The 57,671-nt window shown below is 45.4% G+C and carries 54 protein-coding genes and 1 pseudogene (1 of these 55 running past the window's edge); 25 read left to right on the forward strand and 30 right to left on the reverse strand.

Annotated elements, in window-relative coordinates; translation table 11 throughout:
* On the forward strand, positions 1-477 hold a 477-nt coding region (locus QUA54_RS16835; protein WP_333415523.1), incomplete at its 5' end, for a hypothetical protein.
* Positions 478-631: 154 nt separating this feature from the next.
* Here the strand turns inward: QUA54_RS16835 and QUA54_RS16840 are convergent.
* From QUA54_RS16840 to polA, 7 genes are all read right to left on the reverse strand, one after another.
* On the reverse strand, positions 632-1,015 hold the full coding sequence (locus QUA54_RS16840) for a hypothetical protein (RefSeq protein WP_333415524.1): 384 nt from the start codon (positions 1,013-1,015) through the stop codon (positions 632-634).
* Between the two features lie 3 nt (positions 1,016-1,018).
* Positions 1,019-1,225 (reverse strand): hypothetical protein, encoded by a 207-nt coding sequence (locus QUA54_RS16845; protein WP_333261877.1) that lies wholly within the window; start codon positions 1,223-1,225, stop codon positions 1,019-1,021.
* 82 nt (positions 1,226-1,307) lie between these two features.
* A complete protein-coding gene (locus QUA54_RS16850) occupies positions 1,308-3,023 on the reverse strand; it encodes an ATP-binding protein (protein WP_333415525.1) in 1,716 nt (571 codons plus the stop codon).
* 344 nt (positions 3,024-3,367) lie between these two features.
* The gene (locus QUA54_RS16855; protein WP_172187752.1) at positions 3,368-3,889 is read right to left on the reverse strand and encodes a hypothetical protein; all 522 of its coding nucleotides are present in this window, start codon (positions 3,887-3,889) and stop codon (positions 3,368-3,370) included.
* Positions 3,890-4,413: 524 nt separating this feature from the next.
* Complete coding sequence (locus QUA54_RS16860) at positions 4,414-4,986, reverse strand: thermonuclease family protein (protein ID WP_333415526.1); 573 nt, start codon at positions 4,984-4,986, stop codon at positions 4,414-4,416.
* Positions 4,987-5,056: 70 nt separating this feature from the next.
* Positions 5,057-5,977, reverse strand: a complete 921-nt coding sequence (locus QUA54_RS16865) for a DUF1698 domain-containing protein (RefSeq protein WP_333415527.1) — start codon at positions 5,975-5,977, stop codon at positions 5,057-5,059.
* A gap of 35 nt (positions 5,978-6,012) precedes the next feature.
* Entirely contained in the window at positions 6,013-9,129 is a 3,117-nt protein-coding gene (gene polA / locus QUA54_RS16870; protein WP_333415528.1) for a DNA polymerase I, read from the reverse strand.
* 393 nt (positions 9,130-9,522) lie between these two features.
* On the opposite strand from polA, the gene QUA54_RS16875 reads away from it, so the two are divergent.
* The 3 genes from QUA54_RS16875 to QUA54_RS16885 all read left to right on the forward strand — a co-directional run bounded on the left by QUA54_RS16875 (position 9,523) and on the right by QUA54_RS16885 (position 11,063).
* Complete coding sequence (locus tag QUA54_RS16875) at positions 9,523-9,789, forward strand: hypothetical protein (RefSeq protein ID WP_333415529.1); 267 nt, start codon at positions 9,523-9,525, stop codon at positions 9,787-9,789.
* A gap of 186 nt (positions 9,790-9,975) precedes the next feature.
* On the forward strand, positions 9,976-10,242 hold the full coding sequence (locus QUA54_RS16880; protein ID WP_333415530.1) for an SPOR domain-containing protein: 267 nt from the start codon (positions 9,976-9,978) through the stop codon (positions 10,240-10,242).
* 161 nt (positions 10,243-10,403) lie between these two features.
* Positions 10,404-11,063, forward strand: a complete 660-nt coding sequence (locus tag QUA54_RS16885; protein ID WP_015177453.1) for a response regulator transcription factor — start codon at positions 10,404-10,406, stop codon at positions 11,061-11,063.
* A 23-nt stretch (positions 11,064-11,086) separates the two neighbouring features.
* On the opposite strand, the gene QUA54_RS16890 is transcribed toward QUA54_RS16885, so the two are convergent.
* Positions 11,087-13,066 carry an ATP-binding protein gene (locus QUA54_RS16890; RefSeq protein WP_333415531.1) on the reverse strand — a complete coding sequence of 660 codons (1,980 nt, stop codon included), beginning with the start codon at positions 13,064-13,066 and terminating at the stop codon, positions 11,087-11,089.
* Between the two features lie 900 nt (positions 13,067-13,966).
* Between QUA54_RS16890 and QUA54_RS16895 the strand changes: the two genes are divergently transcribed.
* Positions 13,967-15,271, forward strand: a complete 1,305-nt coding sequence (locus tag QUA54_RS16895; protein ID WP_333415532.1) for a DnaJ domain-containing protein — start codon at positions 13,967-13,969, stop codon at positions 15,269-15,271.
* 152 nt (positions 15,272-15,423) lie between these two features.
* Here the strand turns inward: QUA54_RS16895 and QUA54_RS16900 are convergent, their stop codons facing one another.
* From QUA54_RS16900 to QUA54_RS16915, 4 genes are all read right to left on the reverse strand, one after another.
* Positions 15,424-16,212: an amino acid ABC transporter ATP-binding protein gene (locus QUA54_RS16900; RefSeq protein WP_333415533.1), complete on the reverse strand. Its 789-nt coding sequence runs from the start codon at positions 16,210-16,212 to the stop codon at positions 15,424-15,426.
* 74 nt (positions 16,213-16,286) lie between these two features.
* Positions 16,287-17,288: a transporter substrate-binding domain-containing protein gene (locus QUA54_RS16905; RefSeq protein ID WP_246276762.1), complete on the reverse strand. Its 1,002-nt coding sequence runs from the start codon at positions 17,286-17,288 to the stop codon at positions 16,287-16,289.
* On the reverse strand, positions 17,228-17,881 hold the full coding sequence (locus QUA54_RS16910; RefSeq protein WP_333415534.1) for an amino acid ABC transporter permease: 654 nt from the start codon (positions 17,879-17,881) through the stop codon (positions 17,228-17,230). The genes QUA54_RS16905 and QUA54_RS16910 overlap by 61 nt, the downstream gene beginning before the upstream one ends.
* Positions 17,882-17,898: 17 nt before the next feature.
* Entirely contained in the window at positions 17,899-18,573 is a 675-nt protein-coding gene (locus tag QUA54_RS16915) for an amino acid ABC transporter permease (RefSeq protein WP_333201064.1), read from the reverse strand.
* A 418-nt stretch (positions 18,574-18,991) separates the two neighbouring features.
* Between QUA54_RS16915 and QUA54_RS34485 the strand changes: the two genes are divergently transcribed.
* The gene (locus QUA54_RS34485) at positions 18,992-19,255 is read left to right on the forward strand and encodes a hypothetical protein (RefSeq protein WP_445301562.1); all 264 of its coding nucleotides are present in this window, start codon (positions 18,992-18,994) and stop codon (positions 19,253-19,255) included.
* Between the two features lie 110 nt (positions 19,256-19,365).
* Here the strand turns inward: QUA54_RS34485 and QUA54_RS16925 are convergent, their stop codons facing one another.
* From QUA54_RS16925 to QUA54_RS16935, 3 genes are all read right to left on the reverse strand, one after another.
* Positions 19,366-21,027 carry an EAL domain-containing protein gene (locus tag QUA54_RS16925; RefSeq protein WP_333415535.1) on the reverse strand — a complete coding sequence of 554 codons (1,662 nt, stop codon included), beginning with the start codon at positions 21,025-21,027 and terminating at the stop codon, positions 19,366-19,368.
* An 11-nt stretch (positions 21,028-21,038) separates the two neighbouring features.
* Entirely contained in the window at positions 21,039-23,399 is a 2,361-nt protein-coding gene (locus tag QUA54_RS16930) for a PAS domain S-box protein (RefSeq protein WP_333415537.1), read from the reverse strand.
* Positions 23,400-23,860: 461 nt separating this feature from the next.
* Positions 23,861-25,051: a WD40 repeat domain-containing protein gene (locus tag QUA54_RS16935; protein WP_333415539.1), complete on the reverse strand. Its 1,191-nt coding sequence runs from the start codon at positions 25,049-25,051 to the stop codon at positions 23,861-23,863.
* Between the two features lie 276 nt (positions 25,052-25,327).
* On the opposite strand from QUA54_RS16935, the gene QUA54_RS16940 reads away from it, so the two are divergent.
* Entirely contained in the window at positions 25,328-25,702 is a 375-nt protein-coding gene (locus QUA54_RS16940; protein WP_333189013.1) for a DUF1257 domain-containing protein, read from the forward strand.
* A 200-nt stretch (positions 25,703-25,902) separates the two neighbouring features.
* Positions 25,903-26,589: a class I SAM-dependent methyltransferase gene (locus tag QUA54_RS16945; RefSeq protein ID WP_333415540.1), complete on the forward strand. Its 687-nt coding sequence runs from the start codon at positions 25,903-25,905 to the stop codon at positions 26,587-26,589.
* A 175-nt stretch (positions 26,590-26,764) separates the two neighbouring features.
* Here the strand turns inward: QUA54_RS16945 and QUA54_RS16950 are convergent, their stop codons facing one another.
* From QUA54_RS16950 to QUA54_RS16965, 4 genes are read right to left on the reverse strand one after another with little or no spacing between them, the layout of a single operon-like run.
* Positions 26,765-27,046: a hypothetical protein gene (locus tag QUA54_RS16950; protein WP_333415541.1), complete on the reverse strand. Its 282-nt coding sequence runs from the start codon at positions 27,044-27,046 to the stop codon at positions 26,765-26,767.
* A complete protein-coding gene (locus QUA54_RS16955; protein ID WP_333415542.1) occupies positions 27,043-27,330 on the reverse strand; it encodes a type II toxin-antitoxin system HicA family toxin in 288 nt (95 codons plus the stop codon). Before QUA54_RS16955 ends, QUA54_RS16950 begins: the two co-directional genes overlap by 4 nt.
* Positions 27,327-27,530 (reverse strand): type II toxin-antitoxin system HicB family antitoxin, encoded by a 204-nt coding sequence (locus QUA54_RS16960; RefSeq protein WP_332960085.1) that lies wholly within the window; start codon positions 27,528-27,530, stop codon positions 27,327-27,329. The genes QUA54_RS16955 and QUA54_RS16960 overlap by 4 nt, the downstream gene beginning before the upstream one ends.
* A 53-nt stretch (positions 27,531-27,583) precedes the next feature.
* Positions 27,584-28,081, reverse strand: a complete 498-nt coding sequence (locus QUA54_RS16965) for a hypothetical protein (protein WP_333415543.1) — start codon at positions 28,079-28,081, stop codon at positions 27,584-27,586.
* A gap of 265 nt (positions 28,082-28,346) precedes the next feature.
* Here QUA54_RS16965 and QUA54_RS16970 point away from each other — a divergent pair, with 265 nt between their 5' ends.
* On the forward strand, positions 28,347-29,426 hold the full coding sequence (locus QUA54_RS16970; protein ID WP_333415544.1) for a 2-oxoglutarate and iron-dependent oxygenase domain-containing protein: 1,080 nt from the start codon (positions 28,347-28,349) through the stop codon (positions 29,424-29,426).
* A gap of 256 nt (positions 29,427-29,682) precedes the next feature.
* Here the strand turns inward: QUA54_RS16970 and QUA54_RS16975 are convergent, their stop codons facing one another.
* Positions 29,683-29,859 carry a hypothetical protein gene (locus QUA54_RS16975; RefSeq protein ID WP_333415545.1) on the reverse strand — a complete coding sequence of 59 codons (177 nt, stop codon included), beginning with the start codon at positions 29,857-29,859 and terminating at the stop codon, positions 29,683-29,685.
* 186 nt (positions 29,860-30,045) lie between these two features.
* Between QUA54_RS16975 and QUA54_RS16980 the strand changes: the two genes are divergently transcribed.
* Positions 30,046-30,192, forward strand: a complete 147-nt coding sequence (locus QUA54_RS16980; protein ID WP_333415546.1) for a hypothetical protein — start codon at positions 30,046-30,048, stop codon at positions 30,190-30,192.
* A gap of 84 nt (positions 30,193-30,276) precedes the next feature.
* Here the strand turns inward: QUA54_RS16980 and QUA54_RS16985 are convergent, their stop codons facing one another.
* Both QUA54_RS16985 and ilvA read right to left on the reverse strand, forming a co-directional pair.
* Positions 30,277-31,485 carry a hypothetical protein gene (locus QUA54_RS16985; protein ID WP_333415547.1) on the reverse strand — a complete coding sequence of 403 codons (1,209 nt, stop codon included), beginning with the start codon at positions 31,483-31,485 and terminating at the stop codon, positions 30,277-30,279.
* A gap of 33 nt (positions 31,486-31,518) precedes the next feature.
* Entirely contained in the window at positions 31,519-33,051 is a 1,533-nt protein-coding gene (gene ilvA / locus QUA54_RS16990) for a threonine ammonia-lyase, biosynthetic (protein WP_333415584.1), read from the reverse strand.
* 352 nt (positions 33,052-33,403) lie between these two features.
* Here ilvA and QUA54_RS16995 point away from each other — a divergent pair, with 352 nt between their 5' ends.
* Positions 33,404-33,958, forward strand: a complete 555-nt coding sequence (locus QUA54_RS16995) for a GNAT family N-acetyltransferase (protein ID WP_333415548.1) — start codon at positions 33,404-33,406, stop codon at positions 33,956-33,958.
* 91 nt (positions 33,959-34,049) lie between these two features.
* Here QUA54_RS16995 and QUA54_RS17000 read toward each other — a convergent pair whose 3' ends face one another.
* The 5 genes from QUA54_RS17000 to QUA54_RS17020 all read right to left on the reverse strand — a co-directional run bounded on the left by QUA54_RS17000 (position 34,050) and on the right by QUA54_RS17020 (position 38,532).
* Positions 34,050-34,619 carry a hypothetical protein gene (locus tag QUA54_RS17000; protein WP_333045531.1) on the reverse strand — a complete coding sequence of 190 codons (570 nt, stop codon included), beginning with the start codon at positions 34,617-34,619 and terminating at the stop codon, positions 34,050-34,052.
* Between the two features lie 179 nt (positions 34,620-34,798).
* Complete coding sequence (locus QUA54_RS17005; RefSeq protein WP_333415549.1) at positions 34,799-35,656, reverse strand: bifunctional class I SAM-dependent methyltransferase/HIT family protein; 858 nt, start codon at positions 35,654-35,656, stop codon at positions 34,799-34,801.
* A 109-nt stretch (positions 35,657-35,765) separates the two neighbouring features.
* A complete protein-coding gene (locus tag QUA54_RS17010) occupies positions 35,766-37,397 on the reverse strand; it encodes an Hsp70 family protein (protein ID WP_333415550.1) in 1,632 nt (543 codons plus the stop codon).
* A 128-nt stretch (positions 37,398-37,525) separates the two neighbouring features.
* Entirely contained in the window at positions 37,526-38,308 is a 783-nt protein-coding gene (locus QUA54_RS17015) for a helix-turn-helix transcriptional regulator (RefSeq protein WP_333415551.1), read from the reverse strand.
* Between the two features lie 11 nt (positions 38,309-38,319).
* A complete protein-coding gene (locus QUA54_RS17020; protein ID WP_172187871.1) occupies positions 38,320-38,532 on the reverse strand; it encodes a DUF2997 domain-containing protein in 213 nt (70 codons plus the stop codon).
* Positions 38,533-38,614: 82 nt separating this feature from the next.
* Here QUA54_RS17020 and QUA54_RS17025 point away from each other — a divergent pair, with 82 nt between their 5' ends.
* Positions 38,615-39,637: a low specificity L-threonine aldolase gene (locus QUA54_RS17025; RefSeq protein WP_333415552.1), complete on the forward strand. Its 1,023-nt coding sequence runs from the start codon at positions 38,615-38,617 to the stop codon at positions 39,635-39,637.
* Positions 39,638-39,938: 301 nt separating this feature from the next.
* On the opposite strand, the gene QUA54_RS17030 is transcribed toward QUA54_RS17025, so the two are convergent.
* Positions 39,939-40,337: a DUF4112 domain-containing protein gene (locus QUA54_RS17030; protein WP_333106950.1), complete on the reverse strand. Its 399-nt coding sequence runs from the start codon at positions 40,335-40,337 to the stop codon at positions 39,939-39,941.
* A 71-nt stretch (positions 40,338-40,408) separates the two neighbouring features.
* On the reverse strand, positions 40,409-40,747 hold the full coding sequence (locus tag QUA54_RS17035; protein WP_333415553.1) for a helix-turn-helix domain-containing protein: 339 nt from the start codon (positions 40,745-40,747) through the stop codon (positions 40,409-40,411).
* A gap of 116 nt (positions 40,748-40,863) precedes the next feature.
* Between QUA54_RS17035 and QUA54_RS17040 the strand changes: the two genes are divergently transcribed.
* The 13 genes and pseudogenes from QUA54_RS17040 (at position 40,864) to QUA54_RS17100 (ending at position 56,986) form a co-directional block, all read left to right on the forward strand.
* Positions 40,864-41,562 carry a pirin family protein gene (locus QUA54_RS17040; protein ID WP_333415554.1) on the forward strand — a complete coding sequence of 233 codons (699 nt, stop codon included), beginning with the start codon at positions 40,864-40,866 and terminating at the stop codon, positions 41,560-41,562.
* A gap of 225 nt (positions 41,563-41,787) precedes the next feature.
* Positions 41,788-41,994: a hypothetical protein gene (locus QUA54_RS17045; protein ID WP_172187881.1), complete on the forward strand. Its 207-nt coding sequence runs from the start codon at positions 41,788-41,790 to the stop codon at positions 41,992-41,994.
* A gap of 439 nt (positions 41,995-42,433) precedes the next feature.
* Entirely contained in the window at positions 42,434-44,077 is a 1,644-nt protein-coding gene (locus tag QUA54_RS17050; protein WP_333415555.1) for a WD40 domain-containing protein, read from the forward strand.
* A gap of 392 nt (positions 44,078-44,469) precedes the next feature.
* Positions 44,470-45,546 (forward strand): annotated as a pseudogene (locus QUA54_RS17055) (ABC transporter ATP-binding protein); the annotation flags it as partial.
* 1,819 nt (positions 45,547-47,365) lie between these two features.
* Positions 47,366-48,157, forward strand: a complete 792-nt coding sequence (locus QUA54_RS17060) for an ABC transporter permease (RefSeq protein ID WP_333415556.1) — start codon at positions 47,366-47,368, stop codon at positions 48,155-48,157.
* Between the two features lie 165 nt (positions 48,158-48,322).
* Entirely contained in the window at positions 48,323-49,225 is a 903-nt protein-coding gene (locus tag QUA54_RS17065; protein WP_333415557.1) for an Rpn family recombination-promoting nuclease/putative transposase, read from the forward strand.
* A gap of 44 nt (positions 49,226-49,269) precedes the next feature.
* Positions 49,270-51,408: a Gldg family protein gene (locus QUA54_RS17070; RefSeq protein WP_333415558.1), complete on the forward strand. Its 2,139-nt coding sequence runs from the start codon at positions 49,270-49,272 to the stop codon at positions 51,406-51,408.
* 133 nt (positions 51,409-51,541) lie between these two features.
* Entirely contained in the window at positions 51,542-52,180 is a 639-nt protein-coding gene (locus QUA54_RS17075; RefSeq protein ID WP_333188968.1) for a DUF4340 domain-containing protein, read from the forward strand.
* A 255-nt stretch (positions 52,181-52,435) separates the two neighbouring features.
* A complete protein-coding gene (locus QUA54_RS17080) occupies positions 52,436-53,566 on the forward strand; it encodes an ABC transporter ATP-binding protein (protein ID WP_333415559.1) in 1,131 nt (376 codons plus the stop codon).
* Positions 53,539-53,718, forward strand: a complete 180-nt coding sequence (locus tag QUA54_RS17085) for a hypothetical protein (protein ID WP_333188965.1) — start codon at positions 53,539-53,541, stop codon at positions 53,716-53,718. The genes QUA54_RS17080 and QUA54_RS17085 overlap by 28 nt, the downstream gene beginning before the upstream one ends.
* A gap of 128 nt (positions 53,719-53,846) precedes the next feature.
* On the forward strand, positions 53,847-54,977 hold the full coding sequence (locus tag QUA54_RS17090; RefSeq protein ID WP_333188963.1) for a spermidine/putrescine ABC transporter substrate-binding protein: 1,131 nt from the start codon (positions 53,847-53,849) through the stop codon (positions 54,975-54,977).
* 154 nt (positions 54,978-55,131) lie between these two features.
* Positions 55,132-56,043 carry an ABC transporter permease gene (locus tag QUA54_RS17095; protein ID WP_333188961.1) on the forward strand — a complete coding sequence of 304 codons (912 nt, stop codon included), beginning with the start codon at positions 55,132-55,134 and terminating at the stop codon, positions 56,041-56,043.
* A gap of 97 nt (positions 56,044-56,140) precedes the next feature.
* Positions 56,141-56,986: an ABC transporter permease gene (locus QUA54_RS17100; protein WP_333415560.1), complete on the forward strand. Its 846-nt coding sequence runs from the start codon at positions 56,141-56,143 to the stop codon at positions 56,984-56,986.
* A gap of 121 nt (positions 56,987-57,107) precedes the next feature.
* On the opposite strand, the gene QUA54_RS17105 is transcribed toward QUA54_RS17100, so the two are convergent.
* On the reverse strand, positions 57,108-57,671 hold the 3' portion of the coding sequence (locus QUA54_RS17105) for an acyl-CoA desaturase (RefSeq protein ID WP_172187906.1). Its footprint extends 252 nt past the window's final position; 564 of the gene's 816 nt are visible here — the last part of the coding sequence; the start codon falls outside the window, past its right edge — the gene reads right to left on this strand; it ends in the stop codon at positions 57,108-57,110.

Here is a 57,671-nt window from a genome sequence, read left to right on the forward strand (position 1 = left end):
GGTGTGAATCCTCCAGGGAAGTCGGCTTCCCGTACTAAACGACCAGTTCAGGTCGCGCTGACCTATTTTACCTGTTTATCTTGCATTTTATTCCCGATCGCGCCTGTTCTTCGCCCACTGCGGTTCAAGTGCGATCAATTATTCAGCAAGCCCTACTTACGTCTTTGTGGTAATAATCCACCAAATGGATACATTGATTGTGTGAGAAAGCTTAGGAGTATTGTCCTTTCAAGAAAAGTAATTTGTTTTTCTAGGGACATCCTTGATTCGATATTTGATTATCTTGAAGACGGTTCTTTCTGGAAAAATACTTCGACCATTTCCGATTCAACATCTTCAATTAATCGCCACGGCGTTGTACATGGAGTTTTTACTGGTTTTGAAAACGAAGCGATATCTATGAAGTATTTGATGTTGTTAGATGCACTATCTTTTGTGATTCTACACGACAGAATGCTAACTGATGCTTCTTTGTAATAAGACGATGTTGACTACCAACTGTAAGGAACTGTAGCACAACTTTACAATACCAGGACTTACGCACGACTAGGCCAGAAACCGAGCTTCTTCGTGGATTGCCAAATCAACCACTACATAGAATTGTTGGCGATCGACCTTGACAAAATGCCTCTTAAACCTGTGTTTCCTGCAACATCGGGGCTACTTGAATCGGCGACATGGGTTCGAGGGGAGTATTTACAGGTGCGAACCTGCAATAACACACAACAATTGTCTCAAAATCACTGCTAGGTAAATCTTCCGAGTAAGTCTGAACTCTGACGACTTCCCAGTCTCCTACTCGGCTGTGCGTACTCGCAGCGGGAAATTTTGGATCGGCAAACTTTTCTATCCGGTGAAATTCGGGAAATCTATACCCCGGTTGAGGAATTGGTCGGTTAGAAGAGTCGAAGTGTTCGGCAAGAATGTCCGTGAGCATTCCCGTATGCGCTAGCAGTCTGTTTTCTGCACCTTCTTCTTCAGTCAAATCAGCTCTAAAAACGATGTACTTGCCCATTGCTTATTCCTCCTTGTCGTCCATATAGTCGGGAAACTGAGTTTCGCCTTCAAATACGCAATTGTACTTGAGGGTGTCGTCTCCGGTTCTTTCTATTCCTAGCAACTTCCAGCCGTACTTCTCCTGCATCTTCCTACACCGCCAGCGCTCAGTTACGGCGTGCCTAGAGGTGTTGTCTTCTGGATTGGGTTCGGAACGACCGTTAGTCATTTTCCATTTTCCACTTTCTATTTTACTGATTTATGATTGTACGATCGCCCGATATAATTTCACTCTGATTTCACTCATATCCTCATGCCTGCATCACCACCCGTTCCGGGAGACTGACAATAAAAGTTGAACCTTTGCCGTCCTGGCTTTCGACGCTAATTTCGCCGCCGAGAATTTGACACAAACGCTGGCTAATTGTCAGTCCCAAACCCGTCCCTCCGTATTTGCGGGTAGTCGAGGCATCAGCTTGGGTAAAAGGTTTGAATATCTGCTCCAATTGTTCGTCCGTCATGCCGATGCCGGTGTCGCTGACTCGAAACATTAAAACTTGAGAATTGTAGTTTGAACCTGAGTAAAAATCATTATTTTTATTTTGTTTCGCCGATCTTGATTTTTCAATTATAATTCTTTCGACGCCGATAGTAATGACCCCTTTCTCGGTAAATTTGGCAGCGTTGCTGAGCAAGTTGAGAAGAATTTGCCGCACTTTCGGTTGGTCGGCGTACATTGTGCCGAGTTCGCCTTTGGTTTTCAGTGCTAAAGCATTGCCTTTTTTCTCTACTAGCGGTTGAGCCGTAGTCATCACTTCTTCAATCATGGTCGCCACGTCGAAGTTTTCTAAATAAAGGGTGACGTGACCGGCTTCTATTTTGGAAATGTCGAGGATGTCGCTGATCATGTCGAGCAGGTGTTTGCCTGCTGTTTGAATTTTTTCTAAGTCGGGGAGAAAATCTTCGGAACCGGAATCTTGAGCATCTTCTTGCAGCATTTCGCTGTAGTTAATGATGGCATTGAGGGGTGTACGGAGTTCGTGGCTCATGTTGGCGAGAAATGCACTTTTGGAGCGGTTGGCAGCTTCGGCTGCTACTTTTGCTTCGTGCAAGTCTTCTGTATATTCTGCTACCCGCTGTATGAGTTCGTTGAGCGAAATTGCTAGCCTTCCCACTTCGTCGGAAGTAGTGACGGGTACTTGCAAATCAAAGTTTGATTCTTCGGTAACTCGCTGGGCGATGAGGGTGGTGGCTTCTAAGGGGCGGGCGATCGCCGCGCTGGTGTATCGTGCAAGTAAGGCTGCGATACCGGCGGATACTGCTAGAGAGCACACCAGAATCAGAGTTCCAAGTTGTTCTGCTTCCTCGTAGGTTCTAAATGCCTGATCTGCTTTCTCGCGAAAGTTGGTGGTCAGTAGGGCTGAATCCAGGGAAAACTGCTCGAGTTTCAAAGCGGTTTCGCTAGTGACAAAATTGTTTAAGTTCCGCTGAAAACCTAGTCGCTGTTTCGGGTTCAAACCAGATAATTTTGTACTCCCCAACAGATTCTGTACTTGTTGGAAGTAAGCTTCTACTGTTTTGCCGTTGACTTGACTGAATTCTTGAAGCAGTTGGTAATCTTGGGCAACTGCGGAATTTGAAGTCGGCGACTGGGTTTGAAGTTGTTCGAGCTGTCCGCTCATCTGGGCGACGCGGGTCAGGAATTCCGAGCGTTCGCGATCGAAAATTTGCGGTTTTGCCGTCAGACTCGCGAGCTCTTGCTGGTGAATTCTGACTTCCTGCACCGTGTTATTGAGGTTTGTCAGGATTTCCGCTTTATCTCGGTCGATCGCGAGTTTTTCTCTAACTTGCTGTTTGTGATAGGATTCTACTCCCCGTCCGGCCACAGCACCCAAAACGGCAATACCAATGACCAAGGCGTATCCGCAGCCGATTTTCTGCCTGATGCCCAAGCGGCCCAACAGACTTTTTAACCCTAATTGAGGAAGGTTCTGCAGTTGATTTTTCAAGGCTAAGGTTAAAGACATGGGCAATGTACTCGTCACCTTTGAGAGGCACCATCTATATTCTAATTGATGCCTGCGTGAGGGTAAATAAAGTTCTGGTTTCGGGCCCGATTTCGGCAGTTATGGGGTCTTTGCAGGGTTCCACGGCTCGATCGGCTTGACAGTTTGGAGGAGTTATGCCCAACAAATTATAGCCGAAGCAAGAAGGAAGAAACAGTCAAAGGCAAGGTTTCATTAATTAAGAACGTCCTCACCGTCGGGCGCGGTTGCGAGATAAGTGACGAGTTATAAGTTGCAAGTTATGAGTTAGATTTCTGATTCAAAACTCTACTCTACTCGCAACCCACAACTCTATCGCTGTTCCTCTACTGGCAAAGTCGAAATTGTGCTATATCAGCAGGAATTCTTGAAGCATTAGGTACGTTTGCAGAGGCAGGAACGAAGATTCCCAGGCCGTAACTGCAACCCTCTGCCTTCGTGCATTCGCCCGGTTTAGCACTGATTTGATATTCGCCTTGGGATGGGGGAGTAAAAGAGATTGACGCCAGTTCGCCTGTCTTTTGACTCGCAGCTATTTCCTGACCGCTGGCATCCTTGAGAGATAAGTTTAAATCCTGGCAATTTCCGTCGCAAGTGGCAACAAAAACATACTCCACATTAGGATGCAGCGTGGCTCTAAAAGGAGATGAAACTTGCTTGCGAACTTGACCCAGCAACGGCACAAATACTAATTTTTGACCGTTGCTTTTCCGCTGGTCAACTTCTGTTTTCAAGCGACAAACAACCGTTTTTTGGTCGTCGGTCAGTTCTTGAGCAATAGCATTTCCTACGATTGCAGTACCGAGGAGCAGGGCCATGCCGGAAATAACCAGATGTTTGATATTCATTGATGTCCGGTAAAGTTAATTTTTGGGTGATTGCAATAGACCGCTTTTGTCAGCAGTATATTGATTTATCTGGAGCCTATCACATTTGTTGACTTTTCAAAAAAAAAGCTCCGATCAAAGTGCGATCGAACTCATGTCTGGTTTTAGATGTATCTGGCGTCAGGTATCGCCGAAACTCCACAGATTGCGGGCGGTACGAGCAGAACCTCGTCCTTCTTCTATTGTACTAAATTAGGACGCTCCGCATCCGCTGAGCAACCAGTTTCTCAGCGGATGCGGAGCAGCTAAACCTAAGATTTATAGTATAGACCGGGTTTAACAAGACCTGAGTGAGCCCAAGACTGTAAATCTCTGATATAGGTTCGCAGGTTCCATGTCAATAACATAATCCTGTCCCTGTCCATATACAAATAGGTTGAAACTTGTGGCTGTACTAGACGAAAAAAACTCCGAAGGCAAGAGTTAGTTCGGACTTTTACCCTCCTGCTTCTTCCGGCTTGCATCGGGCTTCTTCCTTCTTTTCATCATGTATCACTGTTCCGAAATTTCCACGCGGGAACAAACTTAGAATCTCCCCAAACGCCACGGCGATTTTTCTTAGCTTCGGCTTCGGCTTGTTCCAGAAGACTTGCACTCGGACAGTTTTTCAAGTAAGGACGGTAAACCATTGCTAATCCTTCGCGGATCAAAACTTCTTGGGCAAAGGTGCCGTTTGGCAAGCGAACTTCGCTAACTTTGCGGCCGTAGCGGTCAGTATCGGTGACGGTCAAAACAATGCGACCGCCCCCTTGTTTGACAAGCTGCTGCATTCTTTGGTGCGCTAGGTTTCCCCACTTAAATTGATTTTTTTTTGCTGCTGCTTTGCTATTTTTCTCAGCATTGGTGTGCGCCACTTCCGGTGCATCTACACAGGCAAAACGCACTTTGATATCTTTCCCCGCGCTATCGCTGGCGACAAGGGTGTCGCCGTCGCTGACTCGCTTTACAGGATAGTTGTTGGGCGCTAACTTTGGTTGACACCCGAAGGTTAACAACAGCATAGCAACTGCGCTCAAGGTTTTTATTTGTGAGAAAATCGCGATTTTAGTTTGGCTCATAGTTCGGTGTGTCTCTTAGTTTACATTTATGTGGTGAGTTTAATTAACCGATCGCATTTTCAGTCTTTCCCTAACGCCAAGCGTGAAAAACCATCCGGGCGCAGGTACCGCTAGCTTGGGAAATATTAACAGCTTTGATGTCGCGGAATCCTGCACTTTCCAGCATCCCTTTCACCGCCAGAGCATTTGGCCCGAACCAATTCGTCGGGTCATTATTCAGTTCGCCGCCACAGTAAAACGCCGCTGCCGGTCTTTGACAATCAAGCATATCGACGTGAGTTTCTAATATTAACTGCTTGCCGGTGACGCTGAAAACTCGATCGAGAGCCAGCAGGGGATGCCTCATGTGGTAAAGCACTCCCAAGAACAAAACCAAATCAAAAACCCCTACTTTCTCGGGCGAAAGGTCGAGCACGTCTATCTCCATATCTTCAACTTGAGACTTGAGCACTGTGCGCGCCAACTCAAATCCTCCTTTGCCAACATCGGGGGATTGCCAAACAAAGGAATCTGTAGCCAAAACGCGCTTAGCCCCGCGCCTTTCTGCGGCAAAAGAGTAAAATCCATCCCAAGCACCGACATCTAAAACAGTCATTCCTGCTAAACTTTCGGGAAGTCCAATTTTTTCTTCGGTTTGGGGAGAAGAGGTTTTACCGCCACCGGGAGTGATGACTCCGCAACCGAGGTCAATGCAGTGATGCCAAGTGGGAATTTTTGCTACTTCTGCTTTTAGAAGCAATCTTTCGATATCTTGTAAAGAAACAATCTCCGCAGGTGCGGCTTGCGGGCTTGGCAATTGCTGAGTTTTGGCACATAGCTTGTCAAAATCTTGGCGGTAGACGGCTAATTCTTCAACCAAGCTTTCGGATAAAGGAGTGCCGCTGTGTTGCAGTTTTTGAGCTGCTTGAGAAAAGCGCAAGTTTAAATCGGTGGCGCGTTTTTTTAAATCGTTTAACTGCTGCCACAAAGTTTGTGTTTCGGCTGTCATCATCTTGTTTTTTATCCCAAAAGTGCGGTTGCTGCTGTCTATTTAGTTTCCATCCAATTTTGCCCGGCGTGGATGTCAACTATCAGCGGTACGCTAAGTGGCAGAGCATTTTCCATCGCAGTTCTAATTTTCGGCTGCAATTCTTCCCATTCATCGGGAGGGACTTCAAAGATTAATTCATCGTGAACTTGCAGCAGCAGCCGCGCCTGATAGTTTTGCAAAATTTTGTGTACCTCAATCATGGCAAGTTTAATGATATCAGCACTAGAGCCTTGAATGGGAGCGTTGGCTGCCGCCCGCAAAGATTGGGCATCATCTCTGCTGAGAGATTTAAGTCTATCGGAGTGAATGTCTTGGGGATTGCGGCCTTTTAAGTCGCGGATGCTTTCGCTCTCGAAGTTCAAGTAGCGGCGGCGGCCGAGTATTGTGGTAACGTATCCGAGGGCGATCGCCTCTTTTTTTACTTTCTCCAAATATTCAAATACTTTACTGTAACGCTGGTTAAATCGTTCAATAAATTTTTTACCGTCTGCTGAAGTTTTGCCCATCGAGCGCCCAAATTTAATCGCCCCCATACCGTAAATTACCCCAAAATTAATCGTCTTGCCAAACCGTCTTTCGTCCGGCGTTACTTCCTCCTTTTCAAACAGCAGTTGAGCCGTCACGGTATGCACATCTCGGTTATTTTGGTAAGCTTCAATTAACACAGGTTCTTGACTCAAGTGAGCCAAAATTCGCAGTTCAATTTGAGAATAGTCAGCCGACACCATCACCCAACCTGCTTCCGGCAAAAAAGCCTTGCGAATTTGCCGCGAAAACTCGGTGCGGATGGGAATATTTTGTAAATTTGGATTGGAAGAAGAAAGCCTTCCCGTACCCGTTGCAGTTTGGTTGAAATCTGTATGCACTCGCCCGGTATCCGCACGTACTAACTGCGGCAAAGCATCGACATAAGTTGATTTCAACTTGGATAATGTTCGGTGTTCTAATAAATCGTCTACAATCGGGTGGTCTCCTTGCAATTTATCTAAGACGGCGGCGTCTGTAGAGTATCCCGTCTTTGTTTTGCGAGACTTTTTCTGAAACTCATCCGGGATTTTTTCTAACAATATTTCGCTGAGTTGTTTTGGGGAACCTAAATTAAACTTTCTCCCCGCTGCTTGATAAGTCTTTTCTTCTATTTCTTTTAAGCTCTTTTCTAGCTGTTGTGACAGTTCTTGCAGGTAAGCTGAATCAATGCGAATTCCGCAGTATTCCATTTCTGCTAAAACTGGTTCTAGGGGCTGTTCTACTTCCAGCAGCAACTGGTGTAAAGACTTTCCCGGAAAGTTAGCTTCATCAGCTTTATCCAATTCTGCTCTAAGTTTATTTACTAACCCAAATGTGGTGTAAACATCCATGCCGCAGTAGTCGGCTACCGCCGGAATACTGATGTCAGCAATTGTTTTGTTTTTCGGCACTAATTCATTGTAACTTTTGGCGACAATGCCTAAGTATTTCCTTGACAATTCGCTGAGACTGTGGCTAGTTTCTGGGTTGAGTACGTAACTGGCTAGCATGGTGTCGAAGACGACTCCGGCTAGTTTGATTCCCTGACAGCGCAGGATCGATCGATCGAACTTAGCATTTTGCAGCGCCTTGGGATAATTCTCGCTTTCCAAAATCGGACGCAAAGCATTTAAAACTGTGGCTTTGTCCAAGTTTTTGCCCGTTTTGTGTCCCGTGGGAATGTAAGCGAGATCCTCTTTGCCGGTTCCCCAACAGCAGCCAATTCCGACTAATTCGGCGTCTCGCGGTTCGATCGCGGTGGTTTCGGTATCCCACGCCACGGGCGAGGCTTTGTCGGTGCAGGTTTGCAGCAGTTGGACTAATTCGTTTAACTGTTCGGTTGTTTGAATTATTCTGGGTTGAATTGGCAGTTTGTTTTCCTGCTGAGCCGCTTTAGTTTCTGCGGGACTAAAAAACCACAAGTCATCGTCTTCGTCTTCTGAACTTTCAGAAGTTGGAGGTGACTTATCTATTGTGGGGCGGGCATCTTCCCCGCCCAAAGCAACAGGCAAGATGCCTGTTCCACTCTCCATTGAATTGATTGTGGGGTGGGCATCTTCCCCGCCCAAAGCAACAGGCAAGATGCCTGTTCCACTCTCCATTGAATTGATTGTGGGGTGGGCATCTTCCCCGCCCTTTTCCAATGGTTGCTCTACACCGCCGAACCGTTTTTGAATTTGCTTTACTTTCCCTAAAAATGTTTTAAATTCTAATTTTTCCAGCATCGGAATCAAGGCGGATTCATCAAAACCTTTGAGCTGGCAATCTTCTAAGTTGATTTCTAAGGGAACGTCTTGGACAATGGTCGCCATGCGTTGAGAATGGTAAGCAGCTTCTTTGCCTTCTTCTAGCTTTTTCTTAGTTGCTCCTTTAATCTCGTCGATGGCTGCATAAATTCCGTCGAGGGAATTGTAAGCTTCCAGCAATTGCAGGGCGGTTTTGTCGCCGATGCCTTTGACTCCGGGGATGTTGTCAGATTTGTCGCCGCAGAGAGCTTTGTAATCTACTACTTGTTCTGGCACAATGCCGAGTTTGGCTTTGACTTCTTCCGGGCCGTATTCTTGGGATTTTCCTTTGCCCGATCGCCTGAGTTCATCCGTACTCAAATACAATACGCTAATTTGTTTTTCGGTTTCTACTAATTGAAACAAATCTCGATCGCCCGTGAGGATTTTGACCTGATAACCGGCCGCGCTGGCTTTGTTTGCCAAAGTTCCCAAAACATCGTCTGCCTCAAAGCCGGGAGCAGTAATGGCTGGTAAATTCAAATAGCTGAGGAGTTCTTGCAGGTTTTTGATATCTGGGATAAAATCTTCGGGAGTTTCCGCACGACCGGCTTTGTAAGTTTCGTCGGCTTCGTGGCGAAAAGTGGGCGTCGCGAGGTCAAAGGCGATCGCCATGTACTGGGGATCGTGGGCGGCCATAACTTCCAGCAGCGACTTGAGAAAGCCAAAGCAGACGCTGGTGGGAATGCCCGTCGTAGTTCGCAAGCCTCCGTCTCGACTTTTGGCGAAGGCGAAGTAGGAGCGAAAGGCCAGAGAGTGACCGTCAACTAGGATGAAGGTGGGTGCTTGATTTTCCGACACAGACACAGATCCCGATCGCACGAAAGTATTTTCTCATTGTAGCTATAGCAGAAGGATGTCTGATGTTTTGAAGTAGCTCATCTTTGCACCAACTCTTGTAATGCCAAAAAACAGTGGAGTATGGAGTAGATATCTGGGTTAGTCAGACCAATTGCAACGATTCTTGCTATTGTGCGTCGATTTTACTCGATCGCCTAAAATATCTCAAAAGGGTTCTCTACAAGGTCTTTGAGATGATTAATTTTTAAAACCCCTGATTGCCGCCCCTCTCCCCCGAAATAAATCGCTCTCCTTCTAAGTCGTTTTCTGAACGGACTTGCGTAAACACGCAATATTATTTGCGCTTACTCCCCTATCAACCGAAAGAATTGAATGACAGAATAAAACTATCAACTTTACAAACAGGTCTGAATCATGAACAAGTTAATGGTTACGCTCATCTCTCTAGCTACCCTTGGGCTAGGCATTGCTGTTCCCCTCCAAGCAAATGCTCAGCCTATGAAGCAAACAACAAAAGTTGCGCTTGAATCCCAACGTCACCATGAATACCGCGTCCAGTATCACCGCCCCAATCAAAAAAAATGGATAAATGCTGGAACTTTCCGAGCTCGTGTAGCTGCTAACAAAGAGGTTCAAAAACTAGAGCATAAAGGTTATAAAGCCAGAATTGTAACTCTGTAGGCTTACAGAATAGAGGGAGAAAATATTCCATTGAGAATTTGCCGCTTTGTCCAGAGTGGAGGTCGAGTTTTCTTCTTCTGAGACGGACTTGCGTAAACACGCAATATTATTTGCGCTTACTCCCCTATCAACCGAAAGAATTGAATGACAGAATAAAACTATCAACTTTATAAACAGGTCTGAATCATGAACAAGTTAATGGTTACGCTCATTTCTCTAGCTACCCTTGGGCTAGGCATTGCTGTTCCCCTCCAAGCAAATGCTCAGCCTGTGAAGCAAACAACAAAAGTTGCGCTTGAATCCAAACATCGCCCTGAATACCGCGTCCAGTATCACCACCCTAATCAAAAAAAATGGATAAATGCTGGAACTTTCCGAGATCGTGCATCTGCTGACAAAGAGGTTCAAAAACTAGAGCATAAAGGTTATACAGCCCAAATTGTAACTCTGTAGGCTTACACAATAGAGGAGGGAGAGAAAAGGCGAGTAGCACTCGCCTTTTCTCTCCCTCACGATTATCATTATCAGTAACAGCTCACGTTATATAGCCAGTCTAAATAGTCGTTAAAACGAGTGTGCTGAAGAAATGATAAAATAGTTATGGCGGTCAAACTATGAGTTCTCAAACACAACGCTTTCTGGTCATTGAGGATCACCCTGAAGTCGGTCAAAATAATTGTGAATTTTTGAGGATGATAGAGCCTCAGTGTTCCTGCATTATTCAGGAAACCCCTGAAGAGGGGATTGAGCAACTCAAGCAAGAGAACATAGATTTAGTAGTAGTTGACTTACAATTTGGGACTTTGACAGGCGAGGAGTCAGCCAAGCCAGGTTTAGCGCTACTAAACCACATTTTTGAGCATCACCCTCTGTTAAATGTTCTCGTCTATACCAGCGAACCAAGTTATTTAAGGCAAGTCCTGAAGCAAATATTTGAACATCAAGGGGGATTTGCTGTCGTTAATAAAATGGAAAGACGGAATGCTTTTCTCGAAGGAGGTCGTAGTGCTTTAGCTGGACAGTGTAAGATTCCTCGTAATTTAATGAACGAAATGCCATTGACTGATAAGGATAGAACGGTACTGGACTTGTTATGCAACCAAGCCCTTACAGATCAGGCAATTGCAGATCGGATGCATATATCCCTCAAAACAGCTCAGAACTACGTCCAGAGTCTCAAAGCAAAACTGAATGTCGATCAGCTTGATGGTCAACTTACTAATACCCGAATCGCAGTGTGCATGGAGGCAATTAAACGCAGGTTAATCGGGTAGTTATACCCTCCTTTGTTATGATCTTAGGGGGTGTCCATCGTCCATTCAAGTGTTACCCGCATCCCACCTTCTTCTAATGGAACCCTTTGCCAAGCCCCATTTGGGATCTCAGCGGCAATAGTTTTCATCAGTTTAGTGCCATATCCACCACTACGACGTTTCTTGTGAGGAATATCTAATAAGATAGGGGTTAGGCTAGTTCCATTATTCTCGATCGCTAATCGGCACTGATGATCTTTTTGAGTAAGCGAGACTGAAACTTGCGTTGCCGATCCGTTTGGAGGTTGGGCATGACGAATCACATTAGCAATCGCTTCTCGAAAAAAGCGAAATATATCCTCTCTGGAATCAATCCAAGCACTATCAGATTTGGGTTCTCGCAGGGGTTGTAGATGTTCTTTGACACTCAAGGTTAATTCTCTTGAGTTAATCAGTTTTTGAAGCCATTGGTGTATCCCCCGATCCAGTCCAGATTGCAGCTCTGGTGTAATCTCTAGCTTTTCTGCAATTGTACGTGTGCTGCTGAGCTGATTGCGAAGCGCAAGCCCAACTGCTTCTAATCGATCTAAGATTGAGTTAATCAGGGGAGATGGATGACTGAGGGCTAGAAGCTCAATACTATCCATAGCCAATTTGAGTTCTTGAAGTGGGCCATCATGAATGTCTGTTGCGACTCGATGGAGGAGTTTCCGCGATTGCAAAAGAACAGCCTGTCGCTCAGCTAATTTCTGCTGTTGTTGGATAGACTGCCTGAGAATTGAATAAATGGCTACACCTGAACCTGTTCCAACCCAACCTAAGATTGGGATGGATAATGGAAGAATTAACCCTTGATAGAACAATATAAAACTTAAAGCTACATAGCTTCCTACCAAGATCGGAAGAAGCCAGCCAACCAGCAGATGAACAGGTATAAGTTTATGCTTTTTGCTTTGGCTAAGTATATATAGGCTTATGAAGTCAAGACCCAAAGTTGTGATGATGTAGTCATACCAATTCGGGATTCTTGTCAGAAATGAATGGGTCATCAAACTAGCTATTTGATTAGCTTCTACTTCTGCAACAGACATCTCCCCAAAAGGAGATAGTTCTCGATAGGTTTCAAATCCTTTCCCTTCGGGAAGATCGATTAATACAAGTTTATCATGGAGCTTCTGAAGAGATTGGGGGTCAAAGGAAGGATTACAGTGTTCTATCTCTAGCTGAGAGGAAGGACATTGAAAATGAATATCAATACTAGGAAATGTATCAGCAGAACCCCAGAAGTTCATTTGAAAAGATAAAAGATTTTGTAAATTGCTAATATTTTGAAAACCTTTGAGATTTCCTGAGTTCATATAGAATTTTTCTAAGGCCATCGTTGCCATAGATTTAACCTTATGATGTATATTAATATCTGGATCATCTTCATAGCTAAAATTGGAAAATAACTCGGCTTTTCGAGCTGGGCTGTCTAAGCTTTGTGGATGTGCTGCATATCTGAAGTAACTTACTATCTGCTCTGGGAGAATAGAGGGGTTTATACTTTCATTATCGAAAGGAAGTAAATTATGATAATCATTTATGACGGAATTTTCTGAGGGTAAGTTACTTGGACGAGCCACCAAAACAATCTGGTTTGAATATTTACTAATCAACTCTTGAAAGAGATGTTCTAACTGAGTATCTGTATCGAGCTCAATGTACTGGCTCATTTGAGTAGGCAAATTTATGACTACAAGTTTTGCACCACTGTTTATTAAGCTTTTTCCTAAAATTGCATAGAAATTATTCAGTTTATATAAGTTATGAAAGTTATATCCTAAAATGGCAGGCTGCTTGATTTTAAGCAGTAGAATTTCATTTGGCAGAAGCCCTGGTTTATGCAGTCGTATTAGATGATCCTGAATGTCGAGCTCCATTTTATTGAGCATAGGTAAGTTGCTAGATACTGCACAGTAAAACAAGCTCCAAGCAGTTACTAAGCCAATACCTATTGCTGGCCGATATTTGATAGTGTTCATTCGATATTTCTATTATTTATTTGTTCGGTGCAGTCAATATAAAATTGTTGGCTTGGGTCGGATTCGGTTTAAAGTTACACACAAATCTTGTGAACACTGTCTCAACCGCCAATAAGCCAATTTTGTACTAATCGTTCCATCATAGATAGTACCATTCAAATGAAACCTGTATATTGATCGGACATTATTGCCGTCAATTTATAGTTTCAGTTTAACCGAGCCTCCTTGTCCAATACCATCAGTAATTCGTCCAGCACCAATCCAGACTTAGGTTGCTGTGCCTGGGATATCTAACAGACTCAATAAAAGTAAAGTTTGGCCTACAATACGAGATGCAAAAGGAAGCATGAGCCATTTATTCTTAGTTCAATAGTACAATTCTGACATTTGCCTTTGAGGGCGATTTTTCTTCTCCAGTATATAGCACTTTACAGTTTGGTGAGGTACACCTAAATAGCTGTAAAGCTTATAGAACCCATTTGGGAGCTCTGATGATGAGCTAAGATCAGAAAAAAATGTCGTACTCCCGCAGCTTAACCGATAAAGAGTGGGAACTTATCGAGCCATTATTACCACGAAACAAGAAAACCAGACCGCTACTGAGTTAAAGAGAGAAATCTTGGATGTTATCTTCTATGACTCGCCAGCGGTAAACGCACGGGTGGTGAGAAACGGGGTTTTTTGCATCATACTTCGTTACAGCTCGCAGAAACGGTAAAAAACCCGGTTTCTGAAGGTTGTGATGCGTAAGTCCCAATCTCAAATCTCAAATCTCAAATCTCAAACCTCAAATCGCTTGACTGTGCAGCTTGGCTGAGAATAGTACAAGATGTTAAGTGCGATTCCCTACGGGATAGCTTCGCTTCACGCAAATTTACAAACACCAGCCGATCGAAGCTTATGGGTGACATTAATCGATGCTACGAAATCCTCGAAATTGAGCCTGGAGCTTCCTTAGAAGAAATTAAGCGCGCTTACAGGGATTTAGCGTTTGTGTGGCATCCCGATCGGTTTGCCCACAACGATCGCCTGCAACAAAAAGCTCACCAAAGATTAACAGAAATTAATGAAGCTTACCAGCAGTTGGTGTTGTTTCTGAGTCAGCCTGAATCATCAAGGTCGATCGACAAACAGTTTCAGCAGCAGCCACCCCCTGCGCCTGAAAAGCCGCTCAGAAGGCGTTCTGGAAAATCAGCCGCCAGGCCTGGTTCTGGGCGCAGTCAAACCCGCCCAAAAGCCGCCTCCAAAAAATTTCCAACTCAAAAGAATTCTTCAAGCAAGAAACGATTTACAGCTCAAAATCGCCAAGCGTGGCGGGGAAGAAAGCAAGTTGGGCGAAGCGTGGCGAGGAAAGCAGGGACATCTCAAAACTATCCAAAGCTGATGTCGAAAAGAAAAAAAGAATTTTCAACTCAATACTCAAAACCGCGGCCATCTCAAAACTATTCAAGCTTTCCTTGGGGGCCCCTGGCAATCGCCGTGGCGAGTTACGCTTTGACCGGTTGGATTTTGACGGTATCAACCGCCCCGCTGTGGATGTGGGCTTTAATCTGCGGTGCAGATTGGCTGTGGGCGGCGATTTTGGTAGCCGAGGGTTCGGCAACGCCCAGAGTGTGGCTGGCGGCGTTGGTTTTGGCTGGGGCGGTGGGGGGGTCGATCGCCGGTTTTCAGGCGGGAGGAACGGTGACGGGGGCTGCTTGGGGCGCAGTTGGCGCTGGTTTGGGGGCGATCGCCAGTTCCGAGGCCGAGTCTCGGGCCGTGGCTGTAGTTTTGGCCGTGGCGGGAGTGGCGACAGTGGTGGGATTGATGGCTGGAACTGGTTCTGAGAATTGGGTCAAGGCGTTGGTTGTGGCGGTGTGTTGGGCGATTGTTGGCTTGACGTGCGGGCTGGTGGCGGAAGTAGGCGTGAATTCTGGCGGCCCCGTCGGGCTCGGAGGTGCGATCGGGCTGGGGATAGGGGCGTGGGCGGGGGTTTTGGCTGGGGCTGGTTCGGGGGCGATCGCGCAAGCCTTGGCCATCGCTGGATCTAAGACTGTTTATGGGGCTTGGGCGGCGATCGGGATTATTGCGGGAGTTGTGGCGCGGATGGTAGCTGGGGAAAGGTCGATCCACACTGGTAGCGGGCTTTACACGTTTACCCTGTTGGTGGCTACTTCCGGTTTCGGGCTGTGGCTGGGAAGTTGGTTGGTCGATCGTATCTTTTGAATTAATCATCAGTCATCAGTCATCAGTCATTAGTCATTAGTCATTAGTCATTAGGGAAAATTACCAATTCCCAATTACCAATTAATTACCACTAATTACACCAATTTCCAATTCCCAATTCCCAATTACCAATTCTCCATTTCCATCAATAATTAATGTAAAATCTGTGACAGAAATTTCTTTGTCCGCTCGTTAGAAGGATTGTTAAAAAACTTATCGGGAGTAGTATCTTCCACCAGCACACCATCAGCTAGGAAGATAATGCGATCGGCGACTTCACGGGCAAAGCCTACTTCATGAGTAACGCAAACCATCGTCATGCCGCTATCCGCCAGACCTCGCATTACCTGCAACACTTCCTGCACCATTTCTGGGTCAAGGGCTGAAGTCGGCTCATCAAAAAGCATCACTTTAGGACGCATGGCTAGAGCGCGAGCGATCGCCACCCGTTGCTGTTGACCACCCGACAACTGTCCGGGGTATTTGTTTGCTTGGTGAGCAATCCCGACTCGCTCCAGCAGTTCCATGCCCAACTTGTCAGCCTCTGGTTTAGACATTCCGCGCAAGTGGAGCGGCGCTAGAGTGACATTGCCCAAAATTGTCAGGTGAGGAAACAGGTTAAATTGCTGAAACACCATCCCCACCTCGCGCCGCACCATTTCAATGTTTTTAGCATCGTGCGAAATCAGCGTCCCATCAATCTCAATGCTGCCTTTTTGGTATGGTTCTAACGCATTGAAGGTACGAATAAAGGTGGATTTGCCAGAGCCCGATGGCCCCATTAACACCACCACCTCGCCTTTATTTACAGTCAAGCTGATTCCTTTGAGTACATGAAACCCATTGCTATAGGTTTTTTCGACATTTTTAGCGATGATGATTGGCTCTAAGCGATTGCTTAACCCGGTGGCTATATTGGCGCTAGATTGGGAGTCGTACATTTTAATATTTTCCTTGAGATATGTTTGGGAATTCGAGATCGATCGTGGATTCGTTTTGGTGATTTGCCGTTGACCTAAGTTGCTGGAGGAGGAGTCAAATCTGGCAGCGGCTCGCCAAACCATTTCAACGAAAGTTCATTTAATTTGCCTGACTGCTTCATGTCATCAATAATGTTGTCAAGTTTTGCTACTAGCTTTAGGTCTCCTTTACGAACACCGACGTAGCAGGGTGAGTTTTTCATGATGAACTTGTTTTCAATTTTGATATTGGGATTATCGCGAATTACTTTGGCAGCGACGACATTCCCAGTAGCAATCAGTTCTACTTGACCTGATATCAAAGCAGATGCAGTTAAACTGTTGCTAGAAAATCGTTTGACTAGAGGCGCTTGGTCTGGCGATAGCTTGGAAATCTCTAAATCTTCTAAAGAACCTTGAGCAACGCCAAGCGATCGTCCTTTTAGATCGTTGAGTGAGGGCGCTTTGATATCTGGACTGCCATACACCCCTGAAAAAAATGGCGCATAGGGCTTGGAAAAGTCAATAATTTTGGCGCGAGCTGGATTTTTGCCCAAACTGGAGATCACGATATCAACGCGATCGGTCTGAAGAAACGGAATGCGATAGTTGCCGATCACAGGCACTAACTCCGATTTGACTCCCAAAGCCTTGGCGATCTCGTTTGCCACATCGATGTCATAGCCTTGCGGCTGCATATCGAAACTCATCGATCCAAACGGCGTAAAGTCATTGGGAACTGCTACTTTGATCGCTCCTGCTGCCATGATTTTGTCTAAAGTTTTATCTGGATCGCCCTTAGGAGGTACAACTGCCGAAGGGTTAAACACAGCCATTGAGGTTATGGACTTAGTTGGGCTGGAGCAAGCAGCAATGCTCACAGTCAGAATCAAACTGGCGAGAAACAACGCGATCGCCCGATGCCATTTGTTAGGAATCAATTCCTTAAATATTTTCATCATCAGCAACACTCCAAATATCCCTCTGGTTGATATTTCTATGATTTGTAGTTGAGTTGCTTCTCCAACCGCTGACTCCAAAGAGATAGCGGATAGCAAAGAATAAAATAAATTAGACCAGCTATCGAAAAGACCAAGAGTGAGTTCAATGTGACATTATTGATCTCAGAAGCGACACGAGATACCTCAGAGAACCCAATTACTGATGCCAGCGAAGTCCCTTTAATTACCTGCACGAGGAAGCCGACAGTCGGTGCGATCGACATTTTAAGCGCTTGGGGCAGAACGATTAACTCTAGCTGTTTAGAATAGCCAAACCCCAACGCTGAGGCAGCTTCCCACTGTCCTGCAGGAACAGCTTCTATCGAGCCGCGCCAGATATCTGCTAGAAATGAACTGGTAAAAGCCGTCAGAGCAATGGTAGCGGCTGCAAGTGGCGATAAATTTATCCCAAAAACCACCGACATACCGAAAAATGCCAGAAAAAGCTGTAATAGTAATGGTGTTCCTTGAAAGAACTCGATATAGATCAGACTTAAGCCTTTAATCCACTTGTTGGGAGATATCCGCATCAGCATCAATAAAAAACCAACAATTCCGCCTACAACAAAGGCGATCATAGACAAGATAATTGTCCATTTTGCCGCCACCACCAAGTTAATGAATATCTGCGGTACTGTAAATCCATTCATTTTATCTTTCCAATTAACTATCGTCGATACTGTGCAAACTTAAAAAATCGTCGCTCAATTAGATATGACATTCCTTTGATCGTCCAAACGATCGCTAAATAAATGAGCGATATGGCAAAGTAAACCTCAAAACTGCGAAAAGTCCGAGAATTGAGAAAATCTCCTGCAAAAGTTAAGTCCTCCGTGGCAATCTGAGATACAACACTCGTAAATAACACTGCCAAAATCACCTGTCCGATCAGGGCCGGATAAATATTCGCCAAGGCAGGCATCAGAATGATGTACCGAAAAACCGATATCTTGTTGAAGCCAAGTGCCATTCCTGCTTCGGTTTGACCTTTGCTAATGCTCTCGACTCCAGACCGTACAATTTCGGTCGAATAAGCACCAAAGTTTAAAGCAAGTGACAAGATTGATGCTTGCTCTGCCGTTAACTTGATGCCCAAATTTGGCATCCCAAAGAAGATGAAAAACAGTTGGATGATATACGGGGTATTCCGAATAACCTCCACGTAGGCTAAAGCGATCGCATTTTGGATTTTGTTGTCAGAGGTTCTACAGACTGCCCCAATAATGCCTATGACTAGACCGAATGCGATCGCGATAACTGATATCCTGAAGGTCGTTAATGCACCTGCAAATAGTAAAGCAAGATTATCCCAGACAATTGAGAAATCAAACTGATAGCTCATAAGTATTTGGGTACTGAAACAGTATGAGAGTTTAGAGATAAGACGTAAGCAATCACTAAAGACTGCTCGCAGCGAGCAGAGAATCCTATCTATGAATTTCTAGGAACCTAGCCAAAGTAATTTACTCACCTAACGCCGAACGTTTTAACCTTATAGCCGAGCCGATCGGAGATTAGGGGCTTTGCTCCTCTCGGGGTTTTGTGCCCGTCTGCCCGAGGGAGAGAGACTTGGGGAGAGGATTTCAGCTATTTAACGTCTCGGTTGAATAATTGCGTACAGTATGCAAGCTTTAATAAATCGCTTCTGTTACGTTCATTACATTCTCAGGTAATCCTATTATTAATGCTCTGATGAGACCCTGTGGCGTTATCGTTACCTATAATCTTGAAGAGGTTGAGCTTCTCGAATCTATAAAATATTGAGAGCGAACTACTCTGCCGAATTTCAACTTACCGCTTTTTCCCATTCCGCTTCCGTCGGCAAGCGCATCCCAACAAAACAAGCAGAGGCTTCTGCTTCATACCAGCTAACTCTACAGACAGGACGATCGTCTCCCACATCTCAGGCATCCCAGTATAGCAGCGGCTGCCAGCCATCTTCAGACCATCCTCAGACCATAAGAAGTTGCGCCGCAGGTCAAGATACGATTGAAAAAAGGTCGATCGACCATTCAATGCGATAAAATGTGGTGATTTGTAGCTAACAAGGACAACAAGCAATGGATTTGGTTAGCACTGAAAGTCTTGCTTTTATTGCCTCGTGCATAACTGGCTTCAGCATAACTGCCGAATGCTATAACTCCCAGCACTTATCGCTTTTAAGCAGCTCTTCAAACTCAGCCATTGGCAAAGCCTGACTGAAAAAATAACCTTGAATTTCGTCGCACTCGCGATCGCACAAAAAAGCAAGTTCCGACTCATTTTCTACCCCCTCAGCAATCACAGTCATGTTCATGCCGTGTGCCATTTGAATAATCGCTATTGTAATCGCTGCATTTTGGCGATCCTCTGCAATATCGCGAATAAAACTCTTGTCAATTTTGATCGCATCAAACGGAAAGCGTTTCGGATAACTCAAAGAAGAATATCCCATTCCAAAATCATCAATTGCTATGCTAATCCCCATATCTCTCCACGCTGTAAAAGCTTGAACAGCCGTCTTTTCATCTTGCAAAATCAGACTTTCCGTCAATTCTAATTCCAGACATTTAGGATCGAGATTAGTTTCTGTCAATATTTGTCTGACTCTCTCCGTCAAATTTTTTTGCTCAAACTGGCGGGCTGACACATTGACTGCTACCCGCAGCGGCGGCAAACCCTGTGTTTGCCAAACTTTAGTTTGCCTGCAAGCAGTCTCTAACACCCATTCGCCCAGCGGTGCAATCAAGCCCATTTCTTCAGCCATGGGAATAAATTCTCCCGGAGAAACTCTGCCCCTTTCTGGATGATTCCAGCGCACCAAAGCTTCAGCACCAATAATTTTCCCTGTTTTAATTTCTATTTGTGGCTCATAGTAAACTTCAAATTCCGAGCGCTTTAAAGCATTGCGGAGAAAAGTTTCTTGATTGAATCTTTTGATGGAACTATGCGCGACTTTTGCAGTATGAAACTGATAATTATTGCCCCCTTGTTGCTGAGAATTGTACATAGCTGTATAAGCATTTTTTAGTAGCTGGTCTCCATCGCTGGCGTCGCTTGGAGATAAAGAAATGCCGATACTTGCCGTGAGGTAAAGTTCCGACCCTTTGACAATCATAGGTTGGGCTACAATATCTAAAATGTTTTGAGCAATCTTGGCAGCATCCTGTTTCTCCGCAACTGGTTCTAGAACAATTGCAAATTGGGCCGCTTCCAAACGAGCCACAATATTAATCTTCTCCGTGCAGTTACTAAGCCGCTCGGCAAATTTGCAAAGTACCGAGTCGCCAATTTCGTGTCCCAAGGTACTGTTAATTCGGTTAATTCTATCTAAACTGAGAGTCATAACGGGAATGAGTGCTGACCATTTTTTTTGCTTGTCTAATATCTGACTTAGCAGATCTCGGAACAACAAACGATTTGGCAAGTTTGTCAAGCTATCGTATTGATGTCTGTGGAGAGCTAATTGAATAGTTGTGTGCAAGTTTTTTTCCTCAAAGGGCTTGACAATATAGCCGAAGGGTTTGGTCGCATTGACGCGCCACAAAGTGTTTTCGTCAGCATAAGCTGTTAGATAAACTACCGGGATTTGAAAGCGCGATAAAATTTCGGCTGCTGCTGTAATGCCGTCGATTTTTCCTTGCAGGTTAACATCCATCAAAACCAAATCTGGTCGGAATTGGACTACAGATTCAATCGCTTCTTCTCCCGAATAGACCATACCAGTTATTCGATATCCTAGAGATATTAAACAGTCAGAAATGTCTTCCGCAATTATGCTCTCGTCTTCAACTATCAGAATTTTTTTGTTAAACACTAAATTCTCTCCTAAGAATGCAATTGGGGTTGGGAAAAGGTTATTTTAAAAGTCGTACCAGCAGTTTCTAACAGTTCTATTTTCCCCCGGATTTGCTTGACTAAAGACCCGACCAGTCGCAAACCCAACGTTCGGGCTTTTCGATAATCTAAGTCTTGAGGAAAACCAATTCCGCTGTCGCTCACGGTTAGCACGCAAAGTCTATTATTTCCTAAAGTAAAATCTATGTTAATTTTACCTTTGATTTGTCCTGTAAAAGCATATTTGAGAGCATTTGTCACAAGCTCGTTGATAATTAATCCGCAAGGAACGGCCGTATCAATATTAAGAGAACACGGCGCAATATTTGTTTGCAACTTAACGCCTTCTGCATGAATTTCATAAGCTTGGAATAAATTGTGGGCGAGATTTTGGATATATTCAGCAAAATCAATGTTTGACCAGTCTTTGGATTGATATAATTGTTCGTGAACCAGAGCCATCGATCTGACTCGGTTTTGACTTTCTTTTAACATTTCACTAACGCGGCTGTCTTGAATGTAGCGAGACTGAAGTTTCAGCAGACTAGAAATAACTTGGAGGTTGTTTTTGACGCGGTGGTGAATTTCTTGGAGAAGGACTTCTTTTTCGGCGAGGGACGCTTTGATTTGATCCTCATCCCGTTTGCGCTCTGTAATGTCGCGTACTACTGCTTGGAGAAATTTTTGTCCGTTAATTTCCATTGCGTTTAACAGAACTTCTGCGGAAAATTCTGAACCGTCGAGTCGTTGGTGTACCCAGTCAAATCGACAGCTACCTACGAGCATTGCTGTGTTCATTTTCTGTGATACTAAACTGGCTGAATCTTGTCCGTTAGGCTGAAACGGCGGGGAAAATTCGCTCGGATGCTTGCCGTAAAATTCTTTTTTGTTGCTACAGCCAAATATTTTTAAGGTGGCGTGGTTGCAGTCAAAAAAATATTGTTCGTCGAGCAACATTACTGCGTCGCTGGTGGCTTCATAAAGGCTGCGAAATTTGTGTTCTGATTCTTGCAGCGAGCAGATCAATTGGTTTTTTAGAGCTTCCGCACGCTTGCGTTCGGTAATGTCTGTCCCTACACAAACTGCTGCGGTTCCCTGAAGATATTTCTGAACTACTATCAAATAATTTCGGACTAACCCGTTAATTTGTATGTCTATTTCTTGGGAAGTTTGCTGAGATGAACTGTCAAAAAAATTGCGGATCATTTCTTCAAAACTCGAGCCTTTGTCGAGAAAGTTGATTTCTTGACCGACAAAGCTTTCAGGAGACAGTTTGAACGAGGTTGCTAAGTGCTGGTTGACTCCGATATACCGCAAATCTGAACTGATCCAAGAAATTAGTCCGGGCACGGCATCTAACACGGCGCGAAGTTGGTCTGTAGCTTCTTGGAGTGCTTCTTCCGATCGCTTGCGATCGCTAATATCTATCGCCGTTCCGCACAAGCCTAAAATAGCGCCGTTTTCAGCTTGGTTGACGATGCTGTTGACGCGCAGATGGACGGTACTCCCGTCTTTGCGAATATGTACTGTTTCGTAAGGAGAATTAGCGGTTTGTGGCTGAATTTTGGTTCTCGCTAAAAGTTGGGCAAATATTTCTCTTGGTCTATTTTTTGGGTCGTGAACTAAAAAATCGGTGAAGCGACGGCCGATCATTTCTGGCGGTTCGTAACCGTAGATGCGTTTGGCGGCGGAATTGACAAAAGTCAAGAGGCCTTCAATATCGATCGACCAAATCAATTCTTGGGAGGTTTCTACGAGGTTGCGGTACTTTTTTTCGCTTTCAGCAAGTGCTGCATGGAAGACTGCCGTTTGCTGCTGAAGTCTGTCTTCTAATTCTTGATTTACCGTTTCCAGAGTGGCGATGGACTGCTCGCGCTCGGTAATTTGAGTAGAAACACCCACTGCCCCGACAACTTCGCCGTTTCCATCTCGCAGGGCGGCGGATCGAATTTCGTACATAAAATGTCCCTCTCGGGCATTCCAAGTGCGATCGTTTCCTGCTAGTACCTCGGCAATATTTTCTAAGATATCTGGCTGGCTGCTGTAAACTTCAAAAATCGACAGCCCAACAGTTGCATCTGGTTTGAGTCCCAAATTTTCTAATCCTTTCCCTGCTGTAAGGGTTAACTTGCCTTCTCTGTCTGTTGCCCACAGGAAAATCGAGGCACAACTGACGGCAGCGTGCAGGGTTTCATTGACTTGTTTGAGCCGATCGATTTCTGCGTGAAGTCGCTCTTGGGTGCTGTTTAATTCTACCGTTAGTCGATCGGCTTTTTGCTGCCAAGTAGCAGCAGTGTCGCACATTTCTGCGATATTGGGGGAACGACAGATGGATTGGTTGCAGTGTGACATGGTTACTCTGGGATGCACTGTATATTTAACCCCAGCCTATCTTTTAAGCATAAACTTTTTCAGTCAAATATTACAGTTAGCTTCGATACTCATCCAAGCAATATGCGATAGTTTAAAGCTAGTTTAAAGGATTCAGGAATTGTGGCTCACTCAGGGTTTCTGGCGACTGTTCAGAAATTGACAATCAAGTGAATAATGGCTGCCAATTGGTACTTTTACTGTAAGTATGTATACTATTACAAAAATAAGTTCCGCAATTATCGGCTTGCACAAGAACTGGAATTGTAAATTTATTATATTTTTTTGCGTAGATTCACGCACCGAGGAATCGGGAATCGGTAATTTGGAAATATAGCCAGCGCCTGAATGGTTAGGAGGTGCTTAATTGTTGAAAATCATGAGATCGATTGCTTCTTACTTCTTCTGTCTTGCTTCTTCTTTCTTCTTTCTTCCTTATTCCTTCAATTAATTCCCCAAATTTTGATATTCTTGTCTATACTGCCGCTAATAATAGTTTCACTATCGCTGCTGAAAGTAAGACAAGTAACAGAGGTTTGATGTCCGCTGAGAGTGTGAATATGTTCGCCGGTACTGGCATTCCAAAATTTGATATTACCATCAGCACTTGCACTGACAACAGTGAGTCCTTCGGGACTAAAGGCGATCGCATTTATCGAGTTAAAATGCCCGACCAAAGTGATTGGACTATCTGGATTCGATAGCTGTCGCAGTTGAATATTTCTGTCCCAGCCACCAGTAGCCAACGTCTGCCCGTCTGGACTGAAAGCCAGACAATTCGCATAACCTTTAATTGTTTGGGAGCATTCTCTGCTGCGGAGGTTCCACAGCTTAATTGTACCGTCAGAACTGCTGCTAGCGAGAGTTTGTGCGATCGGGCTAAAAGCAAGACTAACAATTCCTGCTTTATGAGCTCCCCAAGTTAAAAGATTGCCAAAAGTACAGATTAACTTTCCCGTTTCTAAATTCCAAATTTTGATAGTAGCATCTGCCGAACCGCTGGCGATAACTTGACTGTCGGGACTGATGACAATTGCGCTAATTTCCGCTTCATGTCCCAGGGAAGTATGCCGCAATTCTCCTCCCTGCCAAATTTCGATCGCACGGTGTTTCGGAGTATTTCTGCTTCTCACAAAAACTTCGCTTTCTTGGCAAAGGACAAAAGTTTCTTGAGCGCGGGGATACTTGTCAACAGTATAGAGTATTTCTCCTGTCTCTAAATCGCAAATTCTAATTATTTTCCCGTGCAAACTAGCCGTGCGAGATCCTCCGGGACTAATCGCAACATTTGTCCCTGTTTTGACCGTGCGGATGCAGTCAAAAAGCTTGTAAGGGACGAATTCTTTTAAAGCTTGGCGCACTAGAGGTTCTGTCCTCGATCGCAAAATTAAATAAGCAACTCGCTGCACTTCTGATGCGGGGTCAAGCAGCGCCTCAATTGCTAAATTTAAACCAGCGCCTCCGTATTTAGGAGCATCTTTAACCGCGGCAATCCGCGACTCGATACTAGGACTGTTGAAGCGCTGCTTGACCCCGGCGATGCCTCCCAAAACAGCGCCGGCGATCGGGATTTGACTTTGGCCGCCGAGGACGGCATCATATTCTCTGGGTTGGTTAGAATTGTCGGCTATCATACGATTTTAGATTTTAGATTTTGGATTTTAGATTTTGGATTTTAGATTGAAGAATTGGATGAGTAAAAAAAGCGAGCTCACGCACGGATAAATAGGGGCAATTGTTATCGGATACTCTGTTGTGATTTTCTGAACATATGAATTCGGGGGCTTGTAACCTGGCTGGTTTCGCTGAAGCTCAAACCGCGTTTAAGATCGCAACTTCTAACTTGTTGACTGTTGCAGTTTATAGTATTATAATCAAATCAGCGTTTCACACACAAATCCGAAAGTGATATGTCACACTTCACAACGATCAAGGTTCAGATCAAGAATGGCGAACTGCTACATCAACTGTTGGAAGAGTTGGGTTATCAAGTAGAGTGCAATGTGCAGGTACGGGGTTATCGGGGTGACAAAACTAATGCCGACTACGTGATTAGGCAATCCAACGGTTACGATTTGGGTTTTCGCCGCAGCGGAGAGGATTACGAATTGGTGGCGGATTTTTGGGGCGCTCGAATTAATCAGCAGGAATTTGTCAATTCAATCAGTCAAAAATACGCGCGCAAAAGTTTGATGGCGGCGGTGCAGTCAGAGGGTTTTCATGTTGAAGAAGAGGAAACTTTGGCAGATGGAACAGTGAGAGTTGTAGTCGGTCGATGGGTTTAAGAATCGCGCTTTATTAACTCGTTTTTATGTACCCAGGACTTACGCAAAATCGGGTTAAAAATCAGATTTATTCGTAAGTCCTAAGCTGTCGGGCATCTTGCGTTGTACTTTTCCGGCGGGGGGACACCCCACAAGAATTTCATCAAACTTGATTGTAAAATTTAGATGCGCCTGGGCTTAGTACCAATAATAGAATTACCATGAAATTCGATCGCCCTGAACAACAAATTCAACAAAGTTGGGAGGCTAATGCTGACGCATGGATACAGGCGATCCAATACAACACAATCGAAAGTCGCCGGATAGCAACCGATGACGCTATTCTGCAAGCAGTGCTGCGCTATAAGCCTCGGCGAGTTTTGGATGTTGGATGCGGTGAAGGTTGGCTGACGCGCGCCCTAGCAAAGCACGGTGTTGAGGTTGTTGGAGTTGATGGTTGCGCTGCTTTGGTCGATCGAGCTCGCGAGAAAGGAGGCGGTTGCTTTCGGGCGATCGGCTACGATGAGATTATTGCCGATCCAGCGATACTCGGTCAACCATACGATGGAATTGTCTGTAATTTCTCGCTACTCGGTGAGGAAATTGGAGATTTATTGCGATCGTTACGCAAAGCAATAGTCTCAGACGGACATCTGTCGATCCAGACAGTTCATCCATTCACAGCGTCTCAGGAACAGCCCTATATTGATGGATGGAAAACCGAGACTTTCGACAACTGCGGCGGAGCTTTTCGAGAGCCAATGCCGTGGTATTTTCGCACCGTTAGTTCGTGGTTTCAACAAGTGTCGGAATCTGGCTGGAGGGTCTGTGAATTCGAGGAGCCGACACATCCACAGACGAAGATTCCTCTTTCCCTGCTGCTGATTTGTCAGTCACCCGGCGATTGAAATCGCTGCATAGAGTCAAACGAAGTCCGAGCAGAGGGGGACTGAAGAGAAGAGAGCGGATTTGGTATAATGCGATCGTCGCGATATAATTAGAGTACACAGGTAAACGGCTATTAGCAAAAAAAGTTAATTACCCATGAACATTGCAGAGATAAAGACAGCAGTAAGATAACTTTCAAAAAATGAACTCGCAGAGTTTCTCCAATGGCTTGATGAGTTCCAAGCAGCTCTCGCCGATCGCCAGTGGATCGATGGTGTACGAGTTAAGATAGATGCTGCTGTTGCCATGTCCGAACATACTCCACCGATTGACGGCGAAACCTTTATTGCAGGGATTTGCGATCGTTTCCCAAAATAGCTTGTAGGCTGGGTTGTTGCTTTCATCGTAAGTGCGCGCCCAATCTTTAATTATCACTCTCTGAAACCAGCTTTCCCTTTTCAAAGGCGTCGTTGTCATTCTTGTTCTTCCTGGATTGCATCAGATTCATCCGCCTCCTTATTCTCATTATTTGACTCTTCAACTGTGCTGCTATTTTGATGGGTATTTTCCAATAAACCAGCCTGTTTTAACAAGTGTCTGAGTAATCCAACTTTTAAAAATTTATTACCGTGAATTGGCACAGAAATTCGGATTGAGCTTCCAGCTTTCCCGTAGATGTGGTGACTGCCTTGAACTCTTAATAATATCCAGTCATTACGTTCTAGCAGCTTTGCTAACTCTTTGCCAGACATGGAGTTCATATAGCAATCTCCATAATTTTGTCTCGCTCATTTGTCTCGATGGATTCAATATCTACACTAAGGCAACCTTCGATTGCTTCATAGAGGTTTTGCAGCAGTTCCTCGAAGGTTTCTCCCTCTGTTGCACAGCCAGGAATAGCAGGAACTTCTGCCCAGTATCCGCCTTCTTCTGCTTCGTGAATGATAATTTTGATTTTCACTTGATTCTCCTAATTTATTTTCAAAACTTACCTCTTTATTACTGTACCAGACTTTACTCCTCCAAGTCCACCTGTTTAACCTGCTCTAAAGGTATATCTAGCGCTTCTGCAATTTGCTCGTCGCTCAAGCCCAACTGCCGTAATTTATCTATTGTTTCCATCTTAGTTTGATTTTTGCTTTCCTCCTGCAAGTCGGGAGTTTCCGGCTGACTTTGATCTGGGGTAGGAGTAGAGGGAGTAGGGCAATTGTTAATATAGCTAATACCAATAAATTTTTGATTATTTTTATTAACCAAAGTTGTTATATTCTGATTTATATGTCGTTCTAGGACGGATTCAAGATTACTTTTTTTAACTTGTTCACCAAACACCTCAGATAACATTTGCAAAAGTTCGTGACAAGCATTTTTAACGTGCTGGGAGCTATAACCATAAGTTTCTGCAACGCCAGCATATCTTTGACGCTTCAGTATTCCCGCAAGAATCCCCCGCTGCAAGTTGTTTAGATGTTTGCCTGTCTTGGCGCAAACAGCTTGATCGACAAATTGCAAGATCTCAGGACTGTCCAGAGCTGGGATGGTGAGATAGGATGGTTACTATACCAAACTTTTTCCAGCTTTTTCCAACTTTTTGGGCTTGACAGGTGGTGAGCAAGCTATTATATGTATTTATAGATAAAAATACATATAGCGGTTCTCACAAAGATGGAGTAAGCCTAAACCCAGTGTACTCAAGCTTTTTAAGTTGAAACCTCTACCTCATCTATCCAATAACTGCTATATACATCTGACCCATAAATACCAAGAGAAAATCGAAGTGTCTAATTTGCAAATATTTCATCTGCCCGAATGTATCACTGGAAGACAATCCGATATTGACCTAGCTCGCCAGATGATTCAGGCATGGAGAAGGGACGGTATCTTTCACGTGGCCACGAACAAAATACAGGAGCGAAAGAGCGAGAGAACTTTTGCCGCGAGCAGGCGGTTCTTTGGTATGCCTCTGGAGTCGAAATCCCAATTCATTAGCGATCTTACCTACAGTGGGTATATTGCTTCGGGCGAGGAAGTCACCGCTGGGGAGTCCGATTATTCCGAGATATTCACTGTTTGCAAAGATGTTCCACTAAATGATAGGCGTGTACAAGCGCAATGGCCTTGTCATGGTCCGGCGCCTTGGCCTGATGAGGACTACCAACAAAGCATGAAAGCATACATGGACGAGCTAGGCTCAATCGGCGAGAAATTGCTGAAACTGACGGCCCTGGGCTTGGAACTGGATGACATTAACGCTTTGACGGAATTGACCAAGGATGGTTGGCATCATATGCGCGTATTGCGATTCCCGGCGTTATCTCAAAAATCAACGAGAGGAATCGGTGCACATACTGATTACGGCCTATTGGTGATCGCGGCCCAGGATGATGTGGGTGGCCTCTATATACGTCCACCAGTTGAAGGGGAAAAGAGAAACAGAAATTGGCTGCCGACTGAAAGTATGGGGGGTATGTATGAAAATGAGGAACCCTGGATATTGGTGAAGCCTGTGCCAAGCGTACTAACGGTATTTCCTGGCGATATTCTGCAATTCCTCACCAATGGCTACCTCCTCTCAACACCACATAAAGTCAGGCTGAATACGAGGGAGCGATTTGCTATAGCCTACTTCCACGAGCCGAATTTCGAGGCTTGTGTCCGCCCTCTTTTCGCTCCCTCAAGCGATGAGCATATCCACTACGGCTCGCACTTTACAAATATGTTTATGAGGTGTTATCCAGACCGAATCACCACACGCCGGATTATTGACGAAAACCGCTTGTCAATTTTAGGTGTTTTGAAAAATGAGGGTCTTCGTCGTTTGACGACAGTGAAAAAAGCCATCGAATTGCAGAGATAAGAAGCAAAGTTTTTCGGTAGCAGGGATAACGATGCTTTCACCATAGCGATCGTCTTTATCTATGTATCCAGCTTCAAAATCAGTGCGCGATCGCCTAGTGAGGTATAATTGCAGTAGTTCCCTTGGGCAAATTGGATTCAGCAATATCTTCTTTTAAACTCACTTCCGAAAATATTTTAAATTGCATAATTCACGCTACTTGAAGATTAACTCCATCGGCTTGCCTCTAGAGTTTCCTGGGCAAATATCCTACGCATCAAGATTGTTTCTCCCGCCAAATCGCCTCTCTCTCGGCTTCTAAACCAGCCAAGAAATCAGTCAAAGCCACATTTTCATTTTTCATAATCGTTGCAATCCGATCGATTAATTGGGGAGCTTGAGGTTGTTTGGGAGCAAGCACAATCAGATTACCTATTGGGAGTAATACCAGCATATCTCCCTGATTAACATTGAGAGAATCTTGTAAAAACTGGAGAATAGTAATTTCCCCTCCCTGTCCCAGAACAATGGGAAATTATTGAATCTCTACATCCGTTTCTTGTGAAGTTATTGTCAGGACTTTAACCTCAGCCTTTAGTGTTAAGTTTTTAAGATTCTTTATTATAGCAAGGTTTGGGCATTGTACGTTTTGCCCGATCGCCCTAACCAGAAAACCCAAGTGCGATCGCCCGCAACTACCAAATCGTTTCAACGTCAGGAATATCATACCGCCGCGCGATCGCATCATCCAGGCGATCGCGCGGCAATTGGTCGATCGCCTAGATGATGCAACGATCGGTCAAACAACCCGACTCAGTATAGAGGATGTGCGGAATTTGCGATCGCAATGAGATTTCTTTGCCAACAACAATCACAACTGCAAAGCCCCCGACACCTTGGCATTTTTAACACTTGAAATCCGAATCAAAGACCCTGATTTTACAGCAATCTTAGGTTTCCATTCATAAACCCCATCGCTAGTCGCGCGGTTGGCTATGCTTTCAACCAACTTATTCTCTTGATACAGCTCAATCTTGACCTCATCCTGAATGTTGTCTCTCCAGAAAATCAAATAAGGTTTATTTGCTTCCACCTGCACTTTTTCTGCTGGTTGATCCACCAATATTTTTGGTGAAGCTGTCTGAGCTTTTCTATTCCTAAATCCTAAATAGTGCGGCAGTTCGCGAGTGGCAATATTATTTGATTGAGGCAACATAATCTCGCCGATTTTAGGATTGAATAGATAAGTTGAGAGTCCGCCGTCGATCGTCACGATATCTCCTTTCACTCCGAATTCTCGCATTAACTTAGCTGCTGCATCTAATGTCGCTTCATTAACTGTGATAATTGCCAGCAATTCATTACCCTTGCGACCGTCTTTGTCCAGCGTACCGATGACGTGATACCTATTTGCAGGATTTTTAGATATGAGTTTAGCTGGATGGTGCTTGTATTCGTAAGTAACAACTGCATTTTGTACTTCTTTTTGATTCAATGGCTTTCCGGTTTGCGGTTCGTAATTTGTGATATATGCTTCTCGATCGTTCCAGACCAAAGCTTTCAATCGAACATTTTTATACTGCCCATCTTTGGGTTTCTTGACGGGGCCGTAGAGGCCGTTACCGCCAGTAATAACTTGACCGTTGAATTTGATAGGAAAAGATAGCTGCGTGCTGCGTTCGTATTGTTCAAAAAAAGAACAGTTAATCACGGAAAAAACATCGTTAGCGTAAAGTTTTTTGTATTCTCCTGTAACTTCAGAGAATAACTTGCTCTTAAAGAAAGGACTGTAATATTTGTTTTCTCCCTGATAATACAATCCTTTATTGAAAGCCATCCGATCGACCTCTCCAATTAGCTGGTCTATTTGCATTTTTTGGACGTTAATAACTTGCAAATAAGCCAGATTTCCGTTGGGTAGTTCTTTTTTGTACAACTCTGCACCATCTCTGGTATCCACAGGTTGAAAATAACTGACTGGGCTGGAAAGTTGTTCGATCGCAAAATGTGCAACTGCTGCCACAACAGCAACAGCAAAAATCATCAAAAAAAACGGCAATATTTTTTTGATCCTGTTCATAAATATTAATTTGTTTCAAGACCACAACCCAAACTATCTTAAAAATAGCTTATAGGCCGGATTTTTACTCTCATCCCCATACTGATAGCCCAGCGTATCCAAAAAAGCCTGCCATTCCTGCATCTCATCGGGCGGTACTTGAATTCCCACCACAATTCGCCCGTAATCTGCGCCGTTATTTCGATAGTGAAAAACGCTGATATTCCAGTTAGGGCTCATCGAACCGACAAACTTCATCAACGCACCCGGACGTTCGGGAAATTCAAAGCGATAAAACAATTCATGATCTGCCAGCATCGAACGCCCGCCCACCATATGCCGCACGTGCAATTTCGTTAATTCATCATCAGTTAAATCCAAAGTCTTGAAACCACAATCTTCAAAACTTGCGGCTATATTCACCGCATCGGCACGGTTTTGAATTTGTACACCGATAAAAATATGTGCCTCTTTCTCATCCGCAATTCGATAGCTAAATTCAGTTAAATTGCGTTTGCCCAGACATTCGCAAAACCTGCGGAGACTTCCCGGCTTTTCAGGAATTGTGACTGCAAAAATAGCTTCGCGGCGTTCGCCAAACTCGGCTCTTTCTGCTACAAAACGCAGCCGATCGAAATTCATGTTCGCGCCGCAAGCAACAGCAATTAATGTTTGTCCTGCGATTTGTTCCCGTTCCACGTAAGCTTTCGCACCTGCGATCGCCAAAGCGCCAGCAGGTTCTAAGATCGATCGCGTATCTTCAAAAACATCCTTAATCGCCGCGCAAACATCATCCGTATGCACCAAAATAATCTCATCCACATACTCCTGACACAACCGAAAAGTTTCCTCCCCCACTTCCCGCACAGCAACGCCGTCAGCAAATAAACCCACCTGCGACAAACGCACCCGTTTACCCGCTTTCAGCGATTGATTCATTGCATCGGAATCGATGGGTTCGACTCCAATAATCTTAATTTCCGGCCGCAACCGCTTGACATAAGCCCCAATTCCCGAAATCAATCCGCCGCCACCAATTGCCACAAAAATCGCGTGAATTGGTTTTTGATGTTGCCGCAGAATTTCCATGCCGATCGTACCCTGTCCCGCAATTACGTGCGGGTCATCAAAAGGGTGAATAAAAGTTAAACCTTTTTCCGCCTCTAATTGGCGCGCAAAGGCGTAGGCATCGTCGTAGGTATCCCCATGCAAAACTACCTCTCCGCCCCGGGATATCACCGCATTTACCTTCACCTGCGGGGTCGTTACGGGCATGACTATGATCGCGCGAGTTCCCAGGTGGCGGGCGGCGAGGGCGACTCCTTGGGCGTGGTTGCCGGCGGAAGCTGCAATGACACCTTGTGCTAGCAAATCCGGCGACAGTTGCGCCATTTTGTTGTACGCACCCCGCAGTTTGAAGGAAAACACCGACTGCATATCCTCTCGCTTCAGCAAAAGTTTATTGTTGAGCCGTGCTGATAGATTCGGGGCTACTTCTAGGGCTGTTTCTTGAGCAACATCGTAGACGCGGGCGGTGAGGATTTGTACCAGGTAATCGCAAAGCATGGGGTTAGCAGGTTGGTTGATGCCAGATGGTGGGATAATTGTACGGCACTTGTGTTAGTATTTTGCGGGGAATTGGCGATCCTCTTCCAGGGCTTTCCTTCGGATCGCTTCGCTAACGCTAACGGGCGATCGCAAGTTTTCAATAATAACTTTTCCCTTTGGAACATAAGGAGCCTGAAAACTATGAATAATAATTCGTTTTTGCCGTTTCCCCGGTTATAAAATCCGGTTTGTGAGCGGTATTATAGCAGTTCTCAATAAAGTGAGGTATGCCCTATGCCCTATGCCCTATGCCCTATGCCCTAGAGCCGAGAGAACCTCATCTTACTGAGAAAGGCTATAGTCCGTAATCCTTGATTTAGTATGTAAATTCATGAACGTACAAATTACAGATTTGCGTGCGGTTGACGAGCCAAAAATTCAACAGGTAGCTAGATTAATAGTTGAAGGTTTTAAAGAGCATTGGCCCGATGCTTGGCCCGATATAAATTCTGCTTTGCAAGAAGTGCAAGAATCTTTGGGAGCCGATCGCATCAGTCGAATTGCTGTCGGCGACAGCAATCAAGTTTTGGGATGGATTGGCGGGATTAAACAGTATGACGGTAATGTTTGGGAACTGCACCCGCTGGTAGTGGGAACAGAATTTCGCGGACAAGGAATTGGTCGATCGCTCGTAGCTGATTTAGCAACAGAAGCTAAAAACCGGGGAGGGATCGTGCTGTGGGTGGGTACCGACGACGAAGACAATCAAACCACTCTTTCAGGCATCAATCTTTATCCTAACGTTTGGGAACACGTCGCCAAAATTAGAAATTTGCGCGGTCATCCCTACGAATTTTATCAAAAAATGGGTTTTGCGATCGTGGGAGTGATGCCCGACGCGAACGGAATTGGCAAGCCAGATATTTTCATGGCAAAGCGGTTGTAAAGTTTAATGTAGCTTCTAAATTTACTGACAGGTCGCTTGCCAATCCAACACTTAGCAAAATTAGTTGTTGAAAGTTTCCCAAAAAATCGGTCTAGTCTGGACGTGCGAACCCTGTTCGAGGGTCGCTAATAAACAAACCCAGAACTAACGAATCCATCACCGTATCCCAGACAGGAGTCAAACGTTCTGCATCGTCAACCCAGTAATCAAAAGTAATCAAACACTGAACATTAGAACCCAATCCAATACAGATCCGCGAATAAGCTTCCCGCTGTTCGGGAGGGTCTATAAACTTAAATTCAGTCCAAACAATGCGGGCAGTTTGCCGCTTCAATTGGATAATTTCCCCAGGAGCGATCGGATTTCGCGTATCATCTTCAACCACCTTCTGTAATAGCGGCACCAGCGGAAAATCTGCCCAGTTACCAGGTGGTAGCAAATTAAACGAAACCTCCAAACAACAATCATCATCCGGCGGCTTTTTATCCGTAAATCGGAACGACTTAGTATCCGGTTCAAAATGCCAATCTTCCGGGACATCAAAGCGGACTGCACCTCTTCCTGCTACAAAAATTCGAGTTCCAGGCTTTGACTTCCAATTGTGGTCTTCTTTAAGCTCTAGGGTTTCCTTGAGCCATTCTTGCTTTTTGCGCTTAGACATAAACAGAACACCAAATTACTGCTAATGTGTAGTTTTAGACTTGGCAAACACATTTTAACCTTATTTTGCTCGCCGTTTGCTCAAATATAACAATCCTTACAAAAATTATGAATTCCTCTCTTCTCTATTCCTCTGCGCCTCTGCGGTAAAAAAGAATTCCTTTCACAATTGGCTAACTTTTATTTTTCACTCTTTGGAATCACATACCTAATTCCGCCTTTATTCCCAGCCGCATCGCCCTTATAACGCGGGATCACATGAATAGCCGCGTGAGTTCGACTTTGACCTGCCTGTTTATTAATATTTATTCCCACATTAAACCCGTCAGGCTGAAATTCTTTACTTAACATCTCTTGTACCTTATTAGCCATAAACCAGCAAGCAGATTGCTCTCGAAACGGCAGTTCAAAATAATTGGCAACGTGACGCTTGGGGATGATTAAAACATGACCTTTGCTGGCGGGATAACCGTCAAACATCGCATAAGCTGTTGCTGATTCAGTTAGCAAAATAAGGTTTTTGTAAGGATTGCAGAATATGCAGTTATTAGTTGAATTTCTTTGATGGTTGTAATGCACGTATTTGTAAATTTCGCAATACTCATCTAAATGACTTGACTTAAATGGAAGTTTGACAATGCACTGATATGTATGTTTTTTGTGCACGTAATGTTCTCGAAAGCCTTCTTTTTTGATATCCCTTCTCACCGCAAAATACGCATTTCCTCCCGGTTTTAACAGGTGCGACACTTCCATCAGGACATTAGCTTGTTCTTCAGGAAACAAAACATTTAAAACATAAAAGCAAATGATGGTGTCAAATTTATCTTCGGGGAATTCCGGGAAATAATAAGGGTCATAACCCGCAATATTCACGCCTTTTTGCTGCAACAATCTAACATCGCTACCGAAGCCGCACCCAAAATCTAAGACTTTCCCTTGCAGCAAGTTTTTATCCAATAAAAATCTGGCTGGAAATGACAGGGAAATTCTTTCGATGGCCGTCAGGTGGCTGAATTTATTTTGTTGCTTTTTCATGGCGGCATAAATTTGATTTAAATAAATATTCTTCCGTCCGCGCACCATCCGGACGAGAGTTTGTGTAGTACCGATTTCAATATCCGAATGTTATCTAAAAATTTTATCATTATTGCAGTTTGGCGATCGCCCCTTTTTCCACCAACACCTTACCAGTCACCAAATCCCGCACCGTCGCCAACAAAACCCGCCTCTCATCCACCTCAAAACTCACCGAAACCCGATCAATTCCCAATACCCCGGGCGGATTCAAATGCGCCACGCAAACCTGCTGGTGGTGGCTTTCCAGAGAGCGAAAATCTGTCTGTTTGTTGAGCCAACTGCTCGTCATTTGCCCTTTTTCGTTAAAAATAACCTCCGCTTGCGATACCTCCGCAACTTCCCCAATATCTAACCGAATTTCCCTTTGGCCTTCAATTGCCACTTGCAACGTCAACTCTTCGCAACTTTGACAGGGATACTTCATTTCCTTGCTAAATATCGGCGAATAAGCATAAGCTTTAGCATAAGGTTCCCAGAGGCGAATTGCATAGCTGTGGCGCAAATAATCGTCAACACTCGCCAATTGTGTCAGCGCTAAAGCACCGTGCGCTACAGCTTCAAAAGGCTTATCTGTTTGGACTTTTTGCCGCCCAAAATACGAAACCACTAAATTAGATACAGCCGGAATTAGAGAAGTTCCTCCTACCAGCAAAACCTGTTCTATATCTGCTTTACCGATACCTTTTCCCAGTGCAATACTCAGCACTTCATCTAAACTTTCCCGCAACTGTTCTAACAACTGCCTAGATTCCAGAATTTCCTCAAGCTTGTCTCGGTTTACCTGCAAGTCGTAAGACATAAAATTTTCATCGTCAAACCAGCTTTCCTTCGCCTCATTAACTTGAGAAAGTTGAATTTTTAATTTTTCCGCTATTTCTAATAAGTTTTGCCAGCCAACTGGGCCGACTTCTGCCCGCGACGAACCAATTTGCCGCAAATAATCTTCGACAATCCAGATGTCAATATCTTCGCCGCCTACATAAGCATCGGATTTTGCCAACACTTCGGCACGCACCCCCCCCAGCCCCCCCTTGTCAAGGGGGGGAGCGAGATTTCTCCCCCCCTTACCAAGGGGGGGTAAGGGGGGGGTTAGAGCAGTACGAACTAAACTTAAATCTAAAGTTCCGCCACCAAAATCAACTACTAAAACTAGAGAACCGGGGCGTTTTACTGCATATCCCAGGGCGGCGGCTGTGGATTCATCTATTACCTGAACTTCCGCAACTCCCAAACTTTCTCCTAAGTCGCGAAACCAATCTAGATATCGCTCAAATGCTCCGACGGGTACTGTAAAAATTACTTTTTCTGGCTGTATATTTTGGAAATATAATTGTTTCCAAATACTTTTAATAAACTGTTCGGCTACTAATTCTGGTGTGTAGGTTTCGCCGTCGATATTGCGGGGTGGCGGCTGAAAGTCGGCAGCTAAATTGCGTTTAAAAGCTTTGAAAAAACGGTCTGGCTGGGATTGTCCTAAACGCTGCGATCGCACTTTTTCTCCCAATATTAACTCCCCCGCACTTTTCACAAATACCAAAGTCGGTACTACAGGTATTTCTCGGGGTTCTTCACTCGATTTATGCGTTTTAAAAATGCGGGATATCTCGCCCAATCTCAAAGTTTCTGGTGTTTGCGTATCCGGGTTTAGAATGCAGACAACCGTGTTGCTGGTGCCGAAGTCAATGGCAACTGTAGTCATGGTGATTTTAGATTTTAGATTTTAGATTTTAGATTTTATTTTTCATGCTGCCCAGGGTGGTGCAGCTAACTTTACTTTATATGACTTACGAATCTACTCTATTTGTAGGGTCGCATTGCGCCCCTTACTTAATTTTTTATGCCACCTGGCAGGGTGCGACTAACTTTAGCAGGCGTAAGAATTCGCTCTCCCTCCCGATAGCCGACAAACCGAATATAAACTAATTCTCCTTCTGTTATATCCTCAACATCTGGCTGGTGCAACTGCGGATTGTAAGCAGTTTGTTCCCACGCAGAACCAATCGTTTCAAAATCCCAGCTTGATAACAGATTTTCTAACGGAGTAAAAAGAGCAGAAAGATTTTTGGCGGGCATATCCGGCTTGGCCTCTGCCATTTTGCGGGCGGCGGGGTAGTTGGTTAACAAAGTTTGCAACTGTTCAAATGTAGCGCGGCGAAAATCGGCAGTTAGTTGAGTTTTTTGCTGCTGCAATTCTTCTCGCAGCCGGAAACACTGCTGCCTTAATTCTTCAATTTCGGTGGGATTAGTTGTGATTGTAGCCGATATTGGCAGCGCGATCAAAGTGCGATCGAACTCTTGAAAATTCAAATTCAGCACTTTTGCCAGTCGCCTCAGTTGGTCTAGCTTGAGGTTTCCCACGTCTCCCTGCCGCACTAAACGCACCGCGTAGCGACTTAAGCCTGCTTTTTCGCCTAAATCTTGCCAATCGAGAATGTCTAGCTGATTCATGCGTTCCCGCAGAATTGTATCGTACTTAAACTCGATCGCATCTCCCGCCTCAGATGCAGCATAAAGGTAGATTAAAATTAGAAAAATGCCCCCGACAGCCAGCGCGAAGCTGAAGGCAGGCACTGTTGTTACATCAACTGTTGCACCGAGGATCTCAAACATCTTTAACTCTTCTAAACTTGTTTTAAAGTCTGCGTTTGTTCAACGCTCAAATTTTCTTCGCCTTGGTAGTATTCTGGCAACAAGTCTTGAGATTCTACTTTTCCGAGAGCTTTTTCAATTCCGGCGGTGGTTTCGGTGCAACTCGAACCAGTGGCGTTGAGGACGGTTTCGGTAATTTTGCCGTCTTTGCCGATGCGGTATTCTATTTGGCGATATTCGGCCATAATTCTTCCTCTTGGTTTAATGCTTGAGTGTTGACTGTTGAGTGTTGAGTTATATTATAGATTCTATTTACCAATTATTCTAATGAATTTTTGTAGCGACAATGCAACCGGGGTTTCGCCGGAAATTATGGCAGCGATTGCAGCAGCTAATTGCGGTGCTGTGATGTCTTACGGAGATGATGAATATACAAAGCGTTTGCAAGTTAAATTTTCGGATTTGTTCGAGACATCTGTGACTGTTTTTCCTGTAGCAACTGGTTCTGCTGCTAATGCGCTAGGCCTTGCGGTTGTTACTCCTCCTTACGGGGCTGTTTACTGTCACGCGGCCTCTCATATTAATCTCGATGAATGCGGCGCGCCGGAGTTTTTTACAGGCGGTGCAAAGTTAGTCACATTAACAGGAAATCATGGTAAAATAGACGCAGAGACTTTAGAAAAAATTATCGAGAAAGCTGGTGCAGGTGTCGTCCATCACGTACAGCCGGCAGCCGTCAGCATCACTCAAGCAACGGAAGCCGGAACTGTCTACAATCCAGCGGAAATTTCCCACATTTCGGAAGTGGTTCGCAGCCACAATTTGCACCTGCACATGGATGGAGCTCGCTTTGCCAATGCTGTCGCCAGTCTTGGCTGTTCTCCTGCGGATCTTACTTGGCGCGCTGGTGTCGATATTCTATCGTTTGGAGCGACAAAAAACGGCGCAATGGCTGCGGAAGCTGTGGTATTTTTTAATCAAAAATTGGCAAAGACTTTTCCTTTTTACCGCAAGCGCAGCGGCCATCTTTTCTCGAAAATGCGGTTTTTGTCGGCGCAGTTGGAAGCGTATATAACGGATGATTTGTGGCTGAAAAATGCGGCTCATGCAAATAATATGGCAGCAAAATTAGCCGAAGGTTTGGCGGGAGTTGAGGGAGCGAAGTTTTGCCATCGAGTTGAAGCTAACGAGATTTTTATTCAACTTCCAGAATCAGTAATTACATCGGTTTTAGCTGAGGGTTTTATGTTTTATCGCTGGGATGAATGTACTCTTAGACTGGTAACGGCTTTTAATACTAGAGAAGAAGATGTTATTGCTTTCGTGGAAGCGGTTAAACGACATCAATGATTAAAATGTAGGGGCGGGTTTTACAAATAATACCGGCCAGCTATGAACAATCTAAGAAACCCGCCCCCACCTAACAAATAATCCACATCAACCTTAATTTATATTAAATGCAAAAAATAGGCGCGGGGATTTCTCGTTTGGTGGGGGCGGGTTTGAGATATTGTTGGTTATTTACAATTATTGTTTGTGACACCCGCCCCTACATTTTAAATGCGAAAAATAGGCGCGGGGATTTCTCGTTTGGTGGGGGCGGGTTTGAGAGATTGTTGGTTATTTACAATTATTGTTTGTGGCACCAGCCCTACATTTTAATAGGTTGAGGAATAGGTTCTGCAACTGCGGCTAGTTCTGGTTCAACTGCTTCGAGGTGTGCTTCTAAAAGCGCCAGATTTCTCATGTTTGATTTATAAAAAGCATCGAAGATATCTCCGACTAAAGGTACCGATCCCACAACGGCTTCTAGACCGATATTGTAAATCATTTTGCCTAGAGTCTTTTGGGGGATGTTGAATCGAGTTGCTAAATAAATTAGGTAGGCGGAAAACGCGGTATCTACGATATCCCCAGCACCCGGAACTAAACCGATAATCGGGTCTAAACCAATGCGAAATTTAGTGCCGGGGATGCCAATGGCGGTATCCATCAGGCGGCTGAGTTTGCGGATGCGGTTGAGGGTGGCGAGACGCTCTATGTTGTTCATATTATTATTGTTGAACTAGGTTGAAAATTTGAAATCTGTCGGAAGACGGAAAAAAACCATCTAGAAACCGCTCATTTTCCATCTTCGCTAATATGGTGAATTCCCCATTCGTGCATGGCATTAATAATCGGTTTGAGACTTTCGCCCAAAGGCGTTAGCGAATATTCAACTTTTGGCGGCACTTGCAGGTAAATTTCCCGGTGCACAATCGCGTCTGATTCCATTTCCCGCAGTTGCTGCGTCAGCATCTTCTGAGTAATGCCGTTGACTGCTCGTTGCAGCTCGTTAAAACGCTTCACTCCTTCAAACAACTCCCGCAGAATCAAGACCTTCCAGCGCCCGCCAATCACGTCTAGAGTGCGTTCTACAGGGCAACTTGCTCGATCGAGGTTTACTTCTTGGACTTGCATAGTATCTTTTTGGTAACTACGGCACTTTTAAGTGCGTACTATCCATAATAGCTTGACTCGGTTTAAAATAAAAACATCAAAGAAACACCGGATAAATTTCACTGAGGATTCAGAAAATGATTACCGTCAGAAAAAGTGAAGCAAGAGGACACGCTAATCACGGTTGGCTGGACAGTTACCACACATTTTCTTTTGCCGGCTATTACGATCCAAATTATATGAATTTTCGCTCTTTGCGGGTAATTAATGAGGATTTCGTTAGCCCCGGCAGAGGTTTCGGCACTCACGGACACAGCGACATGGAAATCATTACTTATGTATTAGAAGGAGCATTAGAACACAAGGATAGTTTGGGTACCGGTGCAGTAATTAAACCCGGTGAAGTGCAGCGGATGAGTGCAGGTACGGGTATCCAGCACAGCGAGTTCAATAACTCGAAGACAGACCCGGTTCATTTGCTGCAAATCTGGCTTTTACCCGATGAAAAAGGCTTGCAGCCGAGTTACGAACAGCGGGAGTTTCCAGTGGAAGAAAGGCGGGGAAAACTGCGGTTAGTGGCGGCGCGAGATGCCAGAGATGGTGCTGTGAAAGTGCATCAAGATGTTGATTTGTATGCGGCTGTTTTGGATAAAAACTCGCAGGTTTCTCATGCTTTTCAGCCAAATCGCCACGCTTGGGTGCAAGTGGCTCGCGGCTCAGTTGTGATCAACGGTTTGCCTTTGAAAAATGGCGACGCTGCGGCGGTTAGCGGCGAGTCTGAATTGGCGATTGAAGCTACGGAAGATGCTGAATTTTTGCTGTTTGATTTGGCATAGAATTGCACACCCAATATAGTTATAAGGTTTGCAATGCGCACCCTACTTAGTATGGCTAGTGATGGGTAAGGTGCGCCTTGCCCACCCTACTTAGTGATGGATAATGTGCGCATTGCGCACCTTACTTAGGGTGGGTTACTACTTAGGAAATAAGTAAATAGGAGGAAGACAGTAAATTTTATTTGTGGTATTTTTGCTAAGGTTAAGTGTTTAGGATAAATTGTTATGCAAGAAAACCCGATCGCCAGGAAGCATCTTATTGGGAGCCTCATCACTGGTTTAGCAGTTGGCGCGATCGCGGGCGCACCTATCGGCTGGATGGCTAATGGGTATTATTCCGAGCAGCGTTTGGCTCAAATTCTGATTTGCCGAGAAAAGAATAGAGATCAGCCAGTTGCGATTGTTGAGGCTAGGTGCGGTTCCCGATTCTAAATTTTTCTGCTAGCCAGAGGGCTGTGTCACATATTGTGAGGCTTGTGCGAATGTCGAAAGTTCGATCGTCGCGCAGGCGTTTTGGCGTTGTTAACCGTCAATCGATTTTAGATTTGAGATTTTAGATTTGAGATTTTAGATTTTAGAATTGACAAGGCCCAAAAACGGATACGCTGCCACGTACTTAAGTCGTGGAAAGATAAAAATTTTAGACCCTAGTTCAAGCTCCCAGATTTATCTGTGGGGTAAATCTAAAATCTCAAATCTAAAATCGACTGACCCCACGGATAAATTCGGGGGCTCCTTTATCGGATACAGGTTTTTTATTTCTGGACGGATGAATCCGGGCGCTTGTATCCTGGATGCTTTCGGTCAATATGCCACAAACCGGAAAAGTTATCCGTCAGTTGATATATGGGTATGTTAAATTTACACAATAATGAATTACAGCAGAACAATTCCGGCTATTTTGAGTGCTACGATCGCTCTGAGTTCGATCGCCCTCATCCCAATCACATCACCTCAAATTGCCCTCGCATTAACCGCCGACAAAGTTAAAACCGTTGCCCAACAAATTACGGTTCGCATCCAGGGGCCAAAAGGCGGTTCGGGAGTAATTTTAGAGAAGCAGGGCAGCACATACTATATTCTCACAAATTGGCACGTTGTCGATAAAGCCGGCGATTACGAGGTCGTAACTCCCGACGGCAAAGCTCACTCTGTATCATACAGCCTCGTGCGGCGAGTGCCGGGGATGGATTTAGCCGTCGTACCCTTCAGCAGCACTCAAAGCTACCCCCTGGCTCAATTAGCCAATTCCGCAGCAACTAAGGGAAACAAGGCTTATGTGGCGGGCTGGCCGATATCCGGCGGTTCCCTGAGACAGCCGATTTTCATCGCCACGGAAGGTCAGCTTACGGGCCGCCAAACTCCCTGGAACGGCTATACTTTGGTCTACAACAACTTAGTGAGAGCGGGCATGAGTGGGGGGCCGGTGCTCGACGATGCGGGGCGAGTTGTCGCAATTAACGGCATTGTCAGGTTAGAGGACAACTCGGATAAAATCGTGGCTGCGGGAATAGAAATCAATACTTTCATGAAATGGCGATCGACTGTTTCGCTGCCAGTAGTTCCCCAATCTCCTACTGCCGGAAATCCGAAAACTCCGGCGAATAATGCGCCCCGCCGGCCCGCAAGTGCGATCGCCTTTGCTGCTACAAATACCCTCAAAGGGCCTTCCGAAGTTGTCAGTTCCCTTGCCCTAGCTTCAACTTATTTTACTACAGGAAATAGCAACGGCACTATCTCAGTTTGGAATTTTCCCAGCGGGCAATTAAAAACTACCCTGCAAGGACACACGGAAGCCGTAAATGCACTGGCTGCGAGTGCGGATGGTAAGGTATTAGCTAGCGGCAGCGACGACAAAACGGTGAAAATTTGGAATTTAGAAACTGGTGCGGTTGTACGCACTTTGAGCGGGCATTCCAATGCAGTTTCGAGCGTTGCCGTTAGTCCCGACGGTCAATTTGTAGCCAGCGGCAGTTGGGACAAAACGATTAAGATTTGGAACCCGAAAACAGGAGAGTTGCTGCGGACTTTGACCGGGCATTCTGGCTTGGTGAATACTGTGGCAATTAGTCCCGACAACAAAACTTTAGCTAGCGGCAGCAAAGACGGTTCAATTAGGTTCTGGAATTTAGCTAGCGGTCAAGCAATTCGCACGATTGGCGGCAAAAACTTGGCTGTTTTGTCGCTAGCTTTTACTCCGGACGGCAAAAGTTTAGCGGCGGGAAACAGCAACGGCACTGTTGGGTTGTGGAATGCCGGAAACGGGCAGTTAATTCGGCGTTTAAGCGGGCATACCGACGGAGTTTGGTCGGTGGCATTCAGTCGGGATGGCACTACGCTGGTTACTGGGAGTTGGGATAAGAGTGTGAGACTTTGGGATGTGCGATCGGGCGAATTGAGAGGTAATTTGAGCGGTCATGCTGGCTACGTTAGCGCTGTGGCGATTAGCAGTGACGGTAAGACTATTGTTAGTGCCGGTTGGTTGGGGGAAATCAAGATTTGGAAAAGGAGTTGAGATTTTTTTGAACGAACCGCGAAGGCGCGTTACGCGGAGGGGCGCGTAAGCGCTACTCAACCTAGAAACAGCCCCGCCTCTGTAGCGAAGCCAGCTACTTGAGGGTTGGGGTAGGCACGGACTCTACTGGTAGGGTGCGTCAGTTCGTAGCGATTCGATGCACATGGGCTCATCATTTCCGGGTTCCGCACCCTACTACGTAGCATTTTGCTTCAAAGTACGATCGACACTTATGATAGATTTGGTTCTTGCCAGACTACACTAGAAGACAAAATCAAATTAGCATTTGCGCCATAAATTCGATCGACCCGCTGTGCTGGCGGGACTCTGCACTTGGCGGAGTCAATCTAAAATCTAAAATCTAAAATCTAAAATCGCGTGACTTCTGACAAATGATTGAAGTAGAACACTTAAGCAAAACTTACGGTTCGACCGCAGCGATCGCGGACGTGTCTTTTTCGGTCGAATCAGGAGAAATTCTCGGGTTTTTGGGGCCAAACGGCGCTGGCAAAACCACAACCATGCGGATTTTGTCGGGATATTTGCCGGCATCCAGCGGTACGGCCCGCATCGCCGGCCTCGACGTTCACGAAAACTCGATGGCAGTCAGACAGCGCATCGGCTATCTGCCGGAAAACCCGCCGCTTTATCCAGAAATGACTGTTGAAGGGTTTCTGTTTTTTGTGGCCAGGATTAAGCAAGTACCTGCGGGCGATCGCGCGCGACGAGTTACCTCCGCGATCGAACGCTGCGGCCTGGTTGATAAACGCAAAGTTTTAATCCGCAAGCTTTCTAAAGGATTTCGGCAGCGCGTCGGTATCGCCCAGGCGATCGTCCACGACCCCCCGGTCATTATCTTAGACGAACCAACCGTCGGCCTCGACCCCCGACAAATCATCGAAGTCCGCAATTTAATCAAAAGCCTTGGCGGCCAGCACACAATCATCCTTTCCACGCACATTCTCCCGGAAGTCAGCATGACTTGCAACCGCGTCACCATCATCAATCGCGGTAAAATCGTCGCTGCGGGTACTCCCGAAAATTTGATGGGAGAGTTGGCCGCCGGAGAGGGTTACGAGCTCGAAGTTGAAGGCGAGGCTGATTTGGTAAACAGTCTGCTGTTGCCGTCTTTGGAAAATGTGCCGGGAGTTCGATCGGTCGAATTAATTCCAAGCCAGCAATTTTTAGCAAGTCGTTACCGCCTGCGGGCCTTGTGCGAATCGGACATAGAACCCGGACGAGAAATTGCCGCAGCTATTATCACCTCGGGATTCGGACTTTGCGAAATGCGCCGCAATCGGGCTAGTTTGGAAGATGTGTTTTTAAGGCTGACAGCGGCTGAAAAGAAACCGGAAGAAAATCTGGTTCACAGCGAACCAGAGGTCGATCGAAATCTGCAACAAGCGGCAGAAACTCAAGACTCGATCGCGGATTCTCATCAATCGGAATCGCAACCGATTGTCGAAAATCTGATAGTTTCAGATATGCAAGAGTCGATCGAGCATCCTCAACCAGAATCTGAACCAGTTGTAGAAACTCTAGAGTCGATCGAGCATTCTCAACCAGAACCGATTGTCGAAAATCTAGAAGTTTCAGAAACCGTCGAGTCGATCGAGCATCCTCAACCAGCATCGGAACCAGTTGTAGAAACAGTAGAGTTGATCGAGCATCCTCAACCAGAACCGATTGTCGAAAATCTGCAAGTTGTTTCAGAAACAGTCGAGTCGATCGAGCCTCATCAACCAGAACCGATTGTCGAAAATCTGCAAGTTGTTTCAGAAACCGTCGAGTCGATCGAGCATCCTCAACCAGAACCGATTGTCGAAAATCTAGAAGTTTCAGAAACGGTAGAGTCGATCGAGCATCCTCAACCAGAAACGATTGTCGAAAATCTAGAAGTTTCAGAAACTGTCGAGTCGATCGAGCATCATCAACCAGAATCCGAACCAATTGCAGAAACAGAGGAAATAAGCGATTTAGAACCAGAAATGCAACCAGTGGCAGATTTTCTGGAAACTGTAGAAAGACAAGCATTGATCGAGAATCCTCAACCAGAACCGATAGTCGAAAATCTGCTGATTGTTGAAAGGCAAGAGTTGAGCCAACCTTCTCAACCAGAACCGGTTGTCGAAACCGTCGAGTCGATCGAGCCTCATCAACCAGAACCGGTTGTCGAAACCGTCGAGTCGATCGAGCCTCATCAACCAGAACCGATTGTCGAAAATCTAGAAGTTTCAGAAACCGTAAAGTCGAGCCAACCTTCTCAACCAGAACCTGTTGTCGAAAATTTGCTCATTGTTGAAACGGTAGAGTTGAGCCAACCTTCTCAACCAGAACCGGTTGTCGAAAATCTACTCATTGTTGAAATACCAGAGTCGAGCCAACCTTCTCAACCAGAAGCCGTTGTAGAAAATCTACTCATTGTTGAAACACCAGAGTCGAGCCAACCTTTTCAACCAGAACCTGTTGTCGAAAATCTGCTGATTGTCGAAACACCAGAGTCGAGCCAACCTTCTCAACCAGAACCGGTTGTCGAAAATCTGCTGATTGTTGAAACGGTAGAGTTGAGCCAACCTTCTCAACCAGAACAGGTTGTCGAAAATCTGCTGATTGTTGAAACGGTAGAGTTGAGCCAACCTTCTCAACCAGAACAGGTTGTCGAAAATCTGCTGATTGTTGAAACACCAGAGTCGAGCCAACCTTCTCAACCAGAATTCCAACCAGTTGTCGAAACACCAGAGTCGATCGAGCATTCTCAACCAGAAGCCGTTGTCGAAAATCTGCTCATTGTCGAAACACCAGAGTCGATCGAGCATTCTCAACCAGAAGCCGTTGTCGAAAATCTGCTCATTGTCGAAACACCAGATTTTCGACAACCTTTTCAACCAGAACCTGTTGTCGAAAATCTGCTCATTGTTGAAACGGTAGAGTCGAGCCAACCTTCTCAACCAGAACCGGTTGTCGAAAATCTGCTGATTGTCGAAACACCAGAGTCGAGCCAACCTTTTCAACCAGAACCTGTTGTCGAAAATCTGCTGATTGTTGAAACACCAGAGTCGAGCCAACCTTCTCAACCAGAATCCCAACCAGTTGTAAAAAATAGGCAACTTAAAAAAAAGCCACAACCGAGTAGCGATTCTCAACCAGAACAGCCACCTGTTACCAAAAAGCGACAAATAGAAAGAAAGCAACAGAATAGCGACGACAGCGAAACACCACCCGCCGAGGACTCAAAATGAACCAATCACCAAGAGCCAATTACCCATTCCCAATTCCTAAAGGTTAGTAATGATTAGTAATATTATCGCCATTTACCGCAAAGAACTACAAAGCTATTTTGCCTCGCCATTAGCCTATGCCATCGCAGCAGTCTTTTGGCTAATCACCGGCTACTTTTTAATAGCTATCCTCCTCGCCCCCGACGGGTTAATCCCCCAAATCGGCCAGCGAGACCAAATGGGAATTACCGAACCTCCCATCGATGTAGCCTACGAATTCCTGCAACTTTTCCTGCGAATAATGGGTTCCCTTTCACTGTTCGTACTACCCGCACTCTCAATGGGACTTTACGCAGAAGAACGCAAACGCGGAACCTTAGAACTATTAGCCACATCGCCCTTAACAAACTGGGCAGTTGCTACTGGCAAACTCCTCGGTGTTTTAACATTTTATACCACCATGTTGGTGCCCTTACTGTTCTGCGAGGCGATCGCCCTCAGTTCCTCAACCCCACCCGTACCCCCCGCAGTTCTCCTGCTAGGACACGGCGGCTTAATATTACTAGCAGCAGGAGTATTGTCCCTCGGAATGTTTATTTCCTCCCTCACAGACAGCACAATTTTATCAGCCATCCTCACCTTCGCTCTAGTATTATTTCTGTGGGTGATCGATGCAGCCGCCGTCGCTATCGGTGGCCCCTTCGGAACAGCATTAGGACATTTGTCGCTCTTAACACATTATACCAATCTTGTCAAGGGAGTTTTTGATACCAGCAGTTTAATTATGTTTGCCAGTTACATCATTTTAGGAGTATTTCTGACCGCCCAATCCATCGATGCTTTGCGATATCAGCGTTCTTAAAAACATCAGGGAAGAGTTCGGGTAATCAAGAGGGGAGAGTGGGAAAGTCGGAGAGTCGGAGAGTCGGAGATTAAAGGAGAGGCCAACAATTCCCCATTCCCAATTCCCAATTTCCAATTCCCCATTCCCAATTAATGTTAATTATTCCACTAATTTGTTGAAATAATGAGATTTATCAATCCAAAAATCGACTTTGCGTTCAAAAAAATATTCGGTTCCAGCGACAGCAAAGACATCCTGATTAATTTTTTGAACGCCATTCTTTATGAAGCACAACCAGTCATCGAAGACCTAGAAATAATCAACTCCCAACCAGAACCTCAAACTCTCGCAACCCAAGACACACACCTAGATGTCAAAGCCACAATTAACGGCGGCAGAATCGCCCTAGTTGAAATTCAACTGATCAACGTGCCTTTCTTCGGGAACAGAGTGTTGTACAACGCGGCCAAAAGCTACAGCCAGCAATTAACAGGAAAAGAACGCTACGAAAGACTAAAAACTGTAATTTCATTAAAAATTTCCGACTTTGAAATGTTTGAAAATCAACCCGAATTTATGTCGCGGTTTGTTTTTCAAGAAAAAGAGCAACAGTTTGATTGTCCAGATACTGAAATAGAATTAGTATTTATCGAACTGCCAAAATTTAGCAAGGAATTAGCAGAATTAGAAACAACCGCCGACAAATGGATTTACTTTCTCAATAACACGAGCAATCTGGAGACTGTACCAGAAACACTGAGTGCAGTTCCCGAACTTCAGAAAGCTTTGATAATTGCTAACGAGGACAACTTCACTCAGCAAGAATTAAATGAATTGCAGAAGCAAGAAGTGTGGATTCAAGACCAGCAGATTGCCATAGATTTAGCAAGAGAACAGGAGACAAAAAGCGCTCAACTCTCGTTAATATTGCGTCAGCTAGTGCGGCGCTTAGGCACAATACAACCGGAAACAGAAAACTGCATCCGTCAATTAGGCATAGAGGAATTAGAAGCACTAGGAGATGCCGCAATCGATTTCAACCATCCGTCAGATTTAACAGCATGGTTGCAGACTAATGCGATCTAGAATAACATCCTCAAACCGGAATTTTCTCACTCAATATTTAGATTATGAAAATTAGCAAAAAAAATTGGAAATACGTTTTTTTGCTGGGCCCCCTCCTCATCGCAGCGGGGGTAACAGCAGCACTTGTATCTGGAGTATGGGAACCCCTGACAGTCGGTTTAGTTATTGCCGGAGCAGTGACGATCGCACTTTGGCTGCTATATTTGAGTTACGAACAAAGCTTTTGGGGACAGCGTTCCACGCAAGCCAGCACCAACGCCCTAGTTGCTACTCTCGCCGTATTTGTAATTCTCGGAGTAATTAACTTTATAGCCGTTCGCTATCCCGTCCGCATCGACTTAACCGAAAGCCAACAATTTACCCTCGCCCCGCAGACTCAACAAATACTGCGAAACCTGCAACAAACAGTCAAAGTTTGGGTGTTTGACCCCACCCAAAATCCCCAAATTAAAGAACTGCTGCAAAGCTACAAACGCGAGGGAGGGGAAAAGTTCCAATTTGAATTTGTTGACCCGCTAGCCCAACCCGGAAAAGCGCGAGAATTTAGCATTACCAGCATCGGAGAAGTTTACCTGCAATCAGGGGACAAAAAACAAGTTCTGCAAAAAGGTGGCACTGCTTTTGGTAGCGACCCCAATCAAGGTCTTTCAGAAATCAAACTGACCAATGGCTTAGAAGAAATCCTGAGCACTCGCGTTGCGACAGTTTACTTTTTGCAAGGCAAAGGAGCCCGCCCGCTAAAGGAAGGTCAAGGCGGAATTCAGCAAGCTGAAAAAGCTCTGAAAGATAAATACTACAACGCCCAAACGCTGAATTTGACCGAACGCAAAGAAGTGCCAGAAGATGCAGATGCTTTAATCGTTCCTGGCCAGGACAAACCGTTTTCCGATACAGAAATTAAAGCACTAAAAGCTTATCTCGATCGCGGCGGCAGTTTATTGTTAATGGTAGACCCGGCAATTGATACGGGATTGGACAAACTGCTGCAAGAATGGGGGGTCAAACTAGACACCCGTTTGGCCATCGATGCTTCGGGTTCTGGTCAAAGATTTGGCCTCGGCCCTACGGTTCCCACAGTCAGGCGCTACGGCGAACATCCTATTACTCAAAGTTTTGGCACAGGCATTTCATTTTATCCGTTTGCGCGTGCTTTGGAAACGTCGCCCGTAGAAGGGATAGAGGAAAAACCTCTGATTTGGACGAGTCAAGAAAGTTGGGCGGAAAGCGATTTGACGACGAGGAAATTGGAGTTCGATCAAAAGACCGATCGACAAGGCCCGCTATTATTAGGGGTAGCTTTAGTTCGATCGTCCACTGACAGCACTCAGTTAAAGCCTTCACCTTCACCAACACCGGTAACGCCTTCACCCCAAGCATCGCCGACAACATCGCCATCACCGACAACTTCACCGACAACATCGCCATCACCGACAACATCGCCATCACCGACAACTTCACCGACAACATCGCCATCACCGACAACTTCGCCATCGCCGACAACTTCGCCATCACCGACAACTTCGCCATCACCGACAACATCGCCATCACCGACAACATCGCCATCGCCGACAACATCACCATCACCGACAACATCGCCATCGCCGACAACATCACCATCACCGACAACATCGCCATCGCCGACAACATCGCCATCGCCGACAACTTCACCAACAGCTTCCCCAATCAGCTATTCGGTGATTGTCTCGCAAGAAGCTACGCCTCCAGCATTACCGACGACTTCGCCAACACCGGCAGCATCTCCCACAGAATCTCCCACAGAATATCCGGAAAGTTCGCCAACACCCACAGCATCTCCCACAGCATCTCCCACACCGACACCAGAAACATCTCCCACAGCATCTCCCGCAGCATCTCCCAGTCCAACAGCTACTCCTTCTACGCCTTCAGCTTCTGGAAAAACATCGCGAATGGTAGTAATTGGCACATCTCAATTTGTGACTAACGGTTGGTTTGACCAACAACTCAATAGCGACGTGTTTCTCAATTCAGTCAGTTGGTTGAGTAAACCAGACCAGCAAAGCTTTTCTATCAGTCCGAAAAAAGCTACCAACCGCCGCATTAACATGACGGCTATTCAAGTAGGATTGCTGGTTTTAGCTTGGCTAGTTTGGCCTTTACTCGGACTGGGAATTGGCGGCGCTATCTGGTGGAAGAGAAGATAAGTTAGTTGACTGTTGACTGTTGACTGTTGTCAGTTGACAGTTGATTGTTGTCAGTTGACTGTTGTCAGTTGTTATTAATAACAGACTCCCCAATGCCCAATGCCTAATCCCCAATGCCCAATTCTCAGTTATTATGAAATTGCAGAAAAATACATTAGTATTGATAGCCGTCGCGTTGAGCATGACTGGGTTGGTTGCTTTGTTCGAGATGCAAGTGTCTCCGAAACAGGAAGCCGCGAAGGAAGAAAAACAGAAAATTTTTGCTTTCAAGTCCGATCGCGTACAATTCTTTACAGTCAAAACTCCGGAAAATATATTGACTTTTGAGCGAGTTTATGCAACAAAAGGAGGCAAGTCTAGCTGGGAAATGAAATTGCCAGTGCAAGCACACGCAAGTCAAGCATCGGTGGATTTTTTGCTAGACAGGCTAGCAACAGGAAAGAGCGATCGCACGATTAATATTAGTGCTGCTCAACTGCCAGAATTCGGTCTCGACCAACCCCAAGCTACAGTCACAGTAAAACTGGACAACCAGGAAACTCACCGCCTAGTTTTAGGCAAAACAGACTTTAGCGGCCGCTTCTTGTACGCTCAAGCCAATCCGCCGGAAGCGCCCCCTCAAAATTCCGCCCAAAATTTGCCCGTGCTGCTAGTGCCTTTTGACTTTAAAAATGCCGTCCAGCGACCTTTGTCAGAGTGGAAAAAAGCAGAAGTACCTAAAACAGACAAACCGCAAAAACCATCTCCCACCCCAAGTCCTGAGAATAAATAGATGGCAGGTCTATCTGAGATGTTGCACATTCTCAATAAGCCTTTTATGAACGGGCAAGATGCCTGTAAAGCGAAGAATGAATTTTCTTGTGGAACAGACCAGAAAGCCTGTTGCTGACAATGGTGCGCTCTGGGATAGAATTTAAAGAACAAATCCCAAAACCTGTTACATCCAACATTCCTCACCTAAAATACAGAAAAGTCTTAACTTAAACTGTATTTAAGTAGCGTGCATTACCCCCAGGAAAGGGCGAATATGTTTCAGACAGCACTCAACAAAGGTACGACAGCAACGGATACAGCGCTTGACGTTGAACTCCGCAAGGTCTTTAAGGTATTTAACGGCGAAACCGCAGTCCGCGGAGTAGACTTCAACATCCGCCAAGGAGAATTTTTTAGCATTCTCGGGCCTAGCGGCTGCGGCAAGACTACGACGCTGCGGTTAATCGCTGGGTTCGAGACTCCCTCGGCGGGCGAATTAATGATTCGCGGCCAGTCGATGACCAACACTCCAGCTTACCGCCGTCCGGTAAATACTGTGTTTCAAAGCTACGCTTTGTTCGGACACATGAATGTCTGGGACAATATCGCTTTTGGATTGCGGATAAAAAAGCTGGGGAAAGCGGAAATTGAAGAACGGGTACGGGAAGTTTTGGCATTGGTGAAAATGGAATCTTTCGCCAACAGGTTTCCCGGTCAAATGTCGGGCGGCCAGCAGCAGCGGGTGGCTTTGGCGAGAGCTCTGGTAAATCGACCGGCGGTTCTGCTGCTGGACGAACCTCTGGGTGCTCTGGATTTGAAGTTGCGGAAGCAGATGCAGTTGGAACTGTCGAATTTGCATCAAGAACTCGGTTTGACTTTTGTGATGGTGACTCACGACCAAGAAGAGGCGATGAGTCTGTCTGACCGGATTGCGGTGATGCACGAGGGGAGGATCGAGCAAATTGGCTCTCCAGAAGAAATTTATGAGTGTCCGCAGACGGCTTTTGTGGCGGATTTTATTGGCGATACGAATTTGTTTGCGGGTACGGTAGAATCGATCGACCGATCGACTCTCACAGTTCGCACATCAGCCAATCTGAAAATAACCGTTCAGCAGTCGGATATGTGGAATGGTGTCACAGGCGACTCTGTTGTGGTCAGCGTTCGGCCGGAAAAAGTATATTTGAATCTCTACCAGCCGGAAGTGTCGGTCAACTGTTTTGAAGGGCGGCTCAAAAATACTATGTACATGGGCACGCACGTTCATTACGTGGTTGAGTTGGCGTCGGGCGATAAAATTACCGTGCGCCAGCCAAATACCGGCGGCTCTTTCCCAGATCCGCACACGCCGATTTATGCTTACTGGGGAACTACTGATTGTCTCGCTTTGACCGATCGAGCATAATTACGAAAGAAGTTCGCCAACGAACACGCGATCGAGATTTAACGGATGTCACGGAGGTCGGGAAGTTCGGCAACGAACAGTGTACGGGATTTAACCGATTTAACAGATGGATGTTGCAGGGAAGTTCGGCAACGAACAGTGTAGGGATTTAACGGATTTAATCGAATTTCCCAATCCCTAATTCCCCAATCTAAAATCTAAAATCTAAAATCTAAAATCGAATTTCCCAATCCCCAATTCCCCAATCTAAAATCTAAAATCTAAAATCTAAAATCGAACTGTGCCTCCGACTAACTTACCAATTTCCAGGATTTTTCCGGCTAATTCTACACGCCGTCAGTTCCTAAAAAATTCGGCGGCGACAATTTCCGGGTTAGCTGTTTCTAGTTGCGGCTGGCGACTTGCAGACGTACAATCTGCTCCTCCCGTCAAAGGTTCTGCCGACCAACTTTTCATCTATACTTGGGCAGGCTATACCGATAACGCTTTGCTCGATCGCTTTGCCCAAAAAACCGGCATTCGCGTAGTGGCCGACGTGTTTAGTTCCAACGAAGAGATGCTGGCGAGAGTTCAAGCCGGTGGCGCCCGCGCCTACAGCATCATTTACCCGTCTGACTACATGGTGGTTCAAATGACGGAACTCGGGCTGTTGAGCCCATTAGACCACTCGATTTTGGGCGGGCTCGATCGGCTCAAAAAACAGTTCCAAAACCCTGTCTATGACCCAGGAAACCGCTACAGCGTGCCTTTGAGTTGGGGAACCACAGGCTTGATTTACAACACCGAACAACTCAAAGAAGCTCCTGAAGATTGGAACTATTTGTGGGAACACAAAAAGGAGTTAGCAAAGCGAATGACGCTGGCCAGTGATGTCCGAGAAGTCATGGGCGCTGCGTTGCGGATGTTGGGTTATTCTCTGAATTCTACGAACCAAGAGCAAGTGAAAAAAGCTTACGAAAAGTTGGTGGAACTCAAACCGGCGATCGCATCTTTTACTACTGATGCTTGGCGGCCTCAAATGCTGACGGGGGATTTGAAAGTAGCTATGTGTTATTCTTCTGATGCTAATGAAGTAATTTCAGATAACGATAAATTGAAGTATGTCGTCCCCAAAAGCGGTTCTTCTCTGTGGACTGACACTTTAGTAATTCCTAAAGGTTCTCCCAATCCCGAAGCAGCTTATAAATGGATTAACTTTCTGCTGCAAGGCGATGTCGCTGCTTCTTTAGTAGAGCGGCTCAGTTTTTCAACTCCTTCGGAAGATGCTTTTAGTTTGTTGACGCCGGAACTCCGCGAAAATGAGCTTCTTTTCCCTTCGGAAGCTGTTTTGAAAAATTGCGAAGGTGTGGCTCCGGTAGGGAAATTTATGGAAGTGTACGATCGCTATTGGACTCAATTAACCAGCGGCTAATTATCAAACCTAGGGCGGGTTTTACACACAATCTCTGATTCTCACCCAATATTTACATAAACCCGCCCCCGTATAGCCGATCGCCTACTATATCCGTATTATATCCGCGTTAATCCGCGTTCATCAGCGGTTAAAAACTCAAAAAAATTGATTTATGGCTGTTTCAACTAGAACTCCCCCTCCTATTCCTCCCAATTCTCCTTTGAAGGCTGAAACTGTTTCCCCGTGGTCGGCGTGGACAGGCCCGCTGGCATTGCTCGGCCCTTCTGGCTTGTTGCTGCTTTTATTATTAGTCATACCAACTCTGGTGATTTTTCAGCTTAGTTTGGTGCCTAATATTAAGCCGGGAGATTTGGTGAATCCTTCGGGAATCGCCAACTACCTGCGAGTGTTTGAGCCGCTGAATTTGCAGGTGATGGGGCGATCGCTCTTTTTCGCAACGGGGACTACTATTCTGTGTTTGCTGCTGGGATTTCCCGTCGCTTACTGGATCGCCCTCAATGTCTCGAAAAAGTGGCGGAATTTAACTTTGTTAGGCTTTGTATTGCCGCTGTGGACTTCTTCGCTGTTGCGATCGTATGCTTGGATTACAATTCTGCGTCCTACGGGGGTTCTCAACTCGCTGCTGGCACTTGTAGGCATTCCTCCTCTAGAATTGCTCAATCAAAGTTCCGCAGTTTTAATCGGCATGGCTTACAGTTATTTGCCTTATATCGTGACAATTCTCTACGCTTCTTTGGAAAAGTTAGACCGCAGGTTGCTAGAAGCATCTCAGGATTTGGGCGCGAATCCAGTGGAAACTTTCTGGAAAGTGACAGTACCTCAGACGATGCCGGGAATTGCTGCGGGTTCTTTGCTAGTCTTTATTAGCTGTTTGGGCGATTTTGTCGATCCGGAGTTGCTCGGTGGAGCTTCGAGCATGACGGCGGCTCGTTTAATTTACAATCAGTTTTTGGGGGCGACTCAAAATTGGGGGCTGGGTTCGGCTCTGAGTATGGTATTAATCTTTGCAGTGAGTATCGGAATTGCCCTTTTGCTCAAATATGGCGATCGTAATGCAATTTAGGAGGAAGAAGGAAGAAGGAAGAAGGAAGAAGGAAGAAGGAAGAAAACAATCCTAACCTATTACCAATTACCCATTACCAATTACCGATTACCCAGACATGGAAAATACCACCGAAAATCTACAGGAGGAAATACAAGCCGATATGTACTTAAAACCTAAATTTAAGATTTCTTGGCAGGTGATATTTGCCGTTGTGATGTTTTTTTATATGTACCTGCCCATCTTGGTACTTACTTTTTACAGCTTTAACAAATCGCGTTTTAGCGCCGGCTGGGAAGGATTTACTTTAGATTGGTACGTTAAATTATTTAGCGATACGCGGATTTTAATTGCCCTGAGAAACAGCTTAACAGTGGCTGTTTGTGCAGTTGCAATCTCGGCTGTACTCGGCACTTTAATGGCTGTTGGTTTAGCCCGATACCGCTTTCCTGGCAAGAATTTATATCAGGGAGTTTCCTACTTGCCGATTATTATTCCAGATATTGCGACCGCAGTTGCTACTCTGGTATTTTTAGCGGCGCTGGCTATTCCTCTGAGTTTGTGGACAATTGTCGCCGCTCACGTTGTGTTTTGTCTGGCTTACATCGCTCTAGCTGTTTCTACTAGATTGGCAGATTTAAACCCGTATTTAGAAGAGGCTGCCTTGGATTTGGGCGCAACGCCTGTTGAGGCTTTTGTTCAGGTTTTGCTCCCTCAATTAATACCCGGAATAGTTTCGGGTTGTCTGCTGTCTTTTGTCCTCAGCATGGACGATTTTTTGATTGCGAGTTTTACTGCAGGTAGCGGGACTACAACTCTGCCGATGGAAATTTTTAGCCGGATTCGGACTGGGGTGAAACCGGATATTAATGCTCTCAGCGTGCTGTTGATAGTAGGTTCGGGAGGATTGGCATTTTTAGCGGAATATTTGCGCGGCCGGGGCGAGCAAAAACGGGCTCATTAGTCATTAGTCATTGGTGATTAGTCACCAAAAAACCCGGTTTCGTTAAGAAACCGGGTTTATGAAGCGGTGTGGTGCCAAGTACGAACCCTACAAAAGTTCTGCGTGTAGGACCCAATTGCTGCTACTTGGCTGGTAATTTCACTTTAGTAGCCAAACCTAGTGCTTCCAAAACTTGAATTGTCATCCAAGTGAAGTCAATTTCCCACTTTTCCATCCCGTGACGCGCCGAGTATTGATAAGCATGGTGGTTGTTGTGCCAGCCTTCACCGTAAGTCAGGACAGCCACCCACCAACAGTTAGTAGAACTATCGTTTGTTTCGTAGGTGCGGTAGCCAAATTTGTGAGTGGCGCTGTTAACAAACCAGGTGCAGTGATACACCAAAACTAAGCGTACAAAAATTACCCAGACTACAAACGGCCAGCCTGCGGCTAAGTAAAGCAAGACGCCAAAGACGATTTGCATCGGGAGAAAGTAGTTTTGCAAAAACTGGTAAAACGGGTCGCTCGAAATGTCTTTTGTGCAGCGGGCAATTTCAGCGTGAGCTGGACCTTTATATAGCATCCAGCCGATGTGACTCCACCAAAAACCCTTTTGGGCATTGTGAGGGTCGAGCGCATTTTGGTCAGAGTTGGTGTGGTGCAATCGGTGCAGCCCAACCCAATCAATTATTCCTCCTTGACAGGC

Origin of the sequence: Microcoleus sp. MOSTC5, assembly GCF_036701825.1 — a bacterium.
Lineage (GTDB): Bacteria > Cyanobacteriota > Cyanobacteriia > Cyanobacteriales > Microcoleaceae > Microcoleus > Microcoleus asticus.

Coding starts and splice junctions, on each gene's coding strand:
- QUA54_RS16840 (WP_333415524.1), bottom strand. CDS start 1,015: ATGGGCAAGTACATCGTTTTTAGAGCTGATTTGACTGAAGAAGAAGGT.
- QUA54_RS16845 (WP_333261877.1), bottom strand. CDS start 1,225: ATGACTAACGGTCGTTCCGAACCCAATCCAGAAGACAACACCTCTAGG.
- QUA54_RS16850 (WP_333415525.1), bottom strand. CDS start 3,023: ATGTCTTTAACCTTAGCCTTGAAAAATCAACTGCAGAACCTTCCTCAA.
- QUA54_RS16855 (WP_172187752.1), bottom strand. CDS start 3,889: ATGAATATCAAACATCTGGTTATTTCCGGCATGGCCCTGCTCCTCGGT.
- QUA54_RS16860 (WP_333415526.1), bottom strand. CDS start 4,986: ATGAGCCAAACTAAAATCGCGATTTTCTCACAAATAAAAACCTTGAGC.
- QUA54_RS16865 (WP_333415527.1), bottom strand. CDS start 5,977: ATGATGACAGCCGAAACACAAACTTTGTGGCAGCAGTTAAACGATTTA.
- QUA54_RS16875 (WP_333415529.1), top strand. CDS start 9,523: ATGAACAAGTTAATGGTTACGCTCATCTCTCTAGCTACCCTTGGGCTA.
- QUA54_RS16880 (WP_333415530.1), top strand. CDS start 9,976: ATGAACAAGTTAATGGTTACGCTCATTTCTCTAGCTACCCTTGGGCTA.
- QUA54_RS16885 (WP_015177453.1), top strand. CDS start 10,404: ATGAGTTCTCAAACACAACGCTTTCTGGTCATTGAGGATCACCCTGAA.
- QUA54_RS16890 (WP_333415531.1), bottom strand. CDS start 13,066: ATGAACACTATCAAATATCGGCCAGCAATAGGTATTGGCTTAGTAACT.
- QUA54_RS16895 (WP_333415532.1), top strand. CDS start 13,967: ATGGGTGACATTAATCGATGCTACGAAATCCTCGAAATTGAGCCTGGA.
- QUA54_RS16900 (WP_333415533.1), bottom strand. CDS start 16,212: ATGTACGACTCCCAATCTAGCGCCAATATAGCCACCGGGTTAAGCAAT.
- QUA54_RS16910 (WP_333415534.1), bottom strand. CDS start 17,881: ATGAATGGATTTACAGTACCGCAGATATTCATTAACTTGGTGGTGGCG.
- QUA54_RS16915 (WP_333201064.1), bottom strand. CDS start 18,573: ATGAGCTATCAGTTTGATTTCTCAATTGTCTGGGATAATCTTGCTTTA.
- QUA54_RS16930 (WP_333415537.1), bottom strand. CDS start 23,399: ATGTCACACTGCAACCAATCCATCTGTCGTTCCCCCAATATCGCAGAA.
- QUA54_RS16935 (WP_333415539.1), bottom strand. CDS start 25,051: ATGATAGCCGACAATTCTAACCAACCCAGAGAATATGATGCCGTCCTC.
- QUA54_RS16940 (WP_333189013.1), top strand. CDS start 25,328: ATGTCACACTTCACAACGATCAAGGTTCAGATCAAGAATGGCGAACTG.
- QUA54_RS16945 (WP_333415540.1), top strand. CDS start 25,903: ATGAAATTCGATCGCCCTGAACAACAAATTCAACAAAGTTGGGAGGCT.
- QUA54_RS16950 (WP_333415541.1), bottom strand. CDS start 27,046: ATGACAACGACGCCTTTGAAAAGGGAAAGCTGGTTTCAGAGAGTGATA.
- QUA54_RS16955 (WP_333415542.1), bottom strand. CDS start 27,330: ATGAACTCCATGTCTGGCAAAGAGTTAGCAAAGCTGCTAGAACGTAAT.
- QUA54_RS16975 (WP_333415545.1), bottom strand. CDS start 29,859: ATGCTGGTATTACTCCCAATAGGTAATCTGATTGTGCTTGCTCCCAAA.
- QUA54_RS16985 (WP_333415547.1), bottom strand. CDS start 31,485: ATGAACAGGATCAAAAAAATATTGCCGTTTTTTTTGATGATTTTTGCT.
- QUA54_RS16995 (WP_333415548.1), top strand. CDS start 33,404: ATGAACGTACAAATTACAGATTTGCGTGCGGTTGACGAGCCAAAAATT.
- QUA54_RS17000 (WP_333045531.1), bottom strand. CDS start 34,619: ATGTCTAAGCGCAAAAAGCAAGAATGGCTCAAGGAAACCCTAGAGCTT.
- QUA54_RS17005 (WP_333415549.1), bottom strand. CDS start 35,656: ATGAAAAAGCAACAAAATAAATTCAGCCACCTGACGGCCATCGAAAGA.
- QUA54_RS17010 (WP_333415550.1), bottom strand. CDS start 37,397: ATGACTACAGTTGCCATTGACTTCGGCACCAGCAACACGGTTGTCTGC.
- QUA54_RS17015 (WP_333415551.1), bottom strand. CDS start 38,308: ATGTTTGAGATCCTCGGTGCAACAGTTGATGTAACAACAGTGCCTGCC.
- QUA54_RS17020 (WP_172187871.1), bottom strand. CDS start 38,532: ATGGCCGAATATCGCCAAATAGAATACCGCATCGGCAAAGACGGCAAA.
- QUA54_RS17025 (WP_333415552.1), top strand. CDS start 38,615: ATGAATTTTTGTAGCGACAATGCAACCGGGGTTTCGCCGGAAATTATG.
- QUA54_RS17030 (WP_333106950.1), bottom strand. CDS start 40,337: ATGAACAACATAGAGCGTCTCGCCACCCTCAACCGCATCCGCAAACTC.
- QUA54_RS17035 (WP_333415553.1), bottom strand. CDS start 40,747: ATGCAAGTCCAAGAAGTAAACCTCGATCGAGCAAGTTGCCCTGTAGAA.
- QUA54_RS17040 (WP_333415554.1), top strand. CDS start 40,864: ATGATTACCGTCAGAAAAAGTGAAGCAAGAGGACACGCTAATCACGGT.
- QUA54_RS17045 (WP_172187881.1), top strand. CDS start 41,788: ATGCAAGAAAACCCGATCGCCAGGAAGCATCTTATTGGGAGCCTCATC.
- QUA54_RS17050 (WP_333415555.1), top strand. CDS start 42,434: ATGAATTACAGCAGAACAATTCCGGCTATTTTGAGTGCTACGATCGCT.
- QUA54_RS17060 (WP_333415556.1), top strand. CDS start 47,366: ATGATTAGTAATATTATCGCCATTTACCGCAAAGAACTACAAAGCTAT.
- QUA54_RS17065 (WP_333415557.1), top strand. CDS start 48,323: ATGAGATTTATCAATCCAAAAATCGACTTTGCGTTCAAAAAAATATTC.
- QUA54_RS17070 (WP_333415558.1), top strand. CDS start 49,270: ATGAAAATTAGCAAAAAAAATTGGAAATACGTTTTTTTGCTGGGCCCC.
- QUA54_RS17075 (WP_333188968.1), top strand. CDS start 51,542: ATGAAATTGCAGAAAAATACATTAGTATTGATAGCCGTCGCGTTGAGC.
- QUA54_RS17080 (WP_333415559.1), top strand. CDS start 52,436: ATGTTTCAGACAGCACTCAACAAAGGTACGACAGCAACGGATACAGCG.
- QUA54_RS17095 (WP_333188961.1), top strand. CDS start 55,132: ATGGCTGTTTCAACTAGAACTCCCCCTCCTATTCCTCCCAATTCTCCT.
- QUA54_RS17100 (WP_333415560.1), top strand. CDS start 56,141: ATGGAAAATACCACCGAAAATCTACAGGAGGAAATACAAGCCGATATG.